Source organism: Brenneria rubrifaciens (assembly GCF_005484945.1).
Classification (GTDB): Bacteria; Pseudomonadota; Gammaproteobacteria; order Enterobacterales; family Enterobacteriaceae; genus Brenneria; species Brenneria rubrifaciens.
Genome location: NZ_CP034035.1, coordinates 1,211,101 through 1,268,771, shown reverse-complemented (window position 1 = coordinate 1,268,771; position 57,671 = coordinate 1,211,101). Strand labels below are relative to the sequence as shown.

Annotated in this window: 51 protein-coding genes (2 of these 51 only partly in view); 18 read left to right on the top strand and 33 right to left on the bottom strand. The window is 48.6% G+C overall.

The genetic code is table 11. The features are described 5' to 3' along the window. Positions 1-60 carry the 3' end of a hypothetical protein gene (locus EH207_RS18105; RefSeq protein WP_175413648.1) on the top strand. It extends 96 nt beyond the left edge of the window, so the window shows 60 of its 156 coding nt (coding positions 97-156); the start codon falls outside the window, past its left edge; the stop codon is at positions 58-60. A 321-nt stretch (positions 61-381) separates the two neighbouring features. Here the strand turns inward: EH207_RS18105 and EH207_RS05920 are convergent, their stop codons facing one another. From EH207_RS05920 to EH207_RS05910, 3 genes are read right to left on the bottom strand one after another with little or no spacing between them, the layout of a single operon-like run. Further along, on the bottom strand, positions 382-2,511 hold the full coding sequence (locus tag EH207_RS05920; protein ID WP_137713157.1) for a YjbH domain-containing protein: 2,130 nt from the start codon (positions 2,509-2,511) through the stop codon (positions 382-384). Continuing rightward, positions 2,511-3,290 (bottom strand): capsule biosynthesis GfcC family protein, encoded by a 780-nt coding sequence (locus EH207_RS05915; protein WP_137713156.1) that lies wholly within the window; start codon positions 3,288-3,290, stop codon positions 2,511-2,513. The genes EH207_RS05920 and EH207_RS05915 overlap by 1 nt, the downstream gene beginning before the upstream one ends. A 9-nt stretch (positions 3,291-3,299) precedes the next feature. Beyond that, the gene (locus EH207_RS05910; RefSeq protein WP_175413647.1) at positions 3,300-3,977 is read right to left on the bottom strand and encodes a YjbF family lipoprotein; all 678 of its coding nucleotides are present in this window, start codon (positions 3,975-3,977) and stop codon (positions 3,300-3,302) included. A gap of 60 nt (positions 3,978-4,037) precedes the next feature. Here EH207_RS05910 and EH207_RS18100 point away from each other — a divergent pair, with 60 nt between their 5' ends. Next, entirely contained in the window at positions 4,038-4,301 is a 264-nt protein-coding gene (locus EH207_RS18100) for a hypothetical protein (RefSeq protein ID WP_175413646.1), read from the top strand. A 484-nt stretch (positions 4,302-4,785) separates the two neighbouring features. On the opposite strand, the gene gndA is transcribed toward EH207_RS18100, so the two are convergent. The 21 genes from gndA to wecA form a co-directional block, all read right to left on the bottom strand. Beyond that, complete coding sequence (gene gndA, locus EH207_RS05900) at positions 4,786-6,192, bottom strand: NADP-dependent phosphogluconate dehydrogenase (RefSeq protein WP_137713154.1); 1,407 nt, start codon at positions 6,190-6,192, stop codon at positions 4,786-4,788. 305 nt (positions 6,193-6,497) lie between these two features. Then, positions 6,498-7,400: a sugar phosphate nucleotidyltransferase gene (locus tag EH207_RS05895; RefSeq protein ID WP_137713153.1), complete on the bottom strand. Its 903-nt coding sequence runs from the start codon at positions 7,398-7,400 to the stop codon at positions 6,498-6,500. A 77-nt stretch (positions 7,401-7,477) separates the two neighbouring features. Further along, positions 7,478-8,644: a nucleotide sugar dehydrogenase gene (locus EH207_RS05890; protein WP_137713152.1), complete on the bottom strand. Its 1,167-nt coding sequence runs from the start codon at positions 8,642-8,644 to the stop codon at positions 7,478-7,480. Between the two features lie 221 nt (positions 8,645-8,865). After that, entirely contained in the window at positions 8,866-10,095 is a 1,230-nt protein-coding gene (locus EH207_RS05885; protein ID WP_137713151.1) for an MATE family efflux transporter, read from the bottom strand. A gap of 9 nt (positions 10,096-10,104) precedes the next feature. Beyond that, the gene (locus EH207_RS05880) at positions 10,105-11,337 is read right to left on the bottom strand and encodes a rhamnosyltransferase WsaF family glycosyltransferase (protein ID WP_137713150.1); all 1,233 of its coding nucleotides are present in this window, start codon (positions 11,335-11,337) and stop codon (positions 10,105-10,107) included. 54 nt (positions 11,338-11,391) lie between these two features. Next, on the bottom strand, positions 11,392-12,243 hold the full coding sequence (locus EH207_RS05875) for a glycosyltransferase family protein (RefSeq protein ID WP_137713149.1): 852 nt from the start codon (positions 12,241-12,243) through the stop codon (positions 11,392-11,394). Between the two features lie 334 nt (positions 12,244-12,577). Beyond that, complete coding sequence (locus EH207_RS05870) at positions 12,578-13,768, bottom strand: O-antigen ligase family protein (protein ID WP_137713148.1); 1,191 nt, start codon at positions 13,766-13,768, stop codon at positions 12,578-12,580. 306 nt (positions 13,769-14,074) lie between these two features. Continuing rightward, entirely contained in the window at positions 14,075-15,592 is a 1,518-nt protein-coding gene (locus EH207_RS05865) for a hypothetical protein (protein WP_246048942.1), read from the bottom strand. Next, positions 15,589-16,437, bottom strand: a complete 849-nt coding sequence (locus tag EH207_RS05860; protein WP_137713147.1) for a glycosyltransferase family 2 protein — start codon at positions 16,435-16,437, stop codon at positions 15,589-15,591. The genes EH207_RS05865 and EH207_RS05860 overlap by 4 nt, the downstream gene beginning before the upstream one ends. A 15-nt stretch (positions 16,438-16,452) precedes the next feature. Continuing rightward, complete coding sequence (locus tag EH207_RS05855) at positions 16,453-17,322, bottom strand: glycosyltransferase (protein WP_137713146.1); 870 nt, start codon at positions 17,320-17,322, stop codon at positions 16,453-16,455. A 76-nt stretch (positions 17,323-17,398) separates the two neighbouring features. Beyond that, positions 17,399-18,253, bottom strand: a complete 855-nt coding sequence (gene rfbD, locus EH207_RS05850; protein ID WP_137713145.1) for a dTDP-4-dehydrorhamnose reductase — start codon at positions 18,251-18,253, stop codon at positions 17,399-17,401. Next, positions 18,250-18,786, bottom strand: a complete 537-nt coding sequence (rfbC, locus tag EH207_RS05845; protein WP_137713144.1) for a dTDP-4-dehydrorhamnose 3,5-epimerase — start codon at positions 18,784-18,786, stop codon at positions 18,250-18,252. The genes rfbD and rfbC overlap by 4 nt, the downstream gene beginning before the upstream one ends. Before the next feature lies 1 nt (position 18,787). Next, positions 18,788-19,657 (bottom strand): glucose-1-phosphate thymidylyltransferase RfbA, encoded by an 870-nt coding sequence (rfbA, locus tag EH207_RS05840; protein WP_137713143.1) that lies wholly within the window; start codon positions 19,655-19,657, stop codon positions 18,788-18,790. Positions 19,658-19,678: 21 nt separating this feature from the next. Beyond that, positions 19,679-20,743 (bottom strand): dTDP-glucose 4,6-dehydratase, encoded by a 1,065-nt coding sequence (gene rffG, locus EH207_RS05835; protein ID WP_137713142.1) that lies wholly within the window; start codon positions 20,741-20,743, stop codon positions 19,679-19,681. Between the two features lie 47 nt (positions 20,744-20,790). Then, on the bottom strand, positions 20,791-21,699 hold the full coding sequence (locus tag EH207_RS05830; protein ID WP_137713141.1) for a glycosyltransferase family 2 protein: 909 nt from the start codon (positions 21,697-21,699) through the stop codon (positions 20,791-20,793). A gap of 113 nt (positions 21,700-21,812) precedes the next feature. Continuing rightward, on the bottom strand, positions 21,813-22,739 hold the full coding sequence (locus tag EH207_RS05825; protein ID WP_137713140.1) for an IS5 family transposase: 927 nt from the start codon (positions 22,737-22,739) through the stop codon (positions 21,813-21,815). 136 nt (positions 22,740-22,875) lie between these two features. Beyond that, entirely contained in the window at positions 22,876-24,312 is a 1,437-nt protein-coding gene (wbaP, locus tag EH207_RS05820; RefSeq protein WP_137713139.1) for an undecaprenyl-phosphate galactose phosphotransferase WbaP, read from the bottom strand. 254 nt (positions 24,313-24,566) lie between these two features. Next, a complete protein-coding gene (wzc, locus tag EH207_RS05815) occupies positions 24,567-26,735 on the bottom strand; it encodes a tyrosine-protein kinase Wzc (protein WP_137713138.1) in 2,169 nt (722 codons plus the stop codon). A 16-nt stretch (positions 26,736-26,751) separates the two neighbouring features. Further along, on the bottom strand, positions 26,752-27,186 hold the full coding sequence (locus EH207_RS05810; RefSeq protein ID WP_137713137.1) for an arsenate reductase/protein-tyrosine-phosphatase family protein: 435 nt from the start codon (positions 27,184-27,186) through the stop codon (positions 26,752-26,754). 8 nt (positions 27,187-27,194) lie between these two features. Beyond that, positions 27,195-28,331, bottom strand: a complete 1,137-nt coding sequence (locus EH207_RS05805; protein WP_137713136.1) for a polysaccharide export protein — start codon at positions 28,329-28,331, stop codon at positions 27,195-27,197. A gap of 146 nt (positions 28,332-28,477) precedes the next feature. Beyond that, positions 28,478-29,527, bottom strand: coding sequence for a UDP-N-acetylglucosamine--undecaprenyl-phosphate N-acetylglucosaminephosphotransferase (wecA, locus tag EH207_RS05800; RefSeq protein ID WP_137713135.1), 1,050 nt, complete (start codon positions 29,525-29,527; stop codon positions 28,478-28,480). Positions 29,528-30,265: 738 nt separating this feature from the next. On the opposite strand from wecA, the gene EH207_RS05795 reads away from it, so the two are divergent. Beyond that, complete coding sequence (locus EH207_RS05795) at positions 30,266-31,855, top strand: TerC family protein (protein ID WP_137713134.1); 1,590 nt, start codon at positions 30,266-30,268, stop codon at positions 31,853-31,855. A gap of 23 nt (positions 31,856-31,878) precedes the next feature. Here EH207_RS05795 and asmA read toward each other — a convergent pair whose 3' ends face one another. The 4 genes from asmA to apbC form a co-directional block, all read right to left on the bottom strand. Beyond that, complete coding sequence (gene asmA / locus EH207_RS05790; protein WP_137713133.1) at positions 31,879-33,711, bottom strand: outer membrane assembly protein AsmA; 1,833 nt, start codon at positions 33,709-33,711, stop codon at positions 31,879-31,881. 91 nt (positions 33,712-33,802) lie between these two features. Beyond that, on the bottom strand, positions 33,803-34,384 hold the full coding sequence (gene dcd / locus EH207_RS05785; RefSeq protein WP_137713132.1) for a dCTP deaminase: 582 nt from the start codon (positions 34,382-34,384) through the stop codon (positions 33,803-33,805). A 60-nt stretch (positions 34,385-34,444) separates the two neighbouring features. Then, a complete protein-coding gene (udk, locus tag EH207_RS05780; RefSeq protein ID WP_137713131.1) occupies positions 34,445-35,086 on the bottom strand; it encodes a uridine kinase in 642 nt (213 codons plus the stop codon). Positions 35,087-35,336: 250 nt separating this feature from the next. Then, positions 35,337-36,446: an iron-sulfur cluster carrier protein ApbC gene (gene apbC / locus EH207_RS05775; protein WP_137713130.1), complete on the bottom strand. Its 1,110-nt coding sequence runs from the start codon at positions 36,444-36,446 to the stop codon at positions 35,337-35,339. Positions 36,447-36,655: 209 nt separating this feature from the next. Between apbC and metG the strand changes: the two genes are divergently transcribed. From metG to EH207_RS05760, 3 genes are all read left to right on the top strand, one after another. Then, positions 36,656-38,683: a methionine--tRNA ligase gene (metG, locus tag EH207_RS05770; RefSeq protein WP_137713129.1), complete on the top strand. Its 2,028-nt coding sequence runs from the start codon at positions 36,656-36,658 to the stop codon at positions 38,681-38,683. Between the two features lie 315 nt (positions 38,684-38,998). Then, the gene (locus EH207_RS05765) at positions 38,999-40,075 is read left to right on the top strand and encodes a sugar ABC transporter substrate-binding protein (RefSeq protein ID WP_137713128.1); all 1,077 of its coding nucleotides are present in this window, start codon (positions 38,999-39,001) and stop codon (positions 40,073-40,075) included. An 11-nt stretch (positions 40,076-40,086) separates the two neighbouring features. After that, positions 40,087-41,337 carry an LVIVD repeat-containing protein gene (locus EH207_RS05760; protein ID WP_137713127.1) on the top strand — a complete coding sequence of 417 codons (1,251 nt, stop codon included), beginning with the start codon at positions 40,087-40,089 and terminating at the stop codon, positions 41,335-41,337. 88 nt (positions 41,338-41,425) lie between these two features. On the opposite strand, the gene pgl is transcribed toward EH207_RS05760, so the two are convergent. Continuing rightward, positions 41,426-42,424, bottom strand: coding sequence for a 6-phosphogluconolactonase (gene pgl / locus EH207_RS05755; RefSeq protein WP_137713126.1), 999 nt, complete (start codon positions 42,422-42,424; stop codon positions 41,426-41,428). A 159-nt stretch (positions 42,425-42,583) separates the two neighbouring features. Here pgl and EH207_RS05750 point away from each other — a divergent pair, with 159 nt between their 5' ends. Next, positions 42,584-43,405 carry a pyridoxal phosphatase gene (locus EH207_RS05750; RefSeq protein ID WP_137713125.1) on the top strand — a complete coding sequence of 274 codons (822 nt, stop codon included), beginning with the start codon at positions 42,584-42,586 and terminating at the stop codon, positions 43,403-43,405. 21 nt (positions 43,406-43,426) lie between these two features. Here the strand turns inward: EH207_RS05750 and modC are convergent, their stop codons facing one another. The 4 genes from modC to EH207_RS05730 form a co-directional block, all read right to left on the bottom strand. Beyond that, the gene (modC, locus tag EH207_RS05745; protein ID WP_137713124.1) at positions 43,427-44,485 is read right to left on the bottom strand and encodes a molybdenum ABC transporter ATP-binding protein ModC; all 1,059 of its coding nucleotides are present in this window, start codon (positions 44,483-44,485) and stop codon (positions 43,427-43,429) included. Then, on the bottom strand, positions 44,485-45,174 hold the full coding sequence (modB, locus tag EH207_RS05740; RefSeq protein WP_137713123.1) for a molybdate ABC transporter permease subunit: 690 nt from the start codon (positions 45,172-45,174) through the stop codon (positions 44,485-44,487). Before modB ends, modC begins: the two co-directional genes overlap by 1 nt. Further along, positions 45,174-45,947, bottom strand: coding sequence for a molybdate ABC transporter substrate-binding protein (gene modA / locus EH207_RS05735; RefSeq protein WP_137713122.1), 774 nt, complete (start codon positions 45,945-45,947; stop codon positions 45,174-45,176). Before modA ends, modB begins: the two co-directional genes overlap by 1 nt. Before the next feature lie 152 nt (positions 45,948-46,099). After that, positions 46,100-46,261 (bottom strand): AcrZ family multidrug efflux pump-associated protein, encoded by a 162-nt coding sequence (locus tag EH207_RS05730; RefSeq protein ID WP_137713121.1) that lies wholly within the window; start codon positions 46,259-46,261, stop codon positions 46,100-46,102. 289 nt (positions 46,262-46,550) lie between these two features. Between EH207_RS05730 and EH207_RS18580 the strand changes: the two genes are divergently transcribed. The 11 genes from EH207_RS18580 to EH207_RS05680 form a co-directional block, all read left to right on the top strand. Beyond that, the gene (locus EH207_RS18580; RefSeq protein ID WP_377804919.1) at positions 46,551-46,901 is read left to right on the top strand and encodes a hypothetical protein; all 351 of its coding nucleotides are present in this window, start codon (positions 46,551-46,553) and stop codon (positions 46,899-46,901) included. Positions 46,902-47,091: 190 nt separating this feature from the next. Next, positions 47,092-47,223, top strand: a complete 132-nt coding sequence (locus EH207_RS18505; protein WP_281279154.1) for a hypothetical protein — start codon at positions 47,092-47,094, stop codon at positions 47,221-47,223. A gap of 72 nt (positions 47,224-47,295) precedes the next feature. Next, positions 47,296-48,087 (top strand): molybdenum-dependent transcriptional regulator, encoded by a 792-nt coding sequence (modE, locus tag EH207_RS05720; RefSeq protein ID WP_137713120.1) that lies wholly within the window; start codon positions 47,296-47,298, stop codon positions 48,085-48,087. A 76-nt stretch (positions 48,088-48,163) separates the two neighbouring features. Continuing rightward, complete coding sequence (gene modF / locus EH207_RS05715; protein ID WP_137713119.1) at positions 48,164-49,675, top strand: molybdate ABC transporter ATP-binding protein ModF; 1,512 nt, start codon at positions 48,164-48,166, stop codon at positions 49,673-49,675. 160 nt (positions 49,676-49,835) lie between these two features. Then, the gene (gene galE, locus EH207_RS05710; protein ID WP_137713118.1) at positions 49,836-50,852 is read left to right on the top strand and encodes a UDP-glucose 4-epimerase GalE; all 1,017 of its coding nucleotides are present in this window, start codon (positions 49,836-49,838) and stop codon (positions 50,850-50,852) included. A 64-nt stretch (positions 50,853-50,916) separates the two neighbouring features. Then, a complete protein-coding gene (gene galM / locus EH207_RS05705) occupies positions 50,917-51,963 on the top strand; it encodes a galactose-1-epimerase (protein WP_137713117.1) in 1,047 nt (348 codons plus the stop codon). A 251-nt stretch (positions 51,964-52,214) separates the two neighbouring features. After that, positions 52,215-52,664 carry a hypothetical protein gene (locus tag EH207_RS05700; RefSeq protein ID WP_137713116.1) on the top strand — a complete coding sequence of 150 codons (450 nt, stop codon included), beginning with the start codon at positions 52,215-52,217 and terminating at the stop codon, positions 52,662-52,664. A gap of 76 nt (positions 52,665-52,740) precedes the next feature. After that, a complete protein-coding gene (locus EH207_RS05695) occupies positions 52,741-53,085 on the top strand; it encodes a copper-binding protein (RefSeq protein ID WP_137713115.1) in 345 nt (114 codons plus the stop codon). Between the two features lie 14 nt (positions 53,086-53,099). Then, a complete protein-coding gene (locus EH207_RS05690) occupies positions 53,100-54,359 on the top strand; it encodes a TolC family protein (protein ID WP_137713114.1) in 1,260 nt (419 codons plus the stop codon). Then, the gene (locus EH207_RS05685; protein ID WP_137713113.1) at positions 54,356-55,879 is read left to right on the top strand and encodes an efflux RND transporter periplasmic adaptor subunit; all 1,524 of its coding nucleotides are present in this window, start codon (positions 54,356-54,358) and stop codon (positions 55,877-55,879) included. Before EH207_RS05690 ends, EH207_RS05685 begins: the two co-directional genes overlap by 4 nt. After that, on the top strand, positions 55,876-57,671 hold the 5' portion of the coding sequence (locus EH207_RS05680) for an efflux RND transporter permease subunit (RefSeq protein ID WP_137713112.1). 1,342 nt of this gene lie beyond the right edge of the window; 1,796 of the gene's 3,138 nt are visible here — the first part of the coding sequence; its start codon is at positions 55,876-55,878; the stop codon falls past the right edge of the window. Before EH207_RS05685 ends, EH207_RS05680 begins: the two co-directional genes overlap by 4 nt.

Genomic DNA, 57,671 nt, shown 5'->3' with positions numbered 1-57,671 from the left:
CCGAAAGGACAAAAACGCAGGTTCCTAAACGCCAGTCCCTGCCGCTCAACCGTCGAGTGATAGGCACCTTGTTGCAGACGCCATCATAAAGCGGCGCGCAAGGGTAAAGAATGCAGAATCGTCCCGAAAGGAGGGTCAAAAAACCATTAGTTAGACTCACCTACTGATTGCTGTCGCAATCAAAACCTCTTCCTTAATCATTCGTTTCATCCCGCATTATCCGTGTGAAAATTTTTGCGAATCCGCCTCAAAACGCTCGCTTAAACGCGTCTCGATTGACGTAACAGACGGAAACGGGCAAAAAAAAGCTCTTCATCCCGGGTGTGCAAACCGACAGAATAAAGAGCCTTGCGTCACGACGCCAGATATCGGACGATTACATTATTTTTCCGTCACGCCATACAGCGTAGTGCGGCGTTGCAGCATCTGTCCACCGTCACGCGTCAACGGCACCCATCCAATGGCACCGCGCTTCACGGTAGGTTCGGTGAACAACAAATCAAACGGTACTGAGATATAGAAGCCTTTTGTAAAGCTACCCTCCCCGTACTCGCTGGAACTGACGTCCGTTTTAGTGGCAAACGCACCGGCGATAATACCGCTGTCAAAGCGGCGGGACAGATCGAGCGTTACCCCTTTATCCCCCGCCAGATAACGTCCAACGCTCACTTTCGCCACCGCGCCTTCCACAAACGGCAATTCCCAGTAAGCGGTCAGATGCCCGGTCACCACATCGTAGTCGGCCATTTTCATGATGTCGTTCCAGTCACGCTGCTTCACGTAGTTGACGTCCAGACCCAGCGCCCAGCTTTTGCCATAGGGACGATACAAGACTTCGGAGCCGACACCCGCATACATCATTTCCAGATAACCGCCATACACCTGGGTGTACCAATCCCGCGACGGATTATCCATACGGGTTAATTGCAGGTTGGTAAGCAGTAGGTCGGAAGAGGTGACATATTCCCTGATCCAGGTTCTGACGCGCGGCAACGCGGCACCGTCCGCAGGCGGCGCTTTATAGTTGAACTTATCATAGTTATCCAACAAATTGAGCGATACCGTTCCGCCGACCGACCAGTGGTCCGTCAACCGGTAATCGACATTCCCTTTTAGGGCGACCTGATACATATAGAACGATTCAGGCCCGCCAATCGATTGGTTCAGCGCCGGGTCAATCGAGTAGGAGAAACGCTTCGGTTCAGTATGCAATACCTGCTGACCACGCGCTTGCGCTACAGGCTCCGCGCGATGCGTTTGCGGCTCAGCCTGCCCCAATGGCGTTGTGGCCTGCTGTACCTGATGGAATGCCCTGGCATCCACCTGCGTACTGGCGATGGGTAAACGCTCGCTGCGCTGCACGATGTGATATTCACCGACGCCCTCCGGTACATGGTTTGCCAGTACCGTGGCCGCGCGCAGAGAAGCCTCATCGTTATCGCGATATTTATCCTGCCGGGCCACCACCGTTACCTGGCGTTGATCGGCGTAAATATCCGCTTCGCTATACCCGGCCTTATCGTCCAGCTCTTTTGCCACCTGCCGCCAGTTGGTTTCTTTGCCGTCCCGCACGGGCGCGTAAACCGGAGGCGCATCGTCCAGATAGGTGGGTTTCAGTGTGTCAAAATTGGTTCTCAAGGTTAAACCCCACATCAGGGTATTACCGCGCTGCCAGGAAAGCGAGGTGTCCAGCACATCGCCTACGCGATAGACCATCCCGACGTTAAGGGGCGAGTCTCGCGTAATCTTATCTCTACGACCGCGATCGGCGGCTTCATTGCTATAGTCGTTAGCGTCATATTCCAGCTTCAGACGCAGCGGGTCCCACGGCGTTTGGTATTCGATACCCGCGAACAACGCCGCCGGGCCGTGGAAAAAATTCTTCACTTCAAACTTGCCGGTATCAGTATTGGCAGTACGGGCACAGAAACTGTCAGACAGCGAACAGGCCGGGTTTCTAACATTGCCGCTTTCAGCCATATTCCCCCAGCCCATGCCGAAGGTGAAATCAAGCGGTCCCAGCCGTTTGCTGGCCACCAGATATTCGCTGTCGAATAATCCCGTTCCGGCTATATCACGCAATCCCACAGAGACATCGGGCAGCCAATAGCTCTCCTGCCACAGACGCGCTTTCAGATCAAACCCTTTGTCTTTATAGGTCTGATCACCGCTGAAGTTAATATTATTGCTATAAGGACGCGTACGGATGTCCGTATAGCGCACCGTGGTTTCCAGCCAGTCGAACAACTGTAGCGAAACCGAATAGCGGCGATACTCATCGTTATCACGGTAGTTCACGCTGAACTCCCCGGTTTCCGCCATGCGCGCGGTCGGCATTTGCAATAAACCGGTTCCGCCGAAATCGGACTGTGAGACGCCCGCTGGCTTAAAACGGGTATTCTGGTTAGTTTCGCTGCCATTTGCCGAATCTGCGGCCATGACCTGCGCACTCAAAATGCTGCCAATTGCCAACGACAGACAGCCTAGTTTAAAGTTTCTGTTTTTTGTCATCAGAATGGGATCCGGTTAGCAAGATAGTCAGCAAGCTGATCGTTTAGTGAAGCCATATCACCCGGTAACGTTGACGGATCAAAACCAATAAACAGCGTTTCTCCCGCGGCGGGCTCAATATGTTGGCGGTTCCACAGCGCCAGCGGCACTTTCCGCCATGCACCATTGCCCCCAATCAAATAGCCGAAACTTTTATCCGCACCGGCCAGCAGTCGTCGATTGGCGACATAGTCTTCAACCGACCACCCTGACCGGAGCGGGACGCGCCCCGAAGTTTCCAATTCGCCGACATCGGCTGAGGTATTCAGCAAACCCATCAGGGAAATCGTATCGGTACGTAGAGGAACATACAGCGCATATTCTCCCACCAGCGGGCGGTTCTCTTTCAGATAAACCCGCACGCGATCGGGATCGAGATCGGTGTGAATTCGCCCGGCGACATCGATCGGCTCCAGCGTTTTGCGCAGCAACCACGCTGATATCGCCAGGTCGCCATCGCCGGAATTACGCCAACGCGTTTCCAGCTCGGCCAGCTTTGTTCGTAGCCTATCGCCCTGCTGATACGTTTTCTGCGTAGTGGCATAATCCGACATCAACGCCGCCTGCCAGTTTACATTTTGAGGAAAAGCCACCTGCTCATAGAATTTTTCGAGACGTGCGCCATCTTCCAGCTTTACTACCGCAATGGTCTGCTGAGGAGCCTTGACCGTTAACTGAGCGGCTGTCGCCGCACCGGAAACCAGCAGCAACAAGGTAGCCATACGAGTGAGTGCCAACATTCAAGCCCCTTATTGTACGTAGGGTTTTAATACGGTGAACTTCACCAGCGCCATGCCCGGCCCCATATATTGATAGCTCTGTACAACCTGTCCGTTCGACGGTTCAATCCAGTAGCTATTGGTGTAGCTATCATTCAATGCAGGCACGGTAACCTGTTCATCAAAACGCATCAATTCACGCGGTTGATCCAGTATGGTTAGCGTTTCTTTACCGCGGGAACGAAACACCGACGTGACCTCATAGCCGCCCCGGAACACCTGCGCCCACTCAAAACGGCTCTGCCAGGTCATTGGCGTGGTTGATTTCAGCAATCCCGCTGCCAGCGGGTCCCGTTCAAGGTTACTGACGTGGGTAATATCTTCACCGAATCCCTGCGTCTTGACCAACCTGCCATGCTGGGTAACCGCCATATTTTTGTCCGCGGCAATCCATTTCAGTTGCTGCTGCTCAGCAAACGCCAGCACCACGAACGCCTGCGGCGCGTTGCCAACTTTTAAATAGGCGGAAGCATAAGGCGTGTTTTCAACTTGTCTGGCAGTGACATGGGTATCATCCTGCCCCAGAAAGGCCAGCTTGGCCGTTTTGCTCAACGAATCCATTTTTTGGGAACAACCGGTCAAGAGAATTGAAGCAAGAGGCATGGCAATCAGCACATTCATTTTTGCCATTCGTTTTATTTTGGTCATTGAATGAAATTCCCGCTGAACAGCTTGACCCTGAAAAAGAAAGGCCACCGAAGTGGCCTTGTGATTAAGACGATATCAACCAGCGGTGCTGGTGGTCGTCGTGCTCGTGCTTGTACCAGTACCGCCATTATCGTTGTCGTCGGCAACAGCAACAGCGACACCCGCCGCTATAGCCGCGGCCACGCCTACTGCAACCAGACCAGTAGAGCCTGCTGCTACACCAGCGCCAGCAGCACCGGCAGCGCCGGCACCTGTGGTGATGGTCGCTGTAGTGCCAGCAGCAGTGGTACCGCTGGTCACTTCATCAACAGCAAACGCATTTGACGACATGGCTAATACCGCAGCCAGTGTAATTAACGTTTTCTTCATTGCGATTTCCTTTTTTGAACATGGAGTACTTCAGGGTGGGATATCGCCGATTCGACCATACCCCGTCCTTCATTTCGGTCAGACCAGAAATTGGAGAACCTTCTATTCTACCGTTAGCCCAGCCGAGACTAAGATCCTTCCAGTCTTGCATTATAGATGCATGGCAGTAAAAACCACCCCAAATAAAAAACCGAGGCATTTACCCCAGATCAATTTCTGCAACATCGTTAAAAATAGCAAGATTCTGACATAATAGACAATGTGGATATCGGTAAAAGAGACGGTTTACTTAATTAATTTGGCCAAAAAAAAATGAAAAACACGATAAAAATCTTAATGATAAGATCACAAATGGCACTCTCGCCAAAAACGCCAGATATTTCTTAATCTGGCGTTTTGATTTGACTAATCGCGCTGCGAGAGCAACAAACCGACTACATTATTCCAACCACTCGGTGTGGAATACGCCGTCTTTATCGGTACGTTTATACGTATGCGCACCGAAGTAGTCACGCTGCGCCTGAATCAGATTCGCGGGCAATACTGCGGAACGGTAGCTATCGTAATATGCGATAGCCGCGGAGAACGTTGGCGTCGGAATACCTTGTTGAACCGCATAAGACACCACATCACGTAGCGCCTGCTGATATTCGTCAGCCACCTGCTTGAAGTACGGCGCCAGCAGCAGGTTGGCGATATCGGCCTTCTGCTCATAGGCATCAGTGATTTTCTGTAGGAACTGCGCGCGAATAATGCAACCGGCACGGAAAATCCTGGCAATCTCACCGTAGTTAAGACCCCAGTTATTCTCTTGCGATGCCGCTTTTAACTGAGAGAACCCCTGCGCATAGGATACGATCTTGCCCAGATAAAGTGCGCGGCGAACTTTCTCGATAAACTCGGCTTTATCGCCGCTGAACGCCTGCGCCGTTGGCCCCGTCAGCACTTTAGATGCCGCCACACGCTGCTCTTTAAGGGAAGACAGATAGCGGGCAAAGACAGACTCGGTGATTAACGACAAGGGCTCCCCCAGATCCAGGGAACTTTGGCTGGTCCATTTACCCGTACCTTTGTTCGCCGCCTCATCCAGGATTACATCAACCAGATAGTGTCCGTTTTCGTCTTTTTTGGTGAAAATATCCGCAGTAATTTCAATCAAATAACTACTCAGCTCGCCTTTATTCCACTCGGAAAAGGTCGCTGCCAGTTCGTCATTGCCCAGATTCAATGCCTGCTTCAACAGCGCATAGGCTTCAGCGATCAACTGCATATCGCCGTATTCGATGCCGTTGTGAACCATTTTCACGTAATGGCCGGCCCCATCCGCGCCAATATAGGTGACACAGGCTTCACCTTCAGCACGCGCAGCGATTTTTTCCAGAATCGGCGCCACCAGCTCATAGGCTTCTTTCTGGCCGCCTGGCATGATGGAAGGTCCCTTCAACGCGCCCTCTTCACCACCGGAAACGCCAGTACCGATGAAGTTAAAACCTTCTGCGGACAGCTCACGGTTACGGCGAATGGTATCTTTATAGAAGGTGTTGCCGCCATCAATGAGGATATCGCCCTTCTGCAAATAGGGTTTCAGAGACTCGATGGTTTTATCGGTCGCTTCTCCGGCTTTAACCATCAACAGAATACGACGCGGTTTTTCCAAGGATTCAACAAATTCTTCAACGGTGTAACAAGGCACCAGTTTTTTGTCTGGATTTTCTGCAATCACCTCGTCGGTTTTATCTGAAGAACGGTTAAAGATGGAAACGGTATAGCCACGGCTTTCAATGTTCAGCGCCAGATTGCGCCCCATCACCGCCATACCAACAACGCCAATTTGCTGTTTGGACATTAAAGCAACTCCAGTCTGAAGGATAACCTGCCCACCGCCGCTGCAACACGTCAGTTGCAAACCCGCAGGCAATTAAAAACAGGCCCACATGGTAACTCAGCTTAGCAAGTGTGGGTAGTGATTGGTTTGATAGCCTTAAATCATGACTAAATCACAAATCATTAATATTTTTCGCAAGGGCATTTTTGCCTTTCATAAGGGGAGAGAAAAGATGCGGAAACAGCGTTCCAATCGCCTCTGCGCCCAAACACTTGACACGTGTTGGGCACAGGCATGACGAACCTGATAAAACGCACGCTTAACCGTCAGCCCTGCTTTTTCAGCAACGCCTTGATACTTTGTTTAAATTCCGCACCCAGCTCCGGGTTCCGCAATCCGTAAGAAACAAAAGCCTGCGCATAACCCAGCTTACGCCCACAGTTAAAGTTTTTCCCCGCCATTTGCACTGCGTCCACTTGCTGAGTCGGAATCAAATCGGCAATCACATCGGTAAGCTGGATACGCCCCCAGGCGCCGGGAAGCGCTTTTGCCAGCAGCGGCCAGGCATCGGCGGTTAACACATAACGGCCAACGGCGGAAAGATCTGAGCCTTTGGCTAAAGGCGCTTCCGGTTTTTCGATCATTGAGGTAATAGCGGAAGCATCGCCGGCCTTCACTAACCGGGTCGCGGTTTCGACAACGGAGTATTCAGGCAACATTTCATAAGGACGGTGTTTTACCAACACCTGACTGCGCCCTGTCTCTTCGAAACGGGAAATCAGCAGCGCAAGATTATCTTTGCTCTGATCGGCCGTATACTCGTCCAGCACCACATCCGGCAAAACAACGACAAACGGATTATCCCCCACTATCGGTCTGGCGCAGGACACGGCATGCCCTAACCCGAGCGTTTCCCCCTGACGGACATTCATGATAGTCACGCCTTTCGGACAGATGGACTGAACCTCCGCCAGCAACTGACGCTTAGCGCGCTCTTCCAGCAGGGATTCGAGCTCAAACGAGGTATCGAAATGGTTTTCGATGGCGTTTTTAGACGCGTGCGTCACGAGCACAATCTCCGTAATACCGGCATTAACACACTCGTTGACGATCTTTTCAATCACCGGGCGATCAACTATCGGCAACATCTCTTTAGGAATCGCTTTGGTCACCGGCAACAAATTCATCCCTAAGCCTGCCACGGGAATAATCGCTTTCAATGATGTCATGAGTTAGCTCTCTTAATCTGTTGGTTTTCAACTGGCAGCGTAATCCCACTGCACGGCGCATGACACTAAGATTACACCTAATCCGAACCAAAGAGATCTCGGGTAAAGACTTTTTCTGATACATCGGACAAGTCTGGCGCCCTACGGTTGGAAATAATCACATCGGATAATTGCTTAAATTCAGCCAGATCTCGAATCACACGAGAGCGAAAAAAAACATCTTCTTTAAGCTCCGGTTCATAAACGACGACTTCAATGCCCTTTGCCTTGATCCGTTTCATTACGCCCTGAATAGCTGAAGCGCGAAAATTATCCGATCCAGACTTCATAACCAAACGATAGACGCCCACAATCTTAGGGTTCTGGCTAATAACGGAATCAGCAATAAAATCTTTACGCGTTCGATTTGCCTCAACGATGGCATTAATCAAATTGTTAGGCACGGCCTCATAATTTGCCAGCAATTGCTTTGTATCTTTTGGTAAACAATAACCACCGTAACCGAATGACGGATTATTATAATGATTGCCAATGCGAGGATCTAACCCCACCCCTTCAATAATCTGTTTACTGTCCAATCCATTCGTTTGAGCATAGGTATCAAGTTCATTAAAATAGGCGACACGCATGGCAAGATAAGTATTGGCGAACAGTTTTATCGCTTCTGCTTCAGTAGAATCAGTAAATAGCAGTGGCACATCTTTTTTTACAGCCCCTTGTAAGAGTAAACGGGCAAACACTTCTGCCCGTTTAGAGCGTTCGCCAATAACGATACGAGAAGGATATAAATTGTCATACAATGCTTTACCTTCACGCAAAAACTCAGGGGAGAAAATGATATTTTCCGTATTAAACTTTTTCCGTACTTGCACCGTATAGCCAACAGGAACCGTAGACTTTACGACCATTACCGCTTTAGGATTAACGGCCAGAACCTCTTGGATAACCGACTCCACCGAGCTAGTATTAAAGTAATGAGTTTCAGGGTCGTAATCGGTGGGCGTGGCAATAATAACAAATTCGCTATGCTCATACGCCTCACTCTTATCTGTCGTCGCCCGAAAATTGAGAGACTTGTTCTTCAGGAAATATTCAATCTCCTTATCCACGATAGGTGCCTGTTTATTATTCAACAAAGCAACCTTTTTTTCAATGATATCCAGAGCAATAACATCATTATGCTGAGCTAACAGCATGGCATTAGATAAACCGACGTATCCTGTACCTGCGATTGCTATTTTCATTTTTCAACCATTCAAAGTAAACTAAACCAATTAAGATATTTGCCGAAGAAGCTCAAGCATAGTAAATCTCAATGTACCAACTTCATTATCAAATATCCATGTCACTTATTTTCCAAACATAGCGTTTATGGGAAATATTATTACTTATTTAAAAAGAAACTATTAATGCACTATCGTCAGGATAGCTACCCTAACCCATAACGTTACTATCAAATCAAGCATCAACCAGGCTGAATGTCTTGAACTCCTTTTTTTACATATTTATTGTAATAATAATACTGGACAAGTAGTCCAATCATTTCGGCCAGAAGCTCCCCTAAAAGGCCCCCTAAAACGCCATAAAAAAAACCAAAAAAACAAATAGCAGATACTCCCACCAGCGCAGATGCAGCATTTGCAATCGATATTTTTTTAGATATGCCAATTGCAACGAGAGCTAAGCCATATCCTCTAGACATACAAATTGTTGCTACTATAGCCCCGGCAAGAAAAGAATATCCCAAGCTAATATGGATTGTATTTGAATATATATATGGACTAATAAAATAACAAGTAATGGCAAAACCTACCATACTAATAAGCCCAACCACAAAATTGACAATGATTGAGATTTTTATCCTTTTGGATCGAGTATGCCCTGATGCGGTTCCAATCCAGCTCTGCAATCGACTAGGAAACCCGCTCAGGACTGACAAGGCCATTCTGAACAAGCGTTCAACACCAGTGAAAACCGCCACAGCAGCCGGATTCACGAATCCGATTAGAGTAATGGGCAAGGAAGTATAAAAAGTACTAATGACACGTCCTAAAACCAACTGATAATGTTCTTTAAAAAGCACTTTTAAACCATCAAAATCATTTCTCTTAGGGATTAACGGAGTTTTTAAAAAGTATGATGTTAAGCACATTGACACAATAAATGAGAGCAACAATGCAAGACTATAAAACATCAACCCACCGTAAATACGAATCAGAACTATACTAATGCCACACAGTATTAATTTTGGAATTACAACTAAATAGAGAATATACTCAGGCTTATTCAACCCTATCAAATACCAAATAGGCAAAAGACCCCCGCAAGTAGTAGCGATAGTCATTACAATTGCAGAAAACAAAAAATCATCAACCAGAAGCCAGCATATAAACACGGAGATTTGAATACAAAAAAAGCTTATAATTAGTCGGGAAGATAAAGACTTTCCGTACCAAAACTTCTTTTTTTCATCATCTAAGCCAGCTATCAATTGAGGTCCTATTACCCCCCACCCCAATTCTCCAATGACTGCACATGCTCCGCCTATAGATTGAGCAACACCGACTGCAATGATAACTTTATTACCATATAAGGATGTTATTGTTGGATAAACTATGAATGGTATCATTGCAGACAATAAAGGAAGAACAAAATATAAAAACATTTTCCATATATTTTGTTTGGTGAAAATCATCACATAGCCTCAGTTAGCAAGAGATCTGGAAATTGTTGTAATGACATCATCCATTGATCTTCCATAAGATTGAACTAAGGTTTCATCATATTCATAGCAACCATTTTTATATACTTCCTGAACAGCACAAAGTAATTGCTCCGCTAATTTATCAGGTGAAGCGACAGCCACATACATCCGTGGGTGCAAACCTTGTCTAGTACCATTCAGATCATTTGTAACTGCATATGCCCCACTGGTTATTGCATCCAAAGGAGGATGCGATGGATGAGGACTACATTGAAGAGAAAAAACAATATCCGTCTCACCAAGTTTATTAAAATAGCCCTCCCAAGATAGTTTACCCAATGAGTGCAAAGTAATTTTGTCAGACAAGACTATATCTTTATGCTTTTCACCAGCACTGACAATTTCCAGTTCGTAATCAGTTCCATCGATTTTTTTTGCAAGAAGAGTAAGAGCTCCAATTCCTATATCGAACAAATTCCGAGGTTTACTAGGTCTTCCATAAAATAAAACTCTGATCTTTTTGGAGGATGTGCGATTATCATAAGACTTTTTTAACATATTTAAATCAATTTCGGGAAAGAATACCAATTCTTTAGAGCAGGGTATGTTCGCATTCTTCAATGCATTGAACAGCGGATATGAATTTACGACATGATTAAATCCTGCCAGATATGTCTCTTCAGTTAAAGCAAAAGCCGTCGACCAAGGATGAAATCCCGATTCATAATCCTGAATTAGATATACAACGTTTTGTGGTTTGATTATGCCAAGATGAGTAGCAACAGTTAAAGAATGTGCTGTTGTCCAATAGGTCGCTATCCAAATATCATCAGGGTTAACACTAAGGTTTACGATATCATAATCACTTACAAACTCAACACCACTATTCGGAAAAAGGTTATTATCTATCCACGACCTGTCCTGCTCGTCAGGAAATGTACCAAACGTAATAATTCGAATGTTTAATGAAAGACTCAATGACAAGCGCGAAGAGAATTCTAATGCTGTTTTAATTCCTGCAAAAATACCATTGGATGGTAACCCAGGCAAAACTAAATTTATTTTTTTTTCAACATTAGAGTCAACATTGATACATGAAGAAGCTAAACTATATACGTTCAATTGAGAATACGCCACCGCATGATCATATTTGGAAGTTTTCTGGATATATAAAGCTGTTATTTTCTTTTGTTTAATTTTTTCATAAATTTTTGATTGTATTTTTCTTAACACAATGACCTCACCTATCTACTTAACCAACATGTGTTTGTTTAACTAAAATTTTCATTAGTTTTTTGAACATCTAGGATGGACACCTAACAAATACGCTTTTATCATGTTGTATACATTTCCCCAATTCATCTTCATAAATTCACTAGAAATTCCAGTAAGAAACTTATAATACAAGTACAGAGTAGGATATCTTCTCGCGGAAATAGCAATATCTAATGCGCGCTCACTGGTTCTGAAATTATTTTTATGTTCATTCTGGTCCAATCTAGAAAGCGAATGCATTAAAAAAGAAGACGAGCGAATCTTCACATTCTCGCCTTTACCCACTATCTTATAAATACGGCGAAAAAGGCTGAAATCTACGCCATATAGAGCATAATGTTCATCAAAGAGTTTTAAGTTATGTTTCTTAAATTTCTCAACCAAAGTTCGATTTATGATCAAGCCAGAGCCAATTGACAAAGTAGAAGCAGGATTTAAATCAGCATCCGTTGTGACAACTTTATTTTTACATACGGGGTAATAAATTTTATTATCGCCAGAGGAGATAATCTTAGGAAGTTCCAGATCAACACGACTGTTTTTTATTGCGTCAACAAATGACTCTGATATTTCAGTATCATCATCTAATATAATGAATCTTTCGACGTTTTGATATTTCGAAAAGACTTCATTATATATATAACTGAGAGGTAAATTATCAAGACAATTGATTAATTCAACCTGGTTGTCAAAGCATTGACCCAGCTTAGCTGAAAACTCTCCTTCATAAATGATTTCGCGAGGACCATTGTTGTGGATAACAATCTTTGTATCAGTAAATTTATAGCAGGATATCGTATTAAGGGTCGTGGACTCCTGAAGAGTCTTATTGTACATAACCACCAATATAATATTAGACCACATACACGCCTCTCATAAAAACCTTATCCATAAACGATCTCAATATTTTTTCTTATCCCATAAACGTCAAAAAGCAGGCTCAGGCATTTAAAAGTGCGCTAGAAATCCAGGATATAAGTGAGTCAGTTATTTTTATCTGCGCAAAAATAAATAGAATAGAAACATTACACCCAATAGGTATTATGTAATGTCAGAATAATGATTATTTGCACAGGCTTTTTCATCAGCTTCAATAAAAGACCCCCATCGCGCTCAGATACTGGCTTTGGGGTACTGACAATATCAGATCAATATCGTTTAGATTATTAAGAACACATTCAACTACACAAAACACTTATCAATGACTGATGTCTTTTTTATATAGAACATGAAATTTAGCAATAAAGAAGATTATTAGTCCCCCCGAAGCTCCAAATAATAGAGGATTAACCGATCCCGAGAATATCCAAAAGAAAGTAAAAATAAGCGGAACAATGAACTTCGTTTTTCCAGAGGTATCTTTATGAATAGAGCTAAAACACAAATTCATATATAAAACCAATAACACGCCAGCACCGATGAACCCCATAGCCATCAGCATCGATAAACTTTGGCTTTCGTACAGGTAAGGTGTAACTTCCGACCTCAATGCATTGGGAATAAAATATCCAATACCGTGCCCTAAAATAGGCTTTTTCCAGAATTCATACAATAATACTCTGTTCTGCCATATACGTTCGGCATCTGAAGCCATGTTTGGGTTATTATCACCACCAAATCTAGTCTCTATTATTTTAAAGATGAGCTCTCCGAGTGGCGTCATCGTTAACAATACGAAAATAACAACTGTCCCAAGAATACAAATTTTAAAAACCTTCCATAGCTTAGCTTCTAAAATAATAGCAAGAGCAATAAAAAAAACAGTCTCGGCCCAAAACGTACGAGAAAGGGTAAGCAACATTGAAATAATTAATAAGGCAAAACAACTATAAAGTAAAAACCTGTTGCTCTGACTATGAATAATTTCTCTGGTGATAAAATACATGAAAAATGGTACTGCTGAGTCTAAGGGTATTTGCAATCTTGAGATAAATGTCCCCTGAACACCCAGTGACATCATTTGAATATTCCATGTATCGCGAATCCAGGTGATAATATCGCCCATAGGAACACCAGACAATAAAGAAAAGACGAGAATGGCAATTTTTATTATTGCAATAATGACAAACATCTTTTTTATTGTTTTATAGATTACCACCCGATTATCATTAGATAAATCGCAACAGCATATAAGAAATGACGCTACCACTACAGATAAAAGTATATCCCTTGCTTGCCCCAAAATATATTCTTCGACATTCCCCTGAACGATAGAATATATCGTAGCCAGCAACAAGAAAACAATAAAGGGGAATGTTTTAAAAACCATTCGCCTTATCATTATTTGACTGGAAAATATATACGCACACATACTTAAAATAATTAATGGACTACGTAATGCCATTAAATATATAGATAGGTTTATTAAAAAACTTTTTCCTATTTTCATTAATGTCTATCCTAACAGGATTCTATTCCGAAAAAGCATCTTGCGGGTAAGATAAGCGATTGCCATCTAATTCTCAACACTTTTATTACCGAACTGGGCGTCGGTAAGCATGATTCATTGGCTGAAAATTTAATGCCATAACAATCACCCTTCGATGAAAACCATATATTTCCAATAACATACGATTATCAACCAATCCATGCCACGGCACCATAATTTATTAGTATTACTCTAAAATGATTTCTATTAGTTTATTTTGAAAACACATTTAGAGTGAATAGGCGTTAGCTTACCCTTGACTTTACATTAATCAAAAGGCATCGGGGCATGGCTAGGTAATGTATTCTTAATAACTCTTTCATTATCATCCAACCTCCAATCAGGTAATTGACTCGTGTAAATTGCGATAGGCTTATTATCTAATGCAATGCCTTTTTCTGCATCCACATTATTTTCAACATCAAGATTCCACTTCTCTACCGAGACACTTCCTTTTACTCCCGTCAAAGTAGATGCATCGTTTTTATTATTATTCCATGCCACAATTGAATAATTATTTTCTTTTCCATTTTCTTTAAGGATATATGCCTCTATGCCATTTCCAGGGAAATATCTTCCTACCAACTCTTTCCCTTTCATTGAATCAACCGCCATAGCATAGGCTAACAATCTTAACTTTGGCTTCCAATTAACATCAAAAAGTCCAGACGAGTATAATCTATTATTTAAAAAACGATCTTGTGCTAAGAAATAATCAACTCGTTTCATATCATAAAAGAAAAATGCCCGTGCAAATATTTTTATCATATCGTATGGATTAGAGTCTCTTTGAAACTCAATAGATGTATCTAATTGCTCCGTATCAAATATTGGTTTGGATTTTAGTTTAAATTTCTTCTGTTCTTCACGTATATAATTAGGCAAATCATCTTTCGGATAGACAAAATGATGGATTGAATATGCATCAGTATACTTATCTATCCCAAGCCTAAACGCTTCATCAACAAATCTTCTTCCGCCCTTACCTCCGCCTAAAGAATCGTTTCTGGAGTAAGTAGCAGAAAAGGCGACAGTTTTAAAATTTTCCCCACTTCTGTTGATAGCTTCTTTGAGCATTTTCATTTCTTGAACATATTGGGCTGGTGTTGAATTAATCCACCAAACCGCCGGAGCATCAACCTCATTTGCCAATTCTAAATATTCAACATTATGGCCTTTAATTCTGGCGAGCGTCACATCAAGGTAATGTTCATACTCATTATAAAACCTTTCATTTACTGCTGATAACTTATTATTAGCAACAGTGAATTTTGCCGGAGGATATCCAAAAACAAATAAGAGTGAAAAGTCATACTCTTTGGCCTTTTGAAGCTGAAAATCAAGCTGTTTGAAATTATTTGGATTGCCATTTTTATCACTTATACGATGCCAACAAGTCTCAAAACTTCTAAGTGAATCCACACCGGCGTGAGCCAGTAATGAGTAGACTTCATCTATCTTTTTTATATCTCCATCAGCATTTATAGCAGGTATTTCCATCCCATGTAAACCAAACTGCGTATTAGGATCTCTTTTGGAACGCTGTTCATCCAGATTTCTATTAATTATTTTATCATATACATATTTTGATACATCGTCACTTACTTCCTCTCTAGTTTCTTTTATTTTTTCATAATAATTTGATTCAGCAAGTGTTGAAAACGAAAACGGGAGCAGTAAAAGTAAAAAATAAGAATTGAAAAATAAAGAAAATATTTTTTTCATAAAAACCTCTTCAGTCGTTTTTTTTGCAATAGAAGTTAAAAGAATATCTCCTCTTATCATTTTTTTTCGATGAACTTAACCCATACATATTTAGCCAAAGCGTATGGTAATGCCCTGAATTTATAACGCCAAGCCACATCGAGATCATTGATTGCGGAATGATATCTAGCCCAATAAGGAGTTTTAGATCTACTATTATTCCAGCCTCTGCAATGAAATGCATTTATATTATTTATAATCATTACATCCCATTTCTTTTTTTTGGCGCGAAGTGATAATTCTATGTCTTCCTTGTACATATAGTAATTACGTTCAAAACCAATATCACCAGAACTATCAGGACACTGCTCTAACATAGTCCTTCTCACTAACATAAAAGCGCCACAAACAGCTTCAACCGCTTCAAAGCAATCTTTTTTATCAAGCTCTTCTTTAGTTAAAACAACCTCGTTTGCTCCCAAATCAAACCATCGTCCAAAAGGATTGCATGCGATACCAAGCGAGTCGTAAACACCAAGAGATTTGTTATTTTCAATATCAAATCTTATCAAAGGCACGGAAAACACACCGGTCTGTTTAAATTTATCCAGCGACGCAATAGTCAGTAATTTATCGAAATCTTTTCCCTCGATTCTTGCATCTGGATTTAAGAAAAGAACCCAATCAAAATCCGAAATGTTATCAAGCGCTTTGTTATTTGCAGCCACGAAACCGATATTTTCACATTCTTCAATATAGATTTGATGCTTTGTTTTCACTGCATACAGATATGAAGTATTGCTCGAACCAGAATCTATAATCTTAATCGTTAGATTATTTTCTGACGAGTCTAATCCTTCTACCACCCAATTAATGTGTTTATTACTGTTATATGTAACAATGATGACTAAACATTTTTTCCCCACAATTACTCCATCAACTTAGTCGTAACGATTCAAAGGTAAAAACTGCAAAGCATACTTCAGGGCATATTTAGGCGTTCTCTTAGAAAAACTCCATGTAATACTTTCCATGAGTCCGGCCCGACGCTCCACTGTTGATATGATATAATTCATAAAATCAAGCTTTTCCCCTTGGTATATTTCTTTATTCCTTTCTCTTAAATCTATCAGAGCTTTACTGAATGGATAACTTTTAGAAACCCTATTTTCATTCTCTTTATGGTCATGGTGCATAATATATGTAGGCTCTTGAAATCTTTTGAACTGGCCGTGCTCAAAAGATAATCTTAGCCACGTATCCCAATCCTGTAATCTTCTAGCCCTGATATCAAACCCACCAATTTTTCTTAACTTTTCAGTTGTAGTAAATACCTGATTTGAGGCTATATTACAAAAAAGCAAATCTTCATAACTGCCCTCAATATATTTTTCTCCGCCTTTATAATATAACTTTTCCCGCCCATCTACATATTTTTCTTTAAAGTTACAACAAATAAAAGACAGATTGTCACTCCAATTATCTAAAAAAAAACTTATTCTAGTGGGCGTAAATTCATCATCGTCATCTAAACCAGTTATGAATTTACCTGTTGCCTTAAATATCCCCATATTTCTTGCAACGCAAGCACCTTGATTATTATCATTTCTTAAATATATAACTCTCGAATCTTTCTCAGCCAATGCAGCCATATACTCTTTCGTCCCGTCTGAGGACGCATCATCGCAGACTAATATCTCAATATTGGAATAATCTTGCTTTAATACAGAACATATCGCTCTTTTCAGCTTATTCAGCCTATTATGTGTTGTTATATATATACTAACCTTAGGTTTTTTTTCATATTGCATAATATCTCTCAACATTATAAAAATACATTCACATAATAAATCATGCCAGCATTAGTTCTGGCATAAATAATAATTTCTATAATTTTTTTATAATGTTATACAACGCTTGTTCCCATTTCGACGGCCCAATATTCAGTGATTTTATTTTATTCCCATTCAAACTCGAATATAAAGGACGTTTTGCGGGTGTTGGATACTGATCAGTATTGATTTTATTGACTTGGGGCCGCTTTGCCAATCTCTCTTGTTCAACGCCAATCCTGAATATTGCTTCGGCAAAGTCACTCCACGCAACTTCATCGTCCCCGCAAAAATGGTAAACGCCCCCATCAGCGCGTTGTGTCAGCAAGTCAATAATCGCTTGAGCAATATCACCGGCATAGGTTGGGCAACCGCGTTGATCGCTGACAATACTCAGTTCTTCACGCTCCTTTGCCAAACGCAGCATGGTTTTAACAAAATTATTTCCATACTCGCTGAATACCCAAGCGGTACGGATAATTATCGCTTCAGGAAGTATACTGGAAACCACGACTTCCCCCTCCAGCTTGGTTTTCCCGTATACCCCAAGTGGATTGGTTTTATCCGTTTCCACATAAGGCCGCGTGGCTGTACCATCAAATACATAGTCGGTTGAAACGTGAACTAGAAGAGCCCCATACTCTTTTGCCGCAATAGCCAAATTTTCCGGCCCTGTTTTATTAACCAGCGCCGCGAGTTCAGGCTCGCTTTCCGCTTTATCGACAGCAGTATAAGCAGCCGCATTGACGATAGCATCCGGGCGGTACTCTTTTACCGCTGCCAACACTTTTTCCAAGTTAGTTATATCTAGCTCGGCGGAGTCAGTTGCCCATATACGCCAATCCGTTGGCAGACGATCCTGAAAACAACGTCCAAGCTGACCGTTCGCTCCGGTTAGTAGAATTTTCATACTGCCAACTCCTTGAGGTGTTTACCTAACTTGTCTTTCTCTGAAAGCAGCGGATTATCGATAGGCCACTCAATACCTACATCCGCATCATTCCAGACCAAGCACCCCTCATTATTGGGGTTGTAGTAATCAGTACATTTATATTCAAAATCAGCAAGATTAGACAGTACAACAAAACCGTGAGCTAAACCTGGCGGAATCCAAAATTGGGTTTTATTCTCTTCAGACAGAATCACACCTTCCCACAGTCCATATGTTGGCGAACCCTGACGAATATCGACAGCCACGTCAAAGACTTCCCCGCGAACAACACGCACCAACTTGCCCTGCGGATTTTGAGTCTGGAAATGAAGACCCCGTAAGACCCCTTTCGAGGAACGCGAATGGTTATCCTGTACAAATTCCAGATCAGTATTCAGCATTTCCTGATAGCGACTTTTTTCAAAAGTTTCGAGGAAAAAACCGCGCGCATCACCAAATACTTTTGGCTGAATAATTTTCACATCAGCAATTTTCGTATCAATTACCTGCATTTTATTTACCTTCAATCAAGTGTGCCAGATAGCGACCGTATTGTGTTTTTGCCATGAGCTTTGCCTGTTCAGAAACTTCTACAGCCGTAAGCCAGCCTTTACGGAACGCAATCTCTTCCAAGCACGCTACTTTAAAACCTTGACGCTTTTCAATCGTATGAACAAATTGCGATGCTTCCAACAGACTTTCATGCGTGCCAGTGTCAAGCCATGCAAAACCACGCCCTAAAAGTTCAACGTTGAGCTTTCTCTGATCAAGATACATTTGATTGAGAGTCGTGATTTCTAGTTCCCCGCGTGAGGAGGGTTTGATCAGTTTGGCCATCTCAACAACGTTTTGATCATAGAAATAGAGGCCAGTTACCGCCCAATTAGATTTAGGCTTGGCCGGTTTTTCTTCGATAGAAAGCGCTCGATATTTATCATCAAAATCCACCACGCCAAAACGTTCAGGGTCCATCACCTGATAGCCAAATACTGTCGCCCCTTGTTGACGCTCAACAACACCTTCGAGTTTGCGACCAAAGCTTTCACCAAAATAGATATTGTCTCCCAATACCAGTGCGCAACGATCGCCGTTGATGAACTCTTCGCCAATTAAGAACGCTTGCGCCAGTCCATCTGGACTAGGTTGTATCGCATAGCTGAAATTCACCCCAAACTGACTACCATCACCCAGCATTCGTTTAAATGCGGGCATATCCTCCGGCGTTGAAATAATCAGGATCTCGCGAATGCCCGCTAGCATTAATACTGAAATGGGGTAATAAACCATTGGCTTATCGTATATGGGCATCAATTGTTTGGACACGCCGCGAGTCAATGGATATAAACGTGTCCCGGTTCCACCTGCTAATACAATACCTTTCATAAGTTTCACTCCTGAGGTTAGTTATTGAGATAGGCCAAGGCGTTCCCCAGCGTAAGAGCCATCTTTAACTCGCTGCCACCAAACCTCATTCTCCAAATACCACTTGACGGTTTTACGAATACCGCTTTCGAATGTTTCCTGAGGCTTCCACCCCAACTCGTTATAAATTTTCGACGCATCAATCGCATAGCGCAGATCATGTCCGGGGCGGTCGGCGACGTAAGTAATCAGATCTTGGTAGTTGGCAACACCCGTTGGCTTGTTAGGCACTAGCTCTTCCAGCAATTGACAGATGGTCAGCACTACTTCAATATTTTTTCGCTCATTATGGCCGCCAATATTGTAGGTTTTCCCTACACTACCTTCTGTCACAACTTGGTATAATGCGCGGGCGTGATCTTCTACATAAAGCCAATCTCGGATTTGCCCACCGTTGCCATATACTGGCAACGGTTTACCGGCCAGAGCATTAAGGATGATCAACGGAATCAGTTTCTCAGGAAAATGGTAGGGACCATAATTGTTGGAACAATTGGTGACGATGGTCGGCAATCCGTAGGTACGCAACCACGCACGCACCAGGTGGTCACTGGAAGCCTTAGAAGCAGAGTATGGGCTGCTCGGCGCATAAGGCGTGGTTTCAGTGAAGAGATCGTCAGTGCCATCCAGATCGCCAAACACTTCGTCCGTTGAAATATGATGAAAGCGAAACGCCTGTTTTTCCGGCTCTTCAAGAGTCCCCCAGTAGTGGCGGGTGACTTCAAGCAGCGTATAGGTACCCACCACATTCGTTTCAATAAAATCAGCGGGGCCATCAATAGAGCGATCCACATGACTCTCTGCTGCGAGGTGCATGACAGCATTTGGCTGATATTCATTGAATACCTGCTCAAGACGGTCACGATCGCAAATATTGACACGTTCAAACTTGAAACGCTTATTATCAGAAACCGGGGCTAATGATTCGAGATTTCCCGCATAGGTTAGGCTATCAACAACCAATACTTCATCATTGGTATTGCTAATAATATGACGAACAACGGCGGATCCTATAAAGCCCGCCCCTCCTGTTACTATAATTTTCATACTATCCTCGTTACATTGACATCTTGATATTTTGATCGTCGATAGAATCAATTCCAATAACGCTTGTGCATGCTAAATCGCTTCACAAGAGCACGGGGAATACGTTTGTAATTCTGACCTAATTTATATCCTGTTACTTTCATGAGGTTATTTATAAAGGCAAAGGGAATATAGGTTATTCTGTGTTTCAAAAGAAAACGCAATTCAGAGAATATGAATTTCTTTCCTTCTCCCCCTGCCCCGCCAAATTTTTCTCTAATCCAGGGGTCGTCTGCATGAAATACGCCAATATCGAAGTAACGTTTAAACTCTTCTATCGCGCTATAATTATGAGAGTGTCTAACTATTGCCTCTGAAACATAGGCTACTTTATATCCCGCCAACACAACTTTAGCTGTAAAATGCATATCCTCACACAGGATAGTATTTGATGGAAACCCACCTAATCTTTTAAACGCGTCAATTCGGTAGGCAGAGAATGAATTAGACATAAAAACGGTTTTCAATCCAATTTGAGCTGCATCGCTAAGGCTACAAACATGACTTTCTTCCGGGTAATTGAAATATCTTGCGTGCTGAGCGATTGGATTAGCATCCAGATGGGGTAACTGTCTACCATAAGCACAAACCACGTCAGGATCGTCAAAAGCGGTAAGGATATTATCAATAAAACCTAATTCAGGGATTGCATCCTGAGTTAAGAAAATAACGATATCATACTCTTCAGCATTAATATCAACAGCCTGATTACGTGTTCCACCGTGGTTAAATTCTTTAGCGTCTATATTAATAACGTTAAAGCCAAAACCATCCGCTATTTCAGTAGTAGCATCATTGCTTCCAGAGTCAATCACCTGAACATGTAATTCATCATGGCTATATTTTCTGATGTTTTTTGCTGTCTCTTTCCAAACATCGCCACCGTTATAGGTTGGGACCGCTACAAAATATTTCATTTTTTCTCTTTTAACGATTATTGATGTAGTAATACGGAAAGGCTAATTCGTAGGCAACGCGGCGTTGTTGAATAAATCATTTTCGGGGTGCAGCAAAGCCCTTTCCTCATCTCTCAGGCAATGCGAACACTGACCGGCATGCCCAGCCGCGTCATGGTGTTCATTGCTTTCACCCGCGCCATCGCTTCACCCACCTGCCCATCGTAATCACGCAGCGACAACCGGTCTCCCAACATCATCTTCATCCGCGATATCGCCGTTTCCGCCAGTGAACGCCGGTGGTAACCCACTTTCTTTTTCCACGCCTCGTTGTTTCCCGTCAACCGCTGCTGCGCCACCGCCTGATTTCGCTCCTGATATCGCTCCAAAGGCCAGTATTTCGCTCCCCTGCGCGGCGGGATGACCGGCCTGATTTTCTTCCTTTTCAAACCGTCGTGGCAGTCGCGCACATCGTAAGCCCCGTCTGCCAGCGCTTCCTTTATCTTCCTGTGCGTCTGGCTTATCAGCCCCGGCAACGCCTGCGCGTCCGTCACGCCGCTGAGTGACAAGTCAGCGCAGACTATCTCATGTGTGCCCGCGTCCACCGCCAGATGCAGCTTGCGCCACACCCGCCGCTTTTCCGCACCGTGTTTTTTGACCTTCCATTCCCCCTCGCCAAAGACTTTAAGCCCGGTGGAATCAATGACCAGATGCGCGATTTCGCCGCGTGTCGGCGTCCTGATATTGACGTTAACACTTTTGGCCCGTTTGCTGATACTGGTGTAATCCGGGCTGCGCAGCGGCACATTCATCAGATGGAAAACCGAATCGATAAATCCCTGCAACGCCCGCAGCGCAAGGTTAAAGACGTTCTTGAGCATCAATGCAGTGGTGATCGCCATATCGGAGTAACGTAACGGCCGGCCTCGCCGCGCAGGCTCAGCGGCATCGTACCATGCGGCGGTGGCGTCATCGCTGAGCCAGACTGTCAGCGACCCCCGTTGACGGAGGGCGTGGTTATACGTTTTCCAGTTGGTGATTTTGAACTTCTGCTTTGCCACGGTTCGCCATGTACTGTCAGGGAAGAGAGTGATCTGATCCTGTTTACCGCTGAAAGTTCGATTTATTCAACAACGCCAGGCAACGCTATAATCAAATATTTATTGCTGGCGTTGAGTTGATATGAAATCTTCACTCTTAATAGGCACCATCTCTTTTTAAAACAACACCAATAGTCTTAAAAAGGATCGCAATGTCATTCCACAAAGACCAGTTTTTCACATACCAGGCATCGAAATAAACACGTGTATCATAGTCAACATCATTTCTTCCACTAACCTGCCACAGTCCGGTCATACCAGGCTTAGCCATTAGATAATAGTCAACATCCCCCGCATACTTATCCAACTCATCTTTTATAATTGGCCTTGGGCCAACCAGACTCATCTCGCCTTTGATAACGTTGAAAAGTTGAGGGAGTTCATCAAGACTGGTTTTTCTAATAAATTTACCGATTTTAGTGATTCTCGGATCATCTTTCAATTTAAAATCTTTTTCCCACTCAGCTCTGGCATCCGGATTATTTTCTAATATATCACGCAGAACCTCCTGAGAATTCGTAACCATTGAACGAAATTTCAAGCATTTAAATTTTTTCCCATTTCGGCCTATGCGCTCATGTCCATAGATGGCCTTTCCGCCATCTTTTGAAACCAGATAAAATAAGGAAAGCAACAAGGGTGAAAGCACAGTGACAATCACTAAGGCACCAAAAATATCAAATGTCCGCTTAACTAAACGAGAGGTTCTTTTTGCCAGGCTGTTGCTAACGCGCAAGATCATCACTTCATGACTAAAAATGAAAGACATTTCCGTGCCATATAAAGGGACACCCCGCAATGTCGGGATAACAGATACTGATCGACAATTATGTTTAGCGAGATTTTTTAACCAAAAATCCCTTAATGAGTGCTCTTCAAATTCTACAGCCACAATAAACTGGGTATCTTCAGGGCAACTTTGCTGCCAAAGTTCATCTTCACTCTTTATTACCGGAACACCAAAAATTTCGTGAACAGTATCAAAGCCATTACTAGAATAAAACGCAGCAATGGAAAACCCTAAAACTTCTTCACTTTGAAGTGCGGCATAAGCATCTCTGGCGTTTTTCCCCGTTCCTATAATAATGGTGTGCTTTTTCCAGATATTAAATTTATCCAAAAACCTTTTTACAATTACGCGGCCAACAGGAACCAGAAAAATAGCCAATGCCCATGTCGCAACCCAGATATACCGCGAGAATTGCCATTTTGAAAATGCAACCAAAGCCAGATCAAAAACTGCAAATATGACTAACGTTCTGATAATTTCTTTCAGTTCAAACCAAAAAGGCTTTCTATATGTATAGTGACGTAATCTTATCCATAACCAGCTAACACACAGGAGAGATAAAGTAATATGTGAGATAAATCTCGCTGAAATTTCAGATTTAGGAATAAAAGAATATATGTCGTAGCCCAGCAGACTCATTATCCCTAATGTAAGCAGCAGCGCCAAATTAAAAAAAACAAAATCGGACAATGCCATAAAAAACTTAACAATATTATTTTTTCTAAAAAAAATTCGCGCATGCATAATGTCATACCCCAAATAGTTTCATAAAATTTAAACACCTTTCATGAATACTTAAAATCATCACAACACAATGTGATATTCAATTATCAAAACGGCTTTATTTATCTACAAAAATGATAAAAAAGCTGAACAGGAAAATTAATAAATTTATCCCTTAATTGCTATTTAATAATTCATATTAATAAGCAGGAAATATCCTTTTCCGAACAACCGATTTACTATTTTATAATAGTAAATCGGTATGGAGTAACATATTATGATTTTGATTTATACTCGTAGGTATAATAATCGTAATTACCGTAACCATAATAACTTGCTGCTCTTTTCATTACAGCATTCAGAATAACACCTTTAATTTCAGCACCATTCTGCTCAAACCGTCGAATACTAACCTCAATTTCTTTCAACGTGTTCACTTCAAAACGAGCCACCAGTAATGACGTCCCCACATGTCGGCTGATAATAGCAGCATCGGTTACTGCCAAAATCGGAGGCGTATCCAACAGAACCAGATCGTAATGTTCACCGGCCCATTTCACAAACTCAGCAAAACGGCTGTGCATTAACAGCTCTGACGGATTCGGCGGTACCTGACCACGCGGAATAAAATCCATATTCTCAATTACTGTTTTACGTAAGCTGTTCTCAGCACTGCATTGACTAGATAAAATATCGGAAAGACCTTTACTATAATCGGTTCCCATTAGTTCATGGGCATAACCTTTACGCATATCGCAGTCAACTATCAATACCCGTTGCCCAGCCTGCGCAATCACCGCGCCTAAGTTAGCACTGATAAAGGTTTTACCAATAGCGGGGCTGGCACCGGAAATCATCAGCACATTATTTTTAGCCTCCATCATGGCGAAGTGCAGGCTGGTTCGCAGGCTACGAATGGCCTCAATAGCTAGATCTGCGGGGTTCCCGATAGCCAACAGCTCTATAGAACGAACATTCTTTTTACCTTTACCTAATAATAGCGCTCTATCTTTTTTCTGTTGCCACTCAGAAAGCGGAACGCTGGCATAAACATTGACACCTAATTCTTCTAGTTGCTCTGGACTTTCAATGCCTTTATGCAGCATAGTTCTGATAACCACAAACGAAGCAGAAGTAATTCCTCCTACAATCAGGCTTAACAAAACTATTAGTGATTTTTTAGGCTTAACAGGTTTTAATTCCGTCACTGCTGAATCAATAATGCGAACATTACCTATTACACTGGCTTTATTTATGCTCAGCTCCTGCTGTTTATTCAGCAATTGCATATAAACTTCTTGCCCAGCCTCTACGTCGCGCGTTAAACGCAATATTTCCTGCTGAGTTTGTGGCATACCATTGATACGTTGTTCAACTTTTTTCCTTTCTTGCTCTAATGTTTTCCTTTTCTCCAATAAAGCACGGTAGGCTGGATGCTCTCTGGTATAGAGTTTGGATATTTCCGCTTCTTTAAATGTCAACTCATTCAACTGTGTTTCAACCGAAACACCGGTATCCAGCACAGCTTTTGCTTCCAGCGAAAGATCGACTGATTCATTCAGTTGGCGATATGCGTTAAGTCTATTTTCCGCTTCATTCAGTACGGCTCGAACACTCGGCAGTTGCTCTTTTAGAAACTCCAGGCTTTTACCTGCTTCTTCTGATTTACGCTCGACGTTTTGCTGTAGATAGTTTTGACTAATGCTGTTTAAAATTTTGCTCACTTTAGCCGGATCTTCCCCTTCCAAAGTGAGCTGTAAAACACCGGTGTCTTTACCCGTGTCAGTTACAGTAAAATCATTAAGCAGCGTATTGATCGCTGTAAGCTCATTCAGTTTCTTTATTCTAAAAACAGTTCCCTCTGGTGCAGCCATATCGCTGACTAACAAAGAAAGGCCATTATTCTTTTCTAGCTGCCCAACAGTACCAGTAAAACTAACTACATCACCCGCTTCTATTTTATAACTTGTTGGACTCAATACCGTTAATTCGATTTTTTCATCTTGCCAAGAATCAGGAACTTCTAAGCGAGATACGGCGATTTCTCCAGGCTTTTTACCTAAAAGACGAGCCATTCCTTTACCAAAAACAGGGAAATACTTCTGCTCTACTACCGTATTCAATGAAAGATCGCGGATGGTTTTACCTATCACCATACGGGACTTTATTAACTCAACTTCTGCATCTGATTGGGGCTTGCCGTCTGGCAATACACGGGAGATATCTTTTAACAACTGATTGCCCGAATTTTGTTCGACCTGGATTAATGCATCAGCTTTATAGATGGGGGTCGCTAATGTGGCATATAAAATCCCAATGATTGCAAATACGGCAGTGACACCAATAATTAGCCATCGGTAATCAAGTAATGTACCTAATAAACGCCCTAGATCAATTTCATCTGAACTGGTTTCAGATGCTTTCACTGAAATTTTTTCTGCCATGGTTTTCCCTGACTGGTTAACGACTTAATGCTTGTGCCCATTTTTGGGCAGACTGCTCAAGTTGCGAGTACACGAATTCAAACGCTTCTCGACTTTTGCGGTAAGGATCGGCGATGTCCTGCTGATTTAACCAATGGCCAAAGAGCATGATTTTACCGCGCACCTGGGGGGCTAATTTGCTTACCGCATCAATATGACTTTTCTCCATAACCAGGATCAGATCGTACTGGCGGCATAAAGACGAAGTAATTTGTTGCGCAGTATGCCCTTCAAGAGAGAGGCCGTGACTGCTCGCTACCTCAGTAGCAGTGTTGTCAGCAGGTTTTCCCACCAACGCGCCCAAGCCGGCTGAAGCAATCCGTTTAGCTGGCAATGCCTGTTGTAACAGCCGTTCCCCAGTTGGGGAACGGCAGATATTACCTACACAAACCACTAATATTGAATCAAACATATTTATCTCTACGGCCAGGTACGTACGCGCAATGTACCTTCAGTCAACTCATTAAAGCCGGAAATGGTCGGTACAAGTTGGCTGATAACACGGTTCCAGCGAGCGATAGGTGCCGCAGTAACGTAGACAATATCGTAAGGCTGTAATTGAAACTCCGTCCCCATCACCATTGCCGTGGCATCAGACATGTTCAACTGATAAATATTCGCCAGTTTCGGTCCTTGCGTTCCGCGTAGCGAACGAACCACAAATACGCCGGTTGCATCGGACACAGACTGGGAAAATCCTTCCGCGTTACCCAACGCTTCCGTCAACGTCATGCCGCTACGGTCCATTTTAAGCGTGCTTTGTTTCGTGACCTCACCCATAACAAACACTTTCAAATCGTCATTGCGGGGTATGTAGAGTATATCGCCAGGATAGAGGAGATGGTTTTGCGATAGGTCGCCGTTTTGCATTAGCGCCTGAAGAGACAACCGCTGTTCTTTACCGTTGTGCGTCAATACGATGTTACGCCAGTCCGCATTTTCCGTCAGACCGCCGGCCTTGTTAATCGCATCCAGCACGGTTAACGGCACGTTGGTAATAGGCTGTTGCCCCGAGGTCGCCACTTCCCCCGTTACATAAGCCTTTTGTGAACGGAAGGCGGCAATGCTGACATCTACCTGCGGTGACTCGATGTATTGTGCCAGCCGACCCATAATTTCATCGCGAACCTCAGTGACCGTTTTACCAGCAACGCTCACTTTACCGATATAAGGATAGAAAATGGTGCCATCGGAATGAACCCAGTTACCGGTATCCGCCGCTGTACGGTAAGTACCGGCCGGTGTGGTCAGTTCAGGGTGATCCCATACGGTAACCATAATAACGTCACCAATACCAATACGGTATTCATACCCTTGAAGTTCTCTCTCCAGCGCCGGATTAGTTTGTGCAATCAGTGGCTTGGGCCGCATTTTTTCCACCAGATACGGCGTCAACGGATAAACATTCACTAGCTTATCGATATCAAAATCAGCATCTTGCTGTTTGATGACTTCCTTGCCACTGCTGGAAAGATGAGAGCCTGGAATTATGGTGCAGCCGCTAAGCAGAGCTGCTGACACCACAAAGGGTATCAATTTTAATTTGTAATTTATCATCCTGTGTATGCCATCGCTCTTGTTTGAAAATTGCGCAAATCCCTACAAAATAGTCAATGATTATAGAGAAGAACTCTTCAGATGAACTTAGATCTTACATATAAAACAAGCGTAATTTACCCTTTAACGGCATCGAATCAACACTTTTATCTGTCTAAGATGACACTTCTCCGAAACCATACACGCATTCTCCCCATCAATGTTATTGATCCAAAATACCCGGCAAAAGCCATCAAAAATACGCTTAACATAATAGACTCACTTACGCTATTACGCTCGCAAATGATGCCTGCCACCGCAAATAAAACCGCAAGAACAACGATAGCGGCCAGCGTCTGATGCGGTGTAAACCCGGCGCGGATTAATATGTGGTGCAGATGTTCGCGATCGGGCTTGAAGGGATTATTCCCTCTTGAGATACGGCGTATGATCACCGCCACCATATCCATTAACGGGACAGCAATGAGCCATAACGCAGTCACTGGGTGCATTACCCTAGCGTCCCCTTGCGTGGCGAGGATCAGTAACCAGATTACCGAAAAACCAACCAGCGTACTACCGGCATCACCCATGAACACTTTAAATTTTTTTCCGAAAAACAGACCTGAATTCAACAGGGTATAGGGTAGTACCGCAGCCAGAAAGCACAGGCTCCAGCGCGCCAGATCACGTTGACCACCAAGATAGAAAACCACCACCAGGGCGCCAAACGTCACACAGGACAAGCTCCCCAACAACCCGTCAATGCCATCCACCATATTGAAGGCATTAATGGCTCCCCATACCGCAAACAGGGTAACGGTATAGCCAAACATACCTAACCACAGCTCATAGCCAAAGAGTACACTTCCCAGGGTGGTCAGATACAGTCCTGCGGACATCATTAACCCGGCAACACACGTTTGTAAGCCGATGCGGGGTAAGACGGGGAGATCGTAGCGGTCATCCAATACGCCAACAATCAGCAGCGCAGTGGCACAGACCATATAGAGGGGGAAATTAGGCAGCCAGTCGGGTTGTCGCATATATAAAACCCATAGCGCCATGTAGATGGACACGCCGCCAACGAGCGGGATATGCCCCTGATGTTTTTTGCGAATGTTAGGCCTATCAACCAGACCGACTTTGATTGCCACCTTTCTTGCCGCGAACAACGCGGCAAGCGCGCTTAAAAATATCACCGTGGATTCCTGCATTTTAGCACCATCATCAACCGTTATGAGATCAACCGTTATGAGCCGTCATATCAGGCACGCTACCGCCCCTGGCTTATAGCTACCAATGCACTCTTAAAGTACGGAACACCATCCTGTGGTTTTAAGCGTTGGAATCCTAACTCACACTTTCTATAATTATTTGTAGTTTTTGGGAGCCGCCAGGGAGTTAGCTAAATACGAACAACCACAACTTCCCTCTACGAAAAAAGTGACCCCGTTGGCAAAAACTAACATCCAAGTTCTCATAGTATTGACGACTAAATGGAGAGCACAAGGGCAAGGTGTTTAGATAGGGAGTTTTTCGGAATTGGACTACGCGCATTTAAAGCATTTGATCCTACATCTGGATAAAAACACAACTTAAAGTACATAGTCAGCCGATTTGGATAAAAATTTTCTAAAAAGCACAGCATATTAGTCTGGAAACATGCCTGACAAAAGGCGCGCATATTCTATGCGTTGTTTAACGATGTGATCAAATACCACAGCCTGTATCTTGCCGATTTTGTAGCAAATTTTTCTTATTTGTATTTTTATCAACCTTTTTTCAGCCAAAAATCAATCACAGCGCATACGCCCGGCGGGCAACCTATGACTATGATTCATGAGTAACCGTTTTTGTTTGGGGTGACATCGTGGTGCTACGAATTCTGGTTCATTTTCGTTGTCCCTGATACGCTAGCCGAGGTCTTCGTTAAGAAAGGTGAAATAATAAGTATGGAGTGGATCGCCGATCCAACAATATGGGCCGGTTTAGCCACGCTGGTCGTGCTGGAGCTGGTATTGGGCATCGATAATCTTGTTTTCATTGCCATCCTCGCTGAGAAATTACCAAAAGAGCAGCGCGATAAAGCCAGAGTTGTCGGTCTTCTGTGCGCTTTATTGATGCGGCTGCTCCTCTTATCATCGATTTCCTGGCTGGTTTCTCTGACAACGCCTCTCTTTACGCTGTTTGAACACACCTTCAGCGCTCGCGACGTGATTATGCTGATTGGTGGTCTGTTCCTGCTGTTCAAGGCCACGTTGGAGCTTAACGAACGGCTGGAAGGAAAAGATGGAGAGCAGCACGACCAGCGCAAAGGCGCGCGATTCTGGCCGGTCGTGGCGCAAATCGTCGTTCTGGATGCTATCTTCTCCCTGGATTCGGTAATTACCGCCGTCGGCATGACGGATCATCTCTTGGTGATGATGTCTGCCGTCACCATCGCCATCTGTTTAATGCTGCTCGCCAGCAAGCCGCTGACCCGTTTTGTCAACGAGCATCCCACCATTGTGATCCTGTGTCTCAGCTTTTTGCTGATGATTGGCTTCAGCCTAGTGGCGGACGCGTTTGGGTATCACATTCCCAAAGGTTATCTCTATGCCGCAATTGGTTTCTCAGTATTGATTGAATTGCTAAATCAGGTTTCGCAATTTAACCGCCGCCGCTTTCTCTCCTCTTCCGTTCCTCTGCGCCAGCGCACTGCCGAGGTCATCTTACGGATTCTGCGCGGCGATCACGAGGAAGCCGAACTGGATAATCAGACATCGTCGCTGATTGCGGATAATACCCGGACGGGTAACCAATTATTCAATCGTCAGGAACGCCGAATGATCGAACGCGTGTTGGGGATGGCACAGCGTACCGTCAGCAGTATTATGACCTCGCGTCACGATATTGAACCGGTAGAATTGGATACCTCGCCAGATGAACTTGCTCGGATATTAACCACCAATCAGCACACCCGGCTGATTATCACCGACAGCGAAACGTCAGATGAACCGCTGGGGATTGTGCATGTCGCGGAACTTTTGCAACAACAGTTGAATCAGGAGCCGTTCGATCTGCCTATTCTGCTCAGACAGCCGCTGGTCTTCCCTGAACAGCTCTCTCTGTTACTGGCGCTGGAACAATTCAGAGAAGCAAAAACGCATTTTGCATTTGTGGTGGACGAATTTGGCTCGGTTGAAGGGGTGGTGACACTGAGCGATGTGATGGAAACCATTGCGGGCAATCTGCCGCAGGAAGGTGAGGCCGTGGATGCCCGGCATGATATTCAGCAGAACGAAGACGGCAGTTGGATCGCTAACGGCTATATTCCGCTGGAAGATCTGACCATGTATATTCCGCTCACGCTGGATGAAAAACGAGAATACTCTACGCTGGCCGGGCTATTGATGGAGCACTCCCAGCGTATCCCGCAGGCGGGGGATAGGTTGTTTATTAATGGCTATCAATTCACCATTCTCACCGTAGAGAGCCACCGTATTGTGAAGGTGCTGATTACCCCCGGCAGTGAACCGCAATTCGACGAACAGCGCCATTAACAGCGCCGTCACTCAAGACGCGGTTAGAGACGATCGAGGAATTGTTTCAAGTCCTTACCTTTCTGGCTTTCCTGATTTTTATTGGCCCAGTCATTCAAGCGTCTTTTAAGTTCGTTTTGCAGGCGTTTACGCAGCAATTGATCGACTTGTAACTGATAATTCAAATTGTCCCACGAACCATAAATCCGTAACGGAACCGCCGTATTTTGCAGTATGCTGACTAACTGTTTATCGCCTTGCCAACCGTCAGTGATCCGTACGTTCATATGGGTATCGCAGGTTCTGGCAATGAGGTCTACCTGCCCAGATCCGGTCAACGCCAGCAATTCAGAAGTCCCGTTCAGGTCATCGATTGTCAATTTGCCGGCACGAAGCTGCACATTTCCCGCCAACTGCCGTACTTCGGTATAACGTTCATAGCGTTCCTGCCCACGTACATCCACATTGTTGCGCGCGACGGCCATCTGCACCATTTGCTGAATATTCATTCCCTGTAAACGCAGATTGCTGGCTTTCAGGGCCGCCTTTCCCTGCCACTGCCGGATCATCGCCGGCAGGCTGAACGCATTGCCGGCAAACTGGCCGTTCAGCGAAAACGTACCGCTCAGGCTCTGGGGCAAAGCAAACGCGGCCGTGAGTTTAGCAATATCAATATTCTTAAGTTCTGGTTGAAAAGTGATCGCCGGGGAAGCGCTGCCGTCTATCTTTCCGGGAAAGGAGAAATTTCCCTCTCCCAGTTTGCCGCTCAGCGTGGCGATGTTCAGCACGCCATGCTGATTGGTCGCCTGAAGAATAAACTGGCTGATATCAAGTCCACGGTAGACGATCGTCTCAGCCTGTAAGGACACGCGGCCGGTAAATCCCAGCAGGTCCTCTTGCACACCCGATGACGGCGTCTCGGCGGAAATCACCGGTTTGCTTGCCTTGACCTGAACGGCTGGCGCGCCTTTCACTGCGCCGGGTTTCATGCCGAGCAACGCGTCCAAATCCAGTTTGCCGGATTTCAGATCCAGCACATAATCGGGATGTTCGCCAAACGTGGCACTGCCGCTTCCCGTTAGCTGACTCTCATTGGCGCTCAGCGCCAACTGGCTGACGGTGACTTTTTCAGGCAGTTGCTGATAGCTGGCCTGCAAACTGCCGCTGCCGCTAATCCCGCTTTCGGGAATACCTGCGCCCTGAATCCGGTAATCCAGCGTGTTGATTTTGGCGTTGATCTGCTGCGGGAAGTGTTGCATATCCATATCGGCAGACAGGGAAATGGCGACATCGCGTTGATCGCGATTGATCCGGCTGGATAAGGTAATACTCACCTGACGGTTATCGTCCTGCTCCATCAACAAGTTGATATCGCGAATGTTGATCTGTTCGTCATTACTGGGTTGCAGCACCAGCAGACTGTCCGCTACTTTCAACCGTTCAATATCAAATCGCCAGCCCCGCCCTTGGGTGGGGGCCGGCGATCCCGCGGGCGCAATGGGAGCGCTGCCGGGTTGCTTCGCTTCACTCGCCGGCGTCAGTTGGATGACGGCGCCTTTCAGCATAACCTGCTTAACCGCAAGCTTGTGGGACAGCAGCGGTAAGAGCTGTACATCAAGCCGCATATTTTCCGCGCTGACTACCGGCGCCGTCGAACCGGGCGCGCTTAGCGACATTCCGCCGGACAGAATGCTCAACTGCGGCCAAACGTGCCAGCGCAACTCGCCATCCAGTTGGAGACGATAGCCGCTGCGATCCTCGACCTGTTTTATCATATAAGCGCGAAAATCATTGGGATTCACCAGCACCACCAGCGCTGTCATTCCTGCCACCAGCACTACAAGCAAAATTGCCAGTGTTGTCAGAAATCTTCTCATGCCATCCTCATTGTCATACGCGTTTATCCTCAATCATTTACACACTGGGATACAGGTCAAAATCAATGAGTCCGCACCAGACCGCGGGTAATTAGTCTTTATCTATCCGGCTCGCCACGGCACCTTGCTGATCTTTATATTTAGCATCTTGCCGCCGGTTATAGGGACGCGCTGCCGGGCCGGATAACGGCTCGAAACTCAGCGCGCCGATCATCATTCCAGGGCGCAGCGCCAGCGGCAACTTACCTGAATTATAGAACTCCAGCACGATTCTTCCTTGCCAACCGGGATCAATGCGGTGCGCAGTCACATGGACCATCAATCCCAAACGCGCCAGCGAAGAGCGACCATCCAGCCATCCCACCAGGTTATCCGGCAGGGTTACCGACTCGAACGTCACCGCCAGCGCCAGTTCTCCCGGATGCAGAAAAAAGGCTTCCCCTTCCGGTAAAATAATCTCATCGCTCATTACGCGATCCAACGCCGAGCTGACTTCATCCTTCGGACCGCTGAGGTCGATATAGGCCGCAGTATGACCGCTGAAAACCCGAAACTGATTGCCCAAACGGACATCGACAGTCGCGCCGTTAATTCTTTCTGTCGGCGGGCGGGGGGTAATCACCAGCCGGCCATCATCCAGCCAGGCTTCAATGTCACGATCACACAGTCTCATCTTTTTTCTCCATTCGACACGGCAGGGGGAAAGTCCCCGTCAGTCACTCAACGCATCGGCTTATTCAAAGAATTGGCTTAGCTTGGCTTTCAAAATATCAATCGCGATGCGGTTTTTGCCACCGCGGGGAACGATGATATCGGCGTATTGCTTTGAGGGTTCGATGAATTGCAAAAACATGGGACGCACCGTTTTCTGGTACTGCTCCATCACCGAATCCATCGAACGACCGCGTTCGTTAACATCGCGGCGCATGCGCCGCAGCAGGCAGATATCCAGCGGGGTATCGACGAAAATAGAAAAATTCATCTCCTCGCGCAGACGGGCGTCCGTCAACAATAGAATGCCTTCGAGGATAATCACTTTCTTCGGCGCAAGATGCACCGTTTCCTGCTTGCGGGTGTGCTCAACGTAACTATAGAGAGGAAGTTCAATCGCCTGCCCCGCTTTCAGCATTTGCAAATGCGTCAGCAGCAGGCTGTGATCCATCGAACTCGGATGGTCGTAATTGGTTTTGATCCGCTCTTCCATGGTCAGATGGCTTTGATCTTTGTAGTAGCTGTCTTCAGGTATCACACCAATATGTTCGTCACCAACCTGATCGCGCAATTCGCGGTATAACGTACTGGAAATAAGACTTTTGCCGGAAGCCGAGGCCCCCGATATCCCGATGATGACACACTGGTGAGACTGCTCAGTCATAGTAATTAACGACCTGATTAATGATAAAAGAAAGGGAGCGCGTCAACCGGCGCTTTGCTGCGCAATTATAGGGAGTTAGCGCGGTTGGCGCCAGCCTTTCAACCCCCGAAACCTTGCCGCACTGAACTGCGCGCGGCAAAGATCGATTTAGTATGAATACTCTCCAGCCAAACGGTTAGCGAGACAAGAAACGGAGGCGGCGATGAGAAACCGACGCTCGCCGCCTCACTTACCCGCGCGTGACGTGAAATTACACGGCGCGGAAAGAAATTTCGGTAGGAATGACTTGCCCTTGCCAGTAAAGCTGTGCGGCAACCTGCCCTGCCAGCTCACGGTATAACGAGGTGAATTCGCTGTCAGGATGGCTGACTACCGTCGGTTCGCCACGATCCAGATCTTCACGCAGCGAAATATGCAACGGCAGTTGTCCCAGCAAGGCGCAATGGTATTTTTCCGCCAGCATCTCTGCGCCGCCGGTGCCGAAGATCGGTTCCAGATAACCGCAGTTGCTGCAAATATGGACGCTCATGTTCTCTACGATACCCAGTACCGGCACGCTGACTTTCTCAAACATCGCAATGCCTTTCATGGCATCCATTAATGCGATGTCCTGTGGCGTGGTCACCACTACCGCGCCGGTGACAGGAATATTCTGCGCCAGCGTCAACTGGATATCGCCGGTTCCCGGCGGCATATCCAGCACCAGATAATCCAGATCCGGCCAGAGCGTATCCTGCAACAATTGCAGCAGCGCTTTGCTGGCCATCGGCCCGCGCCACACCATGGCATTGTCATCCGTCACCAGATAACCAATCGAGTTGGTCGCCAGACCATGGGCGACAATCGGCGCCATATGCTGGCCGTCCGGCGAGGTGGGACGCTCGCTCGCCGCCCCCAGCATGGTCGGAATCGACGGCCCATAGATATCGGCATCCAGAATACCGACGCTGGCTCCTTCCGCCGCCAACGCCAGCGCCATATTCACCGCGGTGCTGGACTTACCGACGCCCCCTTTGCCGGAGCTGACCGCAATAATGTTTTTCACCCCATTCACGCCGGCCTGATCGTTCACCCGGCGTAGCGTGGCGATATTGTGCGTCAGACGCCACTCGATGGCTTTCGCGCCAGACAGCTTCAGTAGTTCCGCGCTGACCGTCTCTTTTAATGTCTCCAATCCGCTGAGCCAGACAAACGGCATGGTCAATTCAATGTGCAGCACATTATCCAGCAACGCGCAATGGTGCAGCGCATTCAGGGTCGTCAGATTGTTTTTCAGTGTCGGGTGCTGAAAAGTAGAAAGAACCCCGTTGACCATGGCTCGCCATGCTTCAGGAGTCTGTTCGGGACGTGTAGAGTTCATTCCGGCTCCTTGAAATTCTGATTATTAACCGATAAAAACCGTTACAGCATATCAGAAGGACACCACACTGGCGCCCTTCGCGGTGAAAAACCCTGATGGCGAACGTCAATGACAGGCAGAACAGGTTTAACTCAAGGCAGCGGTTTACGCCACAAGCCGCTATCGGTTAACATCGACTCCCCTCTATCACAAAAGAAAGCAAGTTCCTTATGACTCAAGTCGCAAAGAAAATATTGGTGACGTGCGCACTGCCTTACGCTAACGGTTCGATCCACCTCGGTCATATGCTTGAACACATTCAGGCGGATATCTGGGTTCGTTACCAGCGAATGCGCGGCAACCAGGTTCATTTTATCTGTGCGGACGATGCCCACGGCACGCCGATCATGCTGAAAGCTCAGCAGATGGGGATAGCGCCGGAGCAAATGATTGCGGCAATGAGTGAGGAACATCAGCAGGACTTCGCCGGTTTCAATATTAGTTATGACAACTATCACTCAACGCACAGTGAAGAGAACCGCGAACTGTCCGGGCTGATCTACCGCCGTCTTAAAGAGAACGGTTTTATTAAAACCCGCACCATCTCTCAGCTTTATGATCCGGAAAAAGGCATGTTTCTGCCGGACCGTTTCGTGAAAGGCGCCTGTCCGAAATGTAAAGCGGCCGATCAGTACGGCGATAACTGCGAAGTCTGCGGCGCCACCTACAGCCCCACCGAGTTGATCGATCCCAAATCGGCGGTGTCCGGCGCAACGCCGGTAATGCGCGAATCTGAGCACTTCTTTTTCGATTTACCGGCCTTTAGCGAAATGCTGCAAACCTGGACTCGTTCAGGCGCCTTGCAGGAGCAGGTCGCCAACAAGATGCAGGAGTGGTTTGACGCCGGCCTGCAACAGTGGGATATCACCCGCGATGCGCCTTACTTTGGTTTTGAAATTCCCGACGCGCCGGGTAAATATTTCTACGTCTGGCTGGATGCGCCAATTGGCTACATGGGCTCATTCAAAAATCTGTGCGACAAACGCGGCGATCTGAGCTTTGATGAATTTTGGAACAAAGATTCCACTGCCGACTTGTATCATTTTATCGGTAAAGACATTGTCTATTTCCACAGTCTGTTCTGGCCGGCCATGCTGCAAGGCAGCCATTTCCGTAAACCCACCAACCTGTTTGTACACGGCTATGTAACGGTCAACGGCGCCAAAATGTCCAAGTCGCGCGGCACATTTATCAAAGCCGGAACTTATCTGCAACATCTGGATGCGGACTGTCTGCGCTATTATTACGCCGCAAAACTCTCTTCCCGCATCGACGATATCGACCTCAACCTGGAAGACTTCGTTCAGCGCGTGAATGCCGATATCGTGAATAAGCTGGTAAATCTCGCATCACGCAACGCCGGATTCATCAGCAAACGTTTCGAAGGCAGGCTGGCGGATACGCTGGCTGACACGGCCCTGTACCAAACCTTCACCGACGCTGCGGAGAGTATTGCCGAAGCATACGGCAACCGCGAATCCGGCCGGGCTATACGTGAAATTATGGCGCTGTCCGATCTGGCAAACCGCTATGTGGATGAGCAGGCGCCGTGGGTTGTGGCGAAGGAAGCAGGCCGTGACGCCGAGTTGCAGGCCATCTGCTCAATGGGCATTAACCTGTTCCGGGTACTGATGACTTACCTGAAACCGGTACTGCCTGCGCTGGCGGAACGGGCGGAAGCCTTCCTGAACAAAACATTGTGCTGGGATGAGATCGGCACGCCATTGCTCGGCCATCAGGTCAACACCTTCAAGGCGCTCTTCAGCCGCATCGATCTGGATAAAGTCACTGCCATGGTCGAGGCGTCCAAAGAAGACATGACCGAAACCAAAGCCATTGCCGGGCCGCTGGCGGACAACCCGGTGCAGGAGACGATCGGCTTTGACGACTTTGACAAAGTGGATATGCGTATCGCGCTGATCAAGCAGGCTGCGTTGGTTGAAGGTTCGGATAAGCTGCTGCGTCTGACGCTGGATCTGGGCGGCGAGACACGTCAGGTTTTCTCCGGCATTCGCAGCGCGTATCCTGATCCGGGCAAACTTGAAGGCCGTCTGACAGTGATGGTCGCCAACCTTGCGCCGCGCAAAATGCGTTTTGGCATATCGGAAGGCATGGTGATGGCGGCAGGCCCGGGCGGTAAAGACATTTTCCTGCTGAGCCCGGACAGCGGCGCTCAGCCCGGTATGCAGGTCAAATAATGCCTTCCGCCATGAAGTGTAGTTTGTTTTCACTCCACTACCTGTAACGTCCCTTGATGCCCGCGCCAGCGGGCATCCTTCTGATGCTCACGCCCTCCAGCGAACCAAACGTTATAACTTAAACCCAAAATTCATAACGCCCCCCATTCCGCGATGATCATTTAGCCGTTATGATGCATTATCATTTTTAAATAGACATCCAGACATAAAGACAGCTATAAAGTCGTCAAGCCTGAACGACTCAGTCATGCTGTCGCCGACACAACATTCAATTACTGAGACACCCTCTGTTTCTTGAACACAATGGAGCTGATAATGAAAAAATTTACCCCCGCCCTGCTTGCGCTCAGTCTGGTTAACGCCTTACCGGTATTCGCCAATCAGAGTACCGCTATTGCGCCGATTCCGGCAGCGCTGGCTCAGCATGAGGGATCGGTGCGCATCGCGCTTATCCGTAATCTGGGCTCCGATGACAACACCACGCAGTTTGTTTCCGGCGTGATTGAGGAAGGAAAAAAGCTGGGCTTCAAAGTCAGCACCTTTCTGAGTAATGGCGATGACGCGCGTTTCCAGGATTTCGTTAATCAGGCCATCAGCCAGAAATACGACGGCATCATTCTTTCGCAGGGTCGCGATCCCTACTCTACCGAGCTGATCAAACGTATCGTCGACAGCGGCATTGCGGTATCCGTGTTTGATACCGCCGTCAAGGGTGAAATACCTGGCGTGACCGTGACCCAACAGGATGATGCCTCTCTGACCAATGCGTCGTTCGGTCAACTGGTCAAAGATTTCAACGGTAAAGCCAATATCATCAAACTGTGGGTCGCCGGTTTCCCGCCGATGGAGCGCCGTCAGGCAGCCTATCAGCAAATACTGAAAGCCAACCCTGGTATCAAAGAGCTGGAGTCCATTGGCGCCGTCTCTTCCGACGTTCAGGGTGATACCGCCAATAAAGTCGGGGCGGTGCTGGCCAAGTATCCGAGAGGAAAAATCGATGCCATTTGGGGCACATGGGATGCATTCAGTCAGGGCGCCTATAAAGCATTAAAGGAAAACGGCCGTAGCGAAATCAAACTCTACAGTATCGATATTTCGAATCAGGATCTGCAACTGATGCGTGAAGCCAATAGCCCGTGGAAAGTGAGCGTGGCGGTGGACCCCAAACTGATTGGCAAAGTGAACCTGCGTCTGGTCGCCAACAAAATTGCAGGGGAACCGACGCCGGCTACTTACGAATTCCGCGCAGCCGCCATTCCACAAGCGCTGTTAGCCAGCCAACCGGGGCCGGTAAACGTTGCCGGTCTGAGCAAAATCATCCCCGGCTGGGGCCAGACAGATGATTTTATTGCGCCCTGGTTTGCTACACTGGCAGCAAACCAGGCTAAGTAACAGGAGTGCTTATGGCATCAAGTCCCCTACCAACACCTGATTACAGTCGCAATATGCGCCTAATCGGACACAGCGATCAGGGCGGCAGACCCGATGGCGTACAGGTTATGGTCCACCGTGGCTATGCGTATATCGGGCATATGGTTTCACAGGGCGTATCGATCGTCGACGTGCGCGATCCGAAAAACCCGAAACCCGCCGGGTTTATCGCCGCACCGCCCGGAACCTGGAGCATACACCTGCAAACGCACGACGACCTGTTATTGGTCGTCAATGCCAGGGACTTGTTTGCCGATGCCAGCTTTGCCGAAGAAAAAGTGTATTACACCCGTGCGATTGCGGAAACGGTTAGCACCAGACAACAGGAAAGAGGCTGGAGCGCAGGGCTGCGCATTTTTGATATTTCCACGCCGGATAAACCACGTGAAATCAGTTTCCTGTCTTTGGACGGAATTGGAATTCATCGTATCTGGTACGTCGGCGGGCGCTGGGCCTATGTCTCAGCCCTGCTGGATGGCTACAGCGATTACATTTTCCTGACCATCGATCTGGCTGACCCACAACGCCCGCAGGTTGCCGGACGTTATTGGCTGCCCGGTATGCACGCCGCGGGCGGGGAACAAGCCAATTGGCCGCAAGGTAAACGCTACGCACTGCATCATGCCATTATCAGCGGCGATACCGCTTACGGAAGTTGGCGCGATGGCGGGCTGACGCTACTGGATGTCAGCGATCGCAGCCGGCCTCGGCTTATCAGTCATCGTAACTGGAGTCCGCCTTTTGGCGGCGGAACCCATACGGCGCTGCCGCTTCCTGACCGCAACCTGCTGATCGTGCTGGATGAAGCCGTGCTGGATAATCAGGAAGACGGGGAAAAGCTGATCTGGGTCTTTGATATTCGCGACCCCAGTAACCCGGTCAGTATTTCAACCTTCCCACAACCAATCGAAGCGGATTATGTGAAAAAAGGCGCGCACTTTGGCCCACATAACCTGCACGAAAATCGACCCGGCAGCTTTATCAGCTCATCGCTGATTTTCGCCACCTACCAGAACGCAGGCGTCCGGGTCTACGACGTCAGCAATCCCTATCGGCCGAAAGAAACCGGCGCGCTGGTGCCGGCCGCCCCGCAAAAAATGGTGGATAAGCGTCCCGGCAGACCACGGGTGATTCAATCCTGCGATGTATTTGTCGACGCGCAAGGCATTGTCTACAGCACCGACTACAATGCCGGACTGTCGATCATAGAGTATCGCGGTTAAACATCAATCCCTGACGATTTGCGCTTCGGAACGCCGCAAGCGGCGTTCCAGCAAGACATGCCAGGCAGGAACATCGCTATTAAGCGGCTTAACCCAGCGCCAACACACTCACCCACATCGGTCCCTGACCTACCTTATAGCGTGCCAGCGGTTGCAAATCGCCCTCTTCATCCTCAATGCGATACGCTTCAATGTGCTGCGATTTCTGTCCGGCAGCAATCAGGAACTCGCCGGCGTGATCGATATTAAAACCACGCGGCTGCGTTTCCGTGGGCTGATGTCCCGTCAAAAGCAGCGTACCGTCATCCTCCGATACCTGGAAGATACTCAACAGGCTGGCGGTACGATCGCTGGTATACAGGAAACGGCCATCCGGCGTGATGTGAATGTCCGCCGCCCAACGCGTATCGGCGAAACCGGCGGGCATCGCATCCAGCGTCTGAATCTTCCGCAACTGACCATCGGGCGCGTTAAGCTGATACACGTCCACCGAACTGTTTAATTCGTTGACGCAATAGGCAAAATGCTGATTGGGATGAAATACCAAATGACGCGGCCCCGCCCCCGTGACCGTGGTCATTTCCGGCTGACGATGCTCGCTTAGCTTCCCGGTTGGCCCCAGATCGTATAAACGAATGCGATCTTCTTTCAGACAAGGGGCCCAGAGCACCCTATTCGTCGGATCGATATTGGCCGAGTGGCAACCTTCCAGCCCATCCAGACGCTGTATCGGCTCGCCAACCACGCCATCCTCACCAATGGGACTGACGCTGACAGAGGCGCCGCTATAAGACGCACTAAACAGGAATCGACCATCCAGATCGGTGGAAAGATGCGTCGGGCTAGCCGGCAACGTTGCAGTGCCTGCGTCGGTCAGCAGACCTTGATCATCAATACGATAGCTTATCACACGGAACTCAGGGCGAACCCCCACATACAAATAGCTTTTATCAGGGGCAATTGTCATTGGCTGTACCTGTCCGGGAACATCAACAACCTGCAATAACGTCAGACCACCCTCCGCGCCAAGCCGCCATACATGGATTTGCTGACTTTCCGGGCTGGCGACATAAACGACTTGTTGCATTGTACTCTCCTTAATTCACGCGAATTTTACCGCTCAAGCACATGCCCAAAGTGTACATCTCCCGCAGATAATCGTCACGGCCAGCCACATTTTGCGCAACCTGACTTACGGTGTACCATCATCAATCGCTTTATTCTACAGACACTTTACGAGACTACTATGACCTATCGTGTAATTGCGCTCGATCTCGACGGAACGCTTCTTGATCGACAAAAAAAAATTCTGCCGGAATCCCTCACTGCAATAGCGTTGGCTCGCCAGCAAGGTATCAAAGTCGTTATCGTGACCGGGCGTCACCATTCGGCCATCCATCCGTTTTATCAGGCGTTACAGCTCGATACCCCCGCCATCTGCTGTAACGGTACTTATGTCTACCATTACCAGACAGGTCAGATTTCCCACGCCAACCCGTTATCTGCTGCTCAGGCCAAAAGCGTACTCGGCATGTTGCAAACCTTTGACATCCACGGCCTGATGTATGCCGATGATGCCATGTATTACCAATACCCCACCGGGCATGTGACGCGCACGCAGGCCTGGGGCGCCAGACTGCCGGAATTGCAGCGTCCCTCGTTCCAAATGGTCGAAAATTTGGTTCAGCAGGCCGATGAATCGGCTTCTATCTGGAAATTTGCGACTTCCCATGCCGACATCCCGACTTTAAACCAGTTCGCCGGCACGGTGGAAAAACAGCTCGGACTGGCCTGCGAATGGTCATGGCAAGATCAGGTCGATATCGCCCAAACAGGCAATAGCAAAGGCAAATTGCTGCAACAGTGGCTTGCCGAACAGGGTATCGGCATGAAGGAGGTCGTCGCCTTTGGAGATAACTTCAACGACCTAAGTATGCTTGAAGGCGCCGGACTCGGCGTGGCGATGGGCAACAGCGCGGATGAGATCAAAGCCCACGCCGATCTGGTTATCGGCCACAACGAAGAACCCGGTATCGCCGAGGTAATTCATACACGCATACTGGCGTAATTCGCGATTCTGAAATCGTCTCTATGCCGTAATTGAAACACTTTTTATCTGGGCGTAAAGCCGTTGATCCGAATGTAGCGCCAGCTCATCACGCGCCCAGGGCGTGATTCTGGCCCACAGGATTTGGTTATCAACCCGCAGTTTCACTTCCACCTGCTCATCAACGTCGATAAACTCGACCACGGTGGCAGGCAGAATGTTACGAATGCTGCTCGCTTCCGGTGGTTGCAGCACCAGCGAAACATCCGCGGCATTCACCCGGATACGTAACGCGGAATCTATCGGCGCCGCCACTTTGCCTACCCACAGGCGCTGTTCCCCTAATGATAAAGCGGTCATCGCATAGCGTTCGTGATGCGCAAGCAGGCGCGCGTTCAGAATGCTGCTCTGTTCATCACGCGGCAACCAGGGACGCAAGGCGCTGCTGGCCCAGACTTCTTCCAGCCTTCCCTGCGCTTTGACTTTACCTTTATCCAAGACCAGCACGCCATCCGCCAGCCGGACAATTTCTTCCATACTATGGGTTACATAAAGAATGGGAATATTCACTTCTTTGGCCAATTTATCCAGATAAGGCAACAGTTCGCGTTTTCTGGGCAAATCCAGCGATGCCAGCGGCTCATCCATCAGCAACAGCGCCGGCGCCGTGAGTAACGCGCGGCCAATCGCCACGCGCTGTTTCTCACCGCCTGACAACGTTAGCGGATAGCGATTCAGCAGGTGTTCAATACCGAGCAGCCCGACAATATCGTCAAACTGTGATTTCATCACGGCCGATATGCCATAACGCAAATTACCGCGTACGCGGTAATGGGGAAACAGGCGAGCATCCTGAAAAACATAGCCGATACGACGTTTTTCCGGTGGCATAAAAATACGTTGCCAGGTATCGACCAGTACCTTGCCATTCAACACAATACGCCCAGAATCGGGTCGCGTGAGGCCGACCACCGCATTGATCAGCGAGGTTTTACCCGCGCCGGACACACCAAAGATCGCGGTAATGCCGTTAGCGGGCAAATCGGCTTTTACACTGAGGGACAACGCGCCGAGCTGCTGGTTGAAATCGAGTGACAACATTACCCACCCAACCGCTTACGACTCCAGGTCGTCAGCCATTCCGACAGCAACAACGATACCAGCGACAACACAATCGCGATAATACACAGCCTCGCCGCATCAGCTTCCGCTCCCGGCGTCTCAATGAGCGTATACATCGCCAGCGGTATCGTCCGGGTTTCGCCAGGAATATTAGAGACAAAGGTAATCGTCGCCCCGAACTCCCCTAAAGAGCGAGCGAACGCCAGTACGATGCCGACCACAATACCGGGAATGGAAAGCGGTAGTGTGATGGTAAAAAAGACCCGCCAAGGCGTCGCGCCCAGCGTCCTTGCCGCCTGTTCAAGCTGCCTATCCACCGCGTCCAACGACAATCGTATGGCCCGCACCATCAAGGGAAACGCGACAATGGCTGACGCCAGCGCCGCCCCCCGCCAGCTAAAGCTAAAACTGAATCCAAACCAATCATAGAGCCATGACCCGATAACCCCGCGCCTGCCCATTCCTATCAACAGCAGATAGCCAATCACCACGGGCGGTAACACCAGTGGCAAATGAATAATGCTATCCAGCAGCGATTTGCCGGGAAAGCGGCACCGCACCAGGACCCATGCCATCAGTATGCCAAAGGGTAAACTGCATATCACCGCCACAATGGAAACTTTAAGGCTTAGCTCAACCGCCTGCCATTCATAGTCGCTGAGCATCATTACCGGGGAGTAAATCCATAGCGTTTGAAGACCGCTGCGGCTTCCGGTGTTTTCAGATAGTCATAGAACCCGCTGACAACCGCATTTTCATGACCTTTAACGATCGCCATCGGGTATTCCACCGGTTTATGGCTGCTTTCCGGGAATAGGCCAATCACCTTAACCTTATCGCTAACCACCGCATCCGAACCATAGACGATCCCCAACGGCGCCTCCTCTCGCTCAACCAGCGCCATTGCCGCACGCACGTTATTAGCCCGGGCCATTAGCGGAGATAGTTCATCCCAGGATTTCAGGTTTTGCAGCGCTTCCTTGGCGTAGATCCCAACCGGGACATGATCGGGGTCGCCAACAGCCAGATGCCCCCCTTTCAGCAAGTTTTTCCAATCCGTTTTCTCATCAATGGCGATCGTTTTCAGCGCACTGGATCTTGGTGCAATCACCACCAATTCATTGCCCAACAGCGTATAACGGCTGCCATTCTCAATCAGTTTTTTATCCTGAGCATAATCCATCCATTGCTGATCGGCCGAGATAAACATATTGGCTGGCGCACCTTGCTCGATTTGGCGCGCCAGCGTTGAAGAGGATGCATAGGAAGCCACAATCGCAACCTGCTTTTCTTTCTGATACTGGGTAGCAATTTCCTGTAAGGCATTGGTCAGCGAGGCCGCGGCAAAGACCGTCACCTTCTGTTCCGCCGCCATTGCCGACAGTACCATCCCCGCGCTCATTATCAGCGCGGCAAACCATTTGAACCATTGCTGTGTCATTGTCGTCTCCTGCTCTTTATCATCATCGTTATATAATCCATACTATAACGATGCATCGCAGGATGTCATTCTGTTTATCAGTGACATAAGGAAACGTTAGGATAGTAGTGTCCGGCTTTACGCCGGACATCAAAATAGAAGGGAATACTCGATTAATGCGATTTTTTAGCAGTCTGGCCGTCACCGTCAGTGTGACCAATTTTGGAAAAAACGTTAAACACTGCGCCCAGACCATAAATGGCCCCCAGAATGATAGCCATCATTACCGGAACCATGGCTACTGCAAACAACAGGCTCGTTAACAACTCCCACATGCTTACCTCACTTATCGCAACGGTTACCGCGACTTCTGTCGCCCATACCACGTACAGTTTCGCCGTAAACTAGCATACTTATTTTTACATCCCAACAGTTTACCGTAATGAAGAAAATTAATGCGGCCATTTGTGCGATTTGCCCCCACTGATGTGCCGCATTTATTGTGCGGCCCATTGTGCACCCGGATGGCGTTGAGGCAGAGCGACTGGACAAGGTTGCGGACGCGCGGCTGACGCCGGTTTCCGGCCGCGTTATCAACATCGTCGACGGTAATAAGAGGGCAACATGCTGGTGCTGAAACAACAGTTAAAGCAGGCGCGGCCGTCGCAGACGGCGGTCGCCACAACCATTTCCGTGTCAGGGGCTACGCTGGCGCAAATTGTTGACCATAACCCGTGGGCACGCACCAACGCCGGGGAGATTCGCCAGCGCCTGCAAAACGTTCCGGCGAGGCATGGCATTGAAACCGAAAAGAGTTTTAACACTCTACAGGACGCCCCATCCCATGCGGCGCAAACCACAGACCTCAGCCTGGAGGCATTCCTGACCGTCATGCTGGGACGCGCCGGGAACACGCTGGCTGACGTCATCGACGCTCTCCGCGTCCGGCTGAGTAATCAGGTCGGCGCGCGTTAGCCTGTCGTCAGGCTGCCGTACCCGCTGGCCGTCGCCAATCTGATGATTGCCGCCATGAATTTGGCTGCTGAAATAGGCGTGCCGCGGGTGAATGCGGATGTGAGCAAGGGGGGTTGATCGTAAATCCATCCCGAAAATCTACCAACGATTCGCCACACCGACATTTCCGTTTGAACAAGGGGTGAAATAAATGGAACAGAATTACACGACGCATGGCGCAACGCGCGAACCCGACGGGGATAATCGGCAATGGCGGAATGCAGAACAGACCGGTTGCGTCATCGAAAACGTCAATCTCGCAGGGTATGTATTGTTATCTTAGGGGGCAGTTTGCCCCTGATGAAAAAAATAGCGACAATACAAATCATTAAACTCTCCGTTTGTGAGCTTCCCTATGCAGGCCGAAATTCTCCTAACCTTAAAACTCCAGCAACGCTTGTTTGCCGATCAGCGGCGGATCGAATTACTAAAACAAGTTCGTCACACCGGTTCAATTAGCCAGGGCGCAAGGCTGGCCGGGATCAGCTATAAAAGCGCATGGGACGCCATCAACGAGATGAATCAGTTGGCGGAGCAAACCGTCGTGGAACGGATGACCGGCGGTAAAGGCGGCGGCGGCGCGCAGATCACCCACTATGGCGAACGCCTGCTCCAGCTTTACGATTTACTCGCCCAGATTCAGCAAAAAGCCTTCGATGTGCTTCAGAAAGAGGACTTGCCGCTGGACAGTCTGCTGGCTGCCATTGCGCGTTTCTCGCTGCAAACAAGCGCCCGAAATCAGTTTTTTGGAACCGTGCTCGCACGCGGCGATCAAGCCGTTCAGCAGCAGTTGGATATTTTGCTCGCCGATGGTAAAACGACGGTCAGCGCCCTGATTACCCGGCAAAGCGCTGAACGTTTACGCCTTGACACGGGGAAAGACGTGCTGGTGCTGATCAAAGCGCCCTGGATAGAAGTTTGTGCCGCCGATGCCCCGGTAATACCGGCCGATAACATCCTCATCGGGCGGATAAGTTCTCTTGAAACCGGCACTGAAAACAGCGAAGTGCTGATCACGCTGGCGGGGGGCGAAACGCTATGCGCAACCGTTTCAAATGATATCGCCGAAGCACAGCAACTGCGGCCGGGCCTTGAGGTTAGAGCCACCTTCAGCGCCGATCGGGTGATTGTGGCGACGCTCTGCTAACCCCGTTATGGAGACATCAGCCGTACGCCTCCGACCCTGACTGACTGTGTATTGACTCGCTGACAAAGGATAAAAGATGCCGTTGTTGAAAATAGCCCAGGGCCGATTCCGGTTGAATGACACCCGTATGTTGCGGGTGGATGACCTGACACTCGAACAACATCAAAACTGGGCGTTTATTGGTGCAAACGGCAGCGGAAAATCCTCGCTGGCACGCGCGCTATCGGGCGAGCTTCCCGTGCTGAACGGAGAGCGGCGATGCGATTTTCAACGTATTGTCCGGCTGTCATTCGAGCAGTTGCAGAAACTGGTTTCCGAAGAGTGGCAGCGCAATAACACCGACATGTTGAATTCTGATGAACAAGACACGGGGCGCACAACGGCCGAAGTCATTCAGGATAGCGTGAGGGATCAGAACCGCTGTCGGTTGCTTGCCGAACAATTTGGTATTGCGCATCTTCTCGATCGCCGGTTCAAGTATCTTTCCGCCGGCGAAACACGCAAGACGATGTTATGTCAGGCATTGATGCCGCAGCCAGACCTGTTGATTCTGGACGAACCTTTCGACGGGCTGGATGCAGCCTCACGCCGGCAGCTTGCCGGGCGACTGCCGCAGTTCGCCGGTCATGGCGGTACTTTGGCGCTGATCCTGAACCGGTTTGACGATATCCCCCCTTTTATCCATCATGTCGGCATTCTTGCGGATTGCGCATTAACTCGTGTGGGCGCGCGTGAGGAAATCTTGTCAGAAACGCTGATCGCTCAGTTGGCCTACAGTGAAAAACTGTCGGGAAGCGCCATCCCCGAACCGGAAGACCCGCAGAGACATCCCCGGCTACCCGCGCATCTTCCCCGTATTACGCTACGCAACGGCATCGTCCAGTATGACGACCGTCCGATATTGCATGGCTTGAACTGGGAAGTGATGCCCGGCCAGCACTGGCAGATTGTCGGTCCGAACGGCGCGGGAAAATCGACGCTTCTGAGTTTGATTACCGGCGATCACCCCCAGGGCTATAGCAACGATTTCACACTGTTTGGCCGCAGGCGCGGCAGTGGCGAAACCATCTGGGATATCAAACGTCATATCGGTTACGTCAGCAACACTCTGCATCTGGATTACCAGGTCAGCACCAGCGTGCGTAACGTCATTTTATCGGGATTCTTCGATTCCATCGGCATCTATCAGGCGGTTTCCGATCGTCAGCGTCAGCTCACCGGACAGTGGCTGGCTTTGCTGGGTCTTGATGGCGCCATCGCGGACGCCCCGTTCCAAACCTTATCCTGGGGTCAGCAGCGTCTGGTGTTGATCGCCAGAGCACTGGTGAAACACCCTGCCCTGCTGATTCTCGACGAACCGTTACAGGGTCTGGACCCCCTGAACCGGCAATTGGTTCGGCGCTGGCTGGATATCTTAATCAGCGAAGGCGGCACACAGTTGCTGTTCGTTTCTCACCATCCCGAAGACGCGCCACAGTGCATTACGCACCGACTCGAATTTATCCCTAAAGGCGATATTTACGACTATCAGATTTATCGCGTTATGGACAAGTCAAAAACCGGGGATGATAACGATACCAAGAAATAGATCCCGCTGAGAAACACGGCGTCTTTTACAAAAACTTATATTCAGCACTCGATGATTGGTTAAGAAAAATTGTCAATAACGGGGTTATTTTTGCTGTTTATCACCTTTCTTGGCGGGTAACGATGTTATTTTTCGCCTAATCATTACAACAGAGGTCAACATGAATGTTTTAGTCACGGGTGGAAACGGTTACATAGGAAGTCATACCTGTGTGCAGTTACTGGCTGCCGGGCACCACCCCGTCATTGTCGACAACTTATGCAACAGCAAAGCCAGCGTGGTTAAAACCATTGGGCAACTGACAGGTAAAACGCCGGTGTTTTATCAAAGCGATATCCGTGACACATCACGGTTAAACGACATTTTTTCCCGTCACAAGATTGATGCCGTCATTCACTTTGCCGGCTTGAAAGCGGTTGGCGAGTCGGTTCGCGAACCCATCAGCTACTATGATAACAACGTCTACGGCACGCTGACGCTGGTTCAGTCCATGAAAAAAGCGGGCGTGAAGAATCTGATTTTTAGTTCCTCCGCGACCGTTTACGGCGATCAGCCCCAGATTCCCTATCAGGAAAACTTTCCAACCGGCCAGCCCGCCAGCCCTTATGGCCGCAGCAAGCTGATGGTTGAGCAAATTTTGCAGGATTTGCAGCAGGCGGAGCCGGACTGGAGCATCACGCTGCTGCGTTATTTCAACCCGGTTGGCGCGCATCCGTCAGGTCAAATGGGGGAAGATCCGCAGGGCATTCCCAATAACCTGATGCCCTATATCGCTCAGGTTGCCGTTGGTCGCCGGGAATCGCTGGCTATTTTCGGCAATGACTACCCGACGGAAGATGGCACGGGCGTGCGCGATTACATCCACGTCGTCGACTTGGCCGATGGCCATGTCGCCGCCATGAATGCGCTGCAAAATCGTGCCGGTGTCCATATCTACAATCTGGGCGCAGGCGTGGGCTACAGCGTATTGCAAGTGGTTGACGCTTTCCGTCAAGCCTGCGGCAAACCGCTGGCGTATCACTTCGCGCCACGTCGTCAAGGCGATCTTGCGGCTTATTGGGCTGACGCTGAAAAAGCGGCGCGGGATCTCAACTGGCGGGTCAGCCGTTCACTGGAAGAGATGGCGCAGGATACGTGGCGCTGGCAATCCACTCATCCTCAGGGTTATCCAGACTAAAAAAAACCGCGGGGATAACATTCGGGCAACGGCTTGGTTGGCCGAATACCCACAGGAGCAAGCCATGTTGAATGAAAAAACCCGCGCGCTGGCGCCCGACGGACAGCCGTTCCAATTAACCGCCTTACAAAATCAGGCAGGCATGCGCATTTGCCTGATGGACTGGGGCGCCACCTGGCTTTCCTGCCAGTTGCCCATGCCGGGCGGTGAAGTGCGGGAAGTGCTGCTCGGTTGTGCTGCGCCAGAACAGTATCCTCAGCAAAGCGCTTATCTTGGGGCGTCTGTGGGCCGCTACGCCAATCGTATCGCCAATGCCACGTTCAGCCGTGGCGATGAAACCTACCTTCTGGCCGCCAATCAGGGCGTCCATCAGTTACATGGCGGTCCAGACGGGTTTCACGCACGGCGCTGGTCTATTCTCAGCCAGGATGCGTCACAGATTACCTATCAGTTGTATTCGCCGGATGGCGATCAGGGATATCCCGGTCAGCTTAATGTGCAGGTCTGCTATCGTCTGACTGAACATCACGCGCTGGAAATCACCTATCAAGCCGTCGCGGAAAAAAACTGCCCGGTGTGCCTGACCAACCACGCCTACTTCAATCTTGACGGCAACCCAACGGACGTACGCAAACACCGGTTGCAACTCTTTGCCGATTATTACCTGCCGGTAAACAGCGCCGGTATTCCCGGCGCGGACCTTAAACCGGTTGAAAAAACTGGAATGGATTTCCGCCAGCCGAAAACGCTGGAGCAGGACTTCCTGCGGGACGACGATCAGGTTGCCGTCAACGGTTACGATCACGCTTATCTGCTGCACAAAACCTGCGCCTCCGGTGAAAGCCCGGCGGCCAATTTGTGGTCCTCGGATGACCAGGTCATGATGAGCGTCTTTACCAGCGCACCCGCCCTGCAACTCTATAGCGGCAACTTCCTTTCAGGTACGCCATCAAGGGAAGGCCACCGCTATGAAAATCACGCTGGCGTGGCGCTGGAAAGCGAATTCCTGCCGGATAGTCCCAACCATCCAGACTGGCCGCAGCCGGACTGCTGGTTAAAACCGGGCAAGGTATATCGCGCTGAAACTACCTATCAGTTTTTCACACCCTAATCATTGTACCGGCGTCTTACCCGGCGCCGATATCCTGGTTTCACTTTCTCTCCCAGTCACTTACCGACGCCGTGAATGGGGCATTCGCCCGGTTTCCCGCTGCCTGCATTCTGAAACTTGCCAGTTTTTATTAACTCGTTGATAACATTGGCAGAACATCCCTCTACCGCTTTACAAAACTCTTCAATTCCCTGCTTGCCCACGCCAGATTCTGGCGCTTACACTGCGATTAATCTTTGTAAGGATACGTTATGCCGGGATCGTCTTTATCGCCATCAATAATCCATCATCTGCGTACCAAAGGCAGATGGGGATGGCTATTGGCGTTATGCTGGCTATTTCTGAATGCGCAATTAGCGATTGCCGCTCACTCATGCAATATGACGTTCAACCAGACGTCAGCATTGATGCGGCACCAAGTCCATCAGCAACAGACCCCCTCCGTCTCCCATGGGACTGACCATGATGAAACCATGTCGACACAAGTGGCTCAACAGCAGACCCCGCTGTGTGAGAAACACTGCGTCCCAGACACCATCAAGCAGGACAATGTCAGTCTGGCGCTGCTGGCTATTCCGGTCAGTAACGAGCTGGCTCTCGTCAATCAACCCCATTCCGTAAATTGCACCACTGATGTCTGGTTTTCCCCGCCGGCGGCAGGACCTCCGGCAGAAATCCGTTTCTGCCGTTTCAGAGAATAGCCCGAACGATTAATAACCCCGCTACGCCAAACCGGTGTAATCAACTGTTATTTCTCGTTTTTATGGAGCTATTACTATGCGTGCCATTTACGTCGCCGTGATAAGCGGCTTACTGTTCTCTTCTCCCTTACGGGCCAATGAACATCAGCATCACGCAATGATGATGCCTTCCAATACGGCTGCCACTGCAACCACCAACGCGTATCAGGCCACCGGGACAGTGAAGCAGTGGAACGCCGACAGCGTCACCATCGCCCATTCCCCGGTTGCCGATTTGCGCTGGCCGCCCATGACCATGACGTTCAGGCTACCCGCCGGACGTACTTTTAATCCTCTAGCGGCGAATACGCCTGTCGCGTTCCGCTTTATACAACAGGACAGCGGCTACGTACTGATCAATATCACGCCACAGCAAAAATAACCGAGGATAGAACCATGTCCCTGTCCGAACATCGCGTCACAGGCGCGTGTCTGGCAATGTTGCTGTGGCTGCCTGCCGCATCCTTTGCGGCAGTTCTGGATTTTGATCAGGCGTTACAGGCGGCGGAGCGTTATTCCGCCGAGCTGTCCGCCAATCGACACCAGGTTAGCGCGCTGCAAAACATGGCCGACTCCGCGACGCAACTTCCCGATCCGCAGCTTCGATTCGGCGTTGAGAACCTGCCTTTAGGCGGAAACAATGGCAGCCGACTGACGCGTGAAGGGATGACGATGCAACGCATTGGCGTTATGCAAACCTATGTCAGCAGGCGTAAACGAGAAAGCAAAGCACAAACTTTCCGCGTGGAAGCCGACAGCCTGCTCAGCAACAGCGAATCCCTTCGCGCCCGCCTGCAACGGGATACCGCTCAAGCCTGGCTCGAACTGGCTTTATCACAACAATTCCTGAAAGAGCTGAAACAGCTGGTTACCGAAAGTGAACGGCAGATTGCCTTGCAGAAAGCGAGCGTAGCGGCAGGCAGTGAGGCCAGCAGCGTGCTGGATGCCCGATTGACGCTGGCCACCATGCGAGATCGTCTGGCCGATGCCGAACGGGATGTTCAGATCGCCCGGGCCAGCATCACACGGCTTACCGGTCTGACCAACATCCATGTTCAGGGTGTGCTTCCCCGCTTTGAACGACTGCCGGCATCACCGGAGCAACTTAGCCAAAACCTGCATCTGCACCCGGAAATGCAACAGGCGCAGCGTGAGGCCGAACTCGCTCAGGCGCGCTCGGCGCAGTCGGCCGTCGCAGTGATCCCTGATGTGGGCGTGGAGATTTACTACGCCAAGCGGGGCAATGAGTATGACGATATGGCGGGCGTGATGGTAACGGTCGACCTGCCCCTGTTTCAATCCAAACGGCAGGATAAAGAGCACGCCGCGGATGTGGCCCGCATTCAGCAGACTCGCGACAACGCGCTGCTGGCAGCCAGGGAACATCAGGCACAGCTCGATACGTTAATCGCGCAATTTCAGGCGGTCCAATCACGCTGGCGGCGGCAGATTAACGAGGTTCTGCCCCTGCAACAGCAGCGCAGCGAACTGATCCAGGCTCAGTATCAATCAGGCAGCAGCAGCCTTGCCAGCGTTCTGGAGGCCCGACGTTCGCTGCTGGAAAGTAATATCGCCGCACAAACCGCCGCACGGGAAATGGCGCAGTTCTGGGCCGCCATTCGCTATCTGACGCCACAGGGAAAACCATTACAATGAACAAATCCTTCACTTACAGCTTGATTGCGCTGGCGATCGCCGCGGCTATCGGCGCCGGTTTTTTCTGGGGCCGACACCAGGCCGTATCGGTCTCCTCAGCCTCTTCATCTTCATCGGCTACAACAGCGCGTCCGGTGTTGTACTGGTACGATCCCATGGTGCCCGATAAACGTTTTGACCAGCCCGGCAAATCACCGTTTATGGATATGCCGCTAGTTCCCCGTTACGCCGACGAGATACGCAACGATGGCGGCGTCACCATCAGCGCCCGCCAGCAGCAAAACCTCGGCGTTCGTACCGCTCGCGCGGAAATCCGCACCGTCAATATCCAGACATCCGGCTATGGCTCCGTCACGCTCAACGAACGGGGATTACGCACGCTAGCCGCCACCAGCGGCGGTATCGTCGAACAACTCAATGTCGGCGCGTTGCAGCAACAGGTTAAAAAAGGGGAAACGCTGGCAACGCTGTGGAATCCTGCCTGGGCTGCGGCGCAGCAGGAATATCTGGCGGTGCGGCAGCTCGGCGATGATTCGCTGACGCAGGCCGCCCGCCGTAAGCTTTCCTTGCTGTTTATGCCGGACACGGTTATCCGCCAGGTCGAACGCAGCGGGAAACCGCAGGCCAGAATCACCCTCACTGCGCCAGAATCCGGTTACGTCAATAAGCTTGAAGTCCGCGCCGGGATGCAGTTGACGCCGGCGCAACCGCTGTTTGAGCTGGCGAGCTTGGACCCGGTATGGGTCGAGGTGGATTATCCCGAAGCGCAGGCGGCGCGCTTGAGCGTCGGCAGCGGGATAACCGCCCGCAGCAGCGCCTGGCCGGGACAAACGTTTCACGGAACAATCAGTGAATTGCTCCCGCTGCTTGACAGCGGCACCCGCACGCTGAAAGCCCGCGCCGTACTGGAAAATCCCCAACAGCAGTTAAAACCGGGAATGTACCTGTCAGTACAGCTTGCCAGCCAGCAACCACAGCCGATGCTGATGATCCCTCAGCAAGCCTTGCTGGTCAGCGGCAGTCACAATCGGGTACTGATTCACGAGGGCAACGGCCACTTTGCCCCTCGAACGGTGGCCGTGGGAACCATACAGAACGGCTGGGCCGAAGTCGTTACCGGGCTGAAAGAGGGCGACAGCGTGGTGACATCGGGCCAATTCCTGATTGATTCCGAAGCCAGCCTGCGCAGCTCGCTATCACAGTTTGGCGAAGCTTATCAGACGGGATCAACGCAATCCGCAAAAGAGAAAACCGCCGCGGCGCAAAACGTCATTTATCAAACGCAGGGTACAATTAAAGCCATCAACGGCAGCCAGCTTACTATCGGGCATGATGCCGTTCCGGCGTTGAACTGGTCGCCCATGACGATGGATTTTACCCTGCCGAAAAGCGGACTGCCTGAGGGGATCGAGATCAACAGTAAAGTTCGCTTCAGTTTCAGTATGGACGACAGCGGCATTCATATTCAGCACATCTCCTCGCTCGACGCTCCCCAAACCGGACATGGAGGCCACCAATGATTGCTTATATCATTCGCTGGTCGCTGCAAAACCGCCTGCTGGTGTTGCTGGCGGTGTTACTGATGGCAGCCTGGGGGATAATCTCATTGCAGAAAACCCCGCTGGACGCCCTGCCCGATCTCTCTGACGTGCAGGTGATTATTCGCGTCAGCTATCCGGGCAAAGCGCCGCAGGTGGTCGAGAATCAGGTCACCTACCCGCTGACCACCACCATGCTTTCAGTACCGGGCGCCAAAACGGTGCGCGGTTTCTCCATGTTTGGCGACGCCTACGTTTATATTCTGTTTGAGGATGGCACCGATCCTTATTGGGCGCGATCGCGCGTGCTCGAATATCTCAGCCAGGTGCAATCCAGCCTGCCGGCGGAGGCCAGAACATCACTGGGGCCGGATGCCACCGGCGTCGGCTGGATCTACGAATATGCGCTTGTCGATCGGAGCGGTAAACATAGTCTGGCCGATCTGCGCGGAATTCAGGATTGGTTGCTCAGGTTTGAATTGAAAACCATACCTAACGTCGCGGAGGTTGCCAGCGTCGGCGGCATGGTGAAACAATATCAGGTGGTGGTCGATCCTGAGCGGATGCGTACGCTGAATATTACCCACCAGCAGATTATCGCCGCGATACAGGCCGCCAATCAGGAAAGCGGCGGTTCGGTGCTGGAACTGGGGGAAGCGGAATATATAATTCGCACCGCCGGCTACCTGAAAAACGCGCAGGACTTCGATCATGTGGTCATTACCATGCGCAATGGCATACCGCTCTTTTTACAGGATGTCGCCACCCTGCGTGAAGGACCGGAGATGCGACGCGGCATTGCCGAATTGAATGGCGAAGGCGAGGTAGCAGGCGGCATTATTGTGTTGCGCTCAGGCAAAAACGCGTTGGGCACCCTGCATGCCGTGAAAGCCCGGTTACAGGAAATTCAAAAAAGCCTGCCTGCCGGGGTGGAGATTGTACCGACCTACGATCGCGCCCAGTTGATTGAACTGGCGATAGAAACGCTCAGCCATAAATTACTGGAAGAGTTTGCCGTCGTTGCCGCCATTTGCGCCCTGTTTCTGTTTCATTTTCGTTCGGCGTTGGTGGCGATTATCAGCCTGCCGCTGGGGATTCTGGGCGCATTTATCATCATGCGTTATCAGGGCGTCAATGCGAACATTATGTCGCTGGGCGGCATTGCGATTGCGATTGGGGCAATGGTGGATGCGGCGATCGTGATGATTGAGAATATGCATAAAGTCGTCGAGCAGTGGCGCCACAACCATCCGGGGGAGGAACCTCAGGATCGGGATTGGTGGCATCTGGCGGAACGCGCCGCCGTCGAAGTCGGTCCGGCGCTATTTTGCAGCCTGTTGATCATCACGCTCTCTTTTGTGCCGGTTTTCTCGCTGGAAGCGCAGGAAGGCCGCATGTTTTCACCGCTGGCGTTTACCAAAACCTATGCGATGGCGGTTGCAGCCGGACTCGGCATTACGCTGGTCCCAGTGCTGATGGGCTATTTCGTCCGGGGAAAAATCCCCGATGAGCAGGCTAATCCGCTTAACCGCTGGCTGATCAAAGCCTATCATCCCGTCCTGCAACGCGTGTTGAGCTATCCCAAAACCACGCTGCTGATTTCAGTGCTGTTGCTTCTGCTCACACTGCTTCCGCTTGGGCGTCTCGGCAGCGAATTCATGCCCCCGCTGGACGAAGGCGATCTGCTGTACATGCCCTCGACGTTGCCCGGCATTTCCGCCCGCGAAGCCGCCCGCCTGTTGCAACAAACCGATCGGCTGATCAAAACCGTGCC

What these genes read in the sequence shown, in the direction of transcription:
- dcd (WP_137713132.1), bottom strand. Translation starts at nt 34,384, where the DNA reads ATGAGACTGTGTGATCGTGACATTGAAGCCTGGCTGGATGATGGCCGG.
- EH207_RS05700 (WP_137713116.1), top strand. Translation starts at nt 52,215, where the DNA reads ATGCCGGGATCGTCTTTATCGCCATCAATAATCCATCATCTGCGTACC.
- EH207_RS18505 (WP_281279154.1), top strand. Translation starts at nt 47,092, where the DNA reads ATGGAACAGAATTACACGACGCATGGCGCAACGCGCGAACCCGACGGG.
- modF (WP_137713119.1), top strand. Translation starts at nt 48,164, where the DNA reads ATGCCGTTGTTGAAAATAGCCCAGGGCCGATTCCGGTTGAATGACACC.
- EH207_RS05920 (WP_137713157.1), bottom strand. Translation starts at nt 2,511, where the DNA reads ATGACAAAAAACAGAAACTTTAAACTAGGCTGTCTGTCGTTGGCAATT.
- EH207_RS05765 (WP_137713128.1), top strand. Translation starts at nt 38,999, where the DNA reads ATGAAAAAATTTACCCCCGCCCTGCTTGCGCTCAGTCTGGTTAACGCC.
- asmA (WP_137713133.1), bottom strand. Translation starts at nt 33,711, where the DNA reads ATGAGAAGATTTCTGACAACACTGGCAATTTTGCTTGTAGTGCTGGTG.
- metG (WP_137713129.1), top strand. Translation starts at nt 36,656, where the DNA reads ATGACTCAAGTCGCAAAGAAAATATTGGTGACGTGCGCACTGCCTTAC.
- EH207_RS05730 (WP_137713121.1), bottom strand. Translation starts at nt 46,261, where the DNA reads ATGTGGGAGTTGTTAACGAGCCTGTTGTTTGCAGTAGCCATGGTTCCG.
- pgl (WP_137713126.1), bottom strand. Translation starts at nt 42,424, where the DNA reads ATGCAACAAGTCGTTTATGTCGCCAGCCCGGAAAGTCAGCAAATCCAT.
- EH207_RS05695 (WP_137713115.1), top strand. Translation starts at nt 52,741, where the DNA reads ATGCGTGCCATTTACGTCGCCGTGATAAGCGGCTTACTGTTCTCTTCT.
- rffG (WP_137713142.1), bottom strand. Translation starts at nt 20,743, where the DNA reads ATGAAAATTATAGTAACAGGAGGGGCGGGCTTTATAGGATCCGCCGTT.
- modA (WP_137713122.1), bottom strand. Translation starts at nt 45,947, where the DNA reads ATGACACAGCAATGGTTCAAATGGTTTGCCGCGCTGATAATGAGCGCG.
- galM (WP_137713117.1), top strand. Translation starts at nt 50,917, where the DNA reads ATGTTGAATGAAAAAACCCGCGCGCTGGCGCCCGACGGACAGCCGTTC.
- EH207_RS05870 (WP_137713148.1), bottom strand. Translation starts at nt 13,768, where the DNA reads ATGAAAATAGGAAAAAGTTTTTTAATAAACCTATCTATATATTTAATG.
- rfbA (WP_137713143.1), bottom strand. Translation starts at nt 19,657, where the DNA reads ATGAAAGGTATTGTATTAGCAGGTGGAACCGGGACACGTTTATATCCA.
- EH207_RS05855 (WP_137713146.1), bottom strand. Translation starts at nt 17,322, where the DNA reads ATGCAATATGAAAAAAAACCTAAGGTTAGTATATATATAACAACACAT.
- EH207_RS05690 (WP_137713114.1), top strand. Translation starts at nt 53,100, where the DNA reads ATGTCCCTGTCCGAACATCGCGTCACAGGCGCGTGTCTGGCAATGTTG.
- EH207_RS05865 (WP_246048942.1), bottom strand. Translation starts at nt 15,592, where the DNA reads ATGATAAGAGGAGATATTCTTTTAACTTCTATTGCAAAAAAAACGACT.
- modE (WP_137713120.1), top strand. Translation starts at nt 47,296, where the DNA reads ATGCAGGCCGAAATTCTCCTAACCTTAAAACTCCAGCAACGCTTGTTT.
- EH207_RS05895 (WP_137713153.1), bottom strand. Translation starts at nt 7,400, where the DNA reads ATGACATCATTGAAAGCGATTATTCCCGTGGCAGGCTTAGGGATGAAT.
- EH207_RS05805 (WP_137713136.1), bottom strand. Translation starts at nt 28,331, where the DNA reads ATGATAAATTACAAATTAAAATTGATACCCTTTGTGGTGTCAGCAGCT.
- EH207_RS18580 (WP_377804919.1), top strand. Translation starts at nt 46,551, where the DNA reads ATGCTGGTGCTGAAACAACAGTTAAAGCAGGCGCGGCCGTCGCAGACG.
- EH207_RS05750 (WP_137713125.1), top strand. Translation starts at nt 42,584, where the DNA reads ATGACCTATCGTGTAATTGCGCTCGATCTCGACGGAACGCTTCTTGAT.
- rfbC (WP_137713144.1), bottom strand. Translation starts at nt 18,786, where the DNA reads ATGCAGGTAATTGATACGAAAATTGCTGATGTGAAAATTATTCAGCCA.
- rfbD (WP_137713145.1), bottom strand. Translation starts at nt 18,253, where the DNA reads ATGAAAATTCTACTAACCGGAGCGAACGGTCAGCTTGGACGTTGTTTT.
- EH207_RS05890 (WP_137713152.1), bottom strand. Translation starts at nt 8,644, where the DNA reads ATGAAAATAGCAATCGCAGGTACAGGATACGTCGGTTTATCTAATGCC.
- EH207_RS05795 (WP_137713134.1), top strand. Translation starts at nt 30,266, where the DNA reads ATGGAGTGGATCGCCGATCCAACAATATGGGCCGGTTTAGCCACGCTG.
- udk (WP_137713131.1), bottom strand. Translation starts at nt 35,086, where the DNA reads ATGACTGAGCAGTCTCACCAGTGTGTCATCATCGGGATATCGGGGGCC.
- wzc (WP_137713138.1), bottom strand. Translation starts at nt 26,735, where the DNA reads ATGGCAGAAAAAATTTCAGTGAAAGCATCTGAAACCAGTTCAGATGAA.
- apbC (WP_137713130.1), bottom strand. Translation starts at nt 36,446, where the DNA reads ATGAACTCTACACGTCCCGAACAGACTCCTGAAGCATGGCGAGCCATG.
- modC (WP_137713124.1), bottom strand. Translation starts at nt 44,485, where the DNA reads ATGTTGTCACTCGATTTCAACCAGCAGCTCGGCGCGTTGTCCCTCAGT.
- EH207_RS05875 (WP_137713149.1), bottom strand. Translation starts at nt 12,243, where the DNA reads ATGTGGTCTAATATTATATTGGTGGTTATGTACAATAAGACTCTTCAG.
- EH207_RS05910 (WP_175413647.1), bottom strand. Translation starts at nt 3,977, where the DNA reads ATGACCAAAATAAAACGAATGGCAAAAATGAATGTGCTGATTGCCATG.
- modB (WP_137713123.1), bottom strand. Translation starts at nt 45,174, where the DNA reads ATGATGCTCAGCGACTATGAATGGCAGGCGGTTGAGCTAAGCCTTAAA.
- gndA (WP_137713154.1), bottom strand. Translation starts at nt 6,192, where the DNA reads ATGTCCAAACAGCAAATTGGCGTTGTTGGTATGGCGGTGATGGGGCGC.
- wbaP (WP_137713139.1), bottom strand. Translation starts at nt 24,312, where the DNA reads ATGCATGCGCGAATTTTTTTTAGAAAAAATAATATTGTTAAGTTTTTT.
- EH207_RS05810 (WP_137713137.1), bottom strand. Translation starts at nt 27,186, where the DNA reads ATGTTTGATTCAATATTAGTGGTTTGTGTAGGTAATATCTGCCGTTCC.
- EH207_RS05915 (WP_137713156.1), bottom strand. Translation starts at nt 3,290, where the DNA reads ATGTTGGCACTCACTCGTATGGCTACCTTGTTGCTGCTGGTTTCCGGT.
- EH207_RS05885 (WP_137713151.1), bottom strand. Translation starts at nt 10,095, where the DNA reads ATGATTTTCACCAAACAAAATATATGGAAAATGTTTTTATATTTTGTT.
- EH207_RS05830 (WP_137713141.1), bottom strand. Translation starts at nt 21,699, where the DNA reads ATGAAATATTTTGTAGCGGTCCCAACCTATAACGGTGGCGATGTTTGG.
- EH207_RS05760 (WP_137713127.1), top strand. Translation starts at nt 40,087, where the DNA reads ATGGCATCAAGTCCCCTACCAACACCTGATTACAGTCGCAATATGCGC.
- galE (WP_137713118.1), top strand. Translation starts at nt 49,836, where the DNA reads ATGAATGTTTTAGTCACGGGTGGAAACGGTTACATAGGAAGTCATACC.
- EH207_RS05685 (WP_137713113.1), top strand. Translation starts at nt 54,356, where the DNA reads ATGAACAAATCCTTCACTTACAGCTTGATTGCGCTGGCGATCGCCGCG.
- wecA (WP_137713135.1), bottom strand. Translation starts at nt 29,527, where the DNA reads ATGCAGGAATCCACGGTGATATTTTTAAGCGCGCTTGCCGCGTTGTTC.